General features: G+C 39.9%; 43 protein-coding genes and 4 tRNA genes (1 of these 47 only partly in view). 26 read left to right on the top strand and 21 right to left on the bottom strand.

Annotated features, from left to right (window positions below):
- Nucleotides 1-559 precede the first annotated feature (559 nt).
- From ACK8HY_RS11535 to ACK8HY_RS11560, 6 genes are all read right to left on the bottom strand, one after another.
- Nucleotides 560-1,879, bottom strand: a complete 1,320-nt coding sequence (locus ACK8HY_RS11535) for a DUF4302 domain-containing protein (RefSeq protein WP_416133711.1) — start codon at nucleotides 1,877-1,879, stop codon at nucleotides 560-562.
- A 3-nt stretch (nucleotides 1,880-1,882) separates the two neighbouring features.
- Nucleotides 1,883-3,253: a substrate import-associated zinc metallohydrolase lipoprotein gene (locus ACK8HY_RS11540; RefSeq protein ID WP_416133712.1), complete on the bottom strand. Its 1,371-nt coding sequence runs from the start codon at nucleotides 3,251-3,253 to the stop codon at nucleotides 1,883-1,885.
- Nucleotides 3,254-3,256: 3 nt separating this feature from the next.
- Nucleotides 3,257-4,729 carry a RagB/SusD family nutrient uptake outer membrane protein gene (locus tag ACK8HY_RS11545; RefSeq protein ID WP_077438806.1) on the bottom strand — a complete coding sequence of 491 codons (1,473 nt, stop codon included), beginning with the start codon at nucleotides 4,727-4,729 and terminating at the stop codon, nucleotides 3,257-3,259.
- A gap of 11 nt (nucleotides 4,730-4,740) precedes the next feature.
- Nucleotides 4,741-8,367, bottom strand: coding sequence for a SusC/RagA family TonB-linked outer membrane protein (locus ACK8HY_RS11550; protein WP_416133713.1), 3,627 nt, complete (start codon nucleotides 8,365-8,367; stop codon nucleotides 4,741-4,743).
- 254 nt (nucleotides 8,368-8,621) lie between these two features.
- Nucleotides 8,622-9,779, bottom strand: a complete 1,158-nt coding sequence (locus tag ACK8HY_RS11555) for a FecR family protein (RefSeq protein WP_416133714.1) — start codon at nucleotides 9,777-9,779, stop codon at nucleotides 8,622-8,624.
- 46 nt (nucleotides 9,780-9,825) lie between these two features.
- Complete coding sequence (locus ACK8HY_RS11560; protein WP_077438803.1) at nucleotides 9,826-10,353, bottom strand: RNA polymerase sigma-70 factor; 528 nt, start codon at nucleotides 10,351-10,353, stop codon at nucleotides 9,826-9,828.
- A 642-nt stretch (nucleotides 10,354-10,995) separates the two neighbouring features.
- On the opposite strand from ACK8HY_RS11560, the gene ACK8HY_RS11565 reads away from it, so the two are divergent.
- From ACK8HY_RS11565 to mnhG, 7 genes are all read left to right on the top strand, one after another.
- The gene (locus ACK8HY_RS11565) at nucleotides 10,996-13,305 is read left to right on the top strand and encodes a putative monovalent cation/H+ antiporter subunit A (protein WP_416133715.1); all 2,310 of its coding nucleotides are present in this window, start codon (nucleotides 10,996-10,998) and stop codon (nucleotides 13,303-13,305) included.
- A 121-nt stretch (nucleotides 13,306-13,426) separates the two neighbouring features.
- The gene (locus ACK8HY_RS11570; RefSeq protein WP_077438801.1) at nucleotides 13,427-13,846 is read left to right on the top strand and encodes a Na+/H+ antiporter subunit B; all 420 of its coding nucleotides are present in this window, start codon (nucleotides 13,427-13,429) and stop codon (nucleotides 13,844-13,846) included.
- Nucleotides 13,846-14,202, top strand: coding sequence for a Na+/H+ antiporter subunit C (locus tag ACK8HY_RS11575; protein ID WP_416133716.1), 357 nt, complete (start codon nucleotides 13,846-13,848; stop codon nucleotides 14,200-14,202). Before ACK8HY_RS11570 ends, ACK8HY_RS11575 begins: the two co-directional genes overlap by 1 nt.
- The gene (locus ACK8HY_RS11580) at nucleotides 14,199-15,707 is read left to right on the top strand and encodes a proton-conducting transporter membrane subunit (RefSeq protein ID WP_416133717.1); all 1,509 of its coding nucleotides are present in this window, start codon (nucleotides 14,199-14,201) and stop codon (nucleotides 15,705-15,707) included. The genes ACK8HY_RS11575 and ACK8HY_RS11580 overlap by 4 nt, the downstream gene beginning before the upstream one ends.
- A 19-nt stretch (nucleotides 15,708-15,726) precedes the next feature.
- On the top strand, nucleotides 15,727-16,185 hold the full coding sequence (locus ACK8HY_RS11585) for a Na+/H+ antiporter subunit E (RefSeq protein WP_416133718.1): 459 nt from the start codon (nucleotides 15,727-15,729) through the stop codon (nucleotides 16,183-16,185).
- Nucleotides 16,182-16,457 (top strand): monovalent cation/H+ antiporter complex subunit F, encoded by a 276-nt coding sequence (locus tag ACK8HY_RS11590; RefSeq protein WP_077438797.1) that lies wholly within the window; start codon nucleotides 16,182-16,184, stop codon nucleotides 16,455-16,457. Before ACK8HY_RS11585 ends, ACK8HY_RS11590 begins: the two co-directional genes overlap by 4 nt.
- Nucleotides 16,447-16,800 (top strand): monovalent cation/H(+) antiporter subunit G, encoded by a 354-nt coding sequence (gene mnhG / locus ACK8HY_RS11595; protein WP_416133719.1) that lies wholly within the window; start codon nucleotides 16,447-16,449, stop codon nucleotides 16,798-16,800. The genes ACK8HY_RS11590 and mnhG overlap by 11 nt, the downstream gene beginning before the upstream one ends.
- A 141-nt stretch (nucleotides 16,801-16,941) precedes the next feature.
- On the opposite strand, the gene ACK8HY_RS11600 is transcribed toward mnhG, so the two are convergent.
- Nucleotides 16,942-18,033, bottom strand: a complete 1,092-nt coding sequence (locus ACK8HY_RS11600; protein ID WP_416133720.1) for a lactonase family protein — start codon at nucleotides 18,031-18,033, stop codon at nucleotides 16,942-16,944.
- A gap of 409 nt (nucleotides 18,034-18,442) precedes the next feature.
- Here ACK8HY_RS11600 and ACK8HY_RS11605 point away from each other — a divergent pair, with 409 nt between their 5' ends.
- Nucleotides 18,443-19,792 (top strand): peptidylprolyl isomerase, encoded by a 1,350-nt coding sequence (locus ACK8HY_RS11605; RefSeq protein WP_416133721.1) that lies wholly within the window; start codon nucleotides 18,443-18,445, stop codon nucleotides 19,790-19,792.
- Between the two features lie 80 nt (nucleotides 19,793-19,872).
- On the opposite strand, the gene ACK8HY_RS11610 is transcribed toward ACK8HY_RS11605, so the two are convergent.
- The 10 genes from ACK8HY_RS11610 to ACK8HY_RS11655 all read right to left on the bottom strand — a co-directional run bounded on the left by ACK8HY_RS11610 (nucleotide 19,873) and on the right by ACK8HY_RS11655 (nucleotide 31,025).
- Nucleotides 19,873-20,763, bottom strand: coding sequence for a DUF4440 domain-containing protein (locus ACK8HY_RS11610; RefSeq protein ID WP_416133722.1), 891 nt, complete (start codon nucleotides 20,761-20,763; stop codon nucleotides 19,873-19,875).
- A 107-nt stretch (nucleotides 20,764-20,870) separates the two neighbouring features.
- On the bottom strand, nucleotides 20,871-22,337 hold the full coding sequence (gene cysS, locus ACK8HY_RS11615; RefSeq protein ID WP_077438792.1) for a cysteine--tRNA ligase: 1,467 nt from the start codon (nucleotides 22,335-22,337) through the stop codon (nucleotides 20,871-20,873).
- A gap of 21 nt (nucleotides 22,338-22,358) precedes the next feature.
- Nucleotides 22,359-23,660 (bottom strand): ribosome biogenesis GTPase Der, encoded by a 1,302-nt coding sequence (gene der, locus ACK8HY_RS11620; RefSeq protein WP_077438899.1) that lies wholly within the window; start codon nucleotides 23,658-23,660, stop codon nucleotides 22,359-22,361.
- 176 nt (nucleotides 23,661-23,836) lie between these two features.
- Nucleotides 23,837-24,964 carry a peroxiredoxin family protein gene (locus ACK8HY_RS11625; RefSeq protein WP_077438791.1) on the bottom strand — a complete coding sequence of 376 codons (1,128 nt, stop codon included), beginning with the start codon at nucleotides 24,962-24,964 and terminating at the stop codon, nucleotides 23,837-23,839.
- A 403-nt stretch (nucleotides 24,965-25,367) separates the two neighbouring features.
- Complete coding sequence (locus tag ACK8HY_RS11630; protein WP_077438898.1) at nucleotides 25,368-27,086, bottom strand: RagB/SusD family nutrient uptake outer membrane protein; 1,719 nt, start codon at nucleotides 27,084-27,086, stop codon at nucleotides 25,368-25,370.
- A gap of 19 nt (nucleotides 27,087-27,105) precedes the next feature.
- Nucleotides 27,106-30,177, bottom strand: a complete 3,072-nt coding sequence (locus ACK8HY_RS11635) for a SusC/RagA family TonB-linked outer membrane protein (RefSeq protein WP_416133723.1) — start codon at nucleotides 30,175-30,177, stop codon at nucleotides 27,106-27,108.
- A 382-nt stretch (nucleotides 30,178-30,559) separates the two neighbouring features.
- Nucleotides 30,560-30,632: transfer RNA gene (locus tag ACK8HY_RS11640), tRNA-Met, on the bottom strand.
- Between the two features lie 58 nt (nucleotides 30,633-30,690).
- Nucleotides 30,691-30,763 (bottom strand) — tRNA-Met (locus tag ACK8HY_RS11645).
- A gap of 58 nt (nucleotides 30,764-30,821) precedes the next feature.
- Nucleotides 30,822-30,894 (bottom strand) — tRNA-Met (locus ACK8HY_RS11650).
- Between the two features lie 58 nt (nucleotides 30,895-30,952).
- Nucleotides 30,953-31,025 (bottom strand) — tRNA-Met (locus ACK8HY_RS11655).
- A 115-nt stretch (nucleotides 31,026-31,140) separates the two neighbouring features.
- Here ACK8HY_RS11655 and era point away from each other — a divergent pair.
- Nucleotides 31,141-32,019: a GTPase Era gene (gene era / locus ACK8HY_RS11660; protein ID WP_077437022.1), complete on the top strand. Its 879-nt coding sequence runs from the start codon at nucleotides 31,141-31,143 to the stop codon at nucleotides 32,017-32,019.
- Between the two features lie 161 nt (nucleotides 32,020-32,180).
- Here era and uvrC read toward each other — a convergent pair whose 3' ends face one another.
- From uvrC to ACK8HY_RS11680, 4 genes are all read right to left on the bottom strand, one after another.
- Entirely contained in the window at nucleotides 32,181-33,992 is a 1,812-nt protein-coding gene (uvrC, locus tag ACK8HY_RS11665) for an excinuclease ABC subunit UvrC (protein WP_416133724.1), read from the bottom strand.
- Between the two features lie 170 nt (nucleotides 33,993-34,162).
- Nucleotides 34,163-36,433, bottom strand: a complete 2,271-nt coding sequence (locus ACK8HY_RS11670) for a transglycosylase domain-containing protein (RefSeq protein WP_077437024.1) — start codon at nucleotides 36,431-36,433, stop codon at nucleotides 34,163-34,165.
- A gap of 291 nt (nucleotides 36,434-36,724) precedes the next feature.
- Nucleotides 36,725-37,204: a 2-C-methyl-D-erythritol 2,4-cyclodiphosphate synthase gene (ispF, locus tag ACK8HY_RS11675; RefSeq protein WP_077437025.1), complete on the bottom strand. Its 480-nt coding sequence runs from the start codon at nucleotides 37,202-37,204 to the stop codon at nucleotides 36,725-36,727.
- 324 nt (nucleotides 37,205-37,528) lie between these two features.
- Entirely contained in the window at nucleotides 37,529-38,347 is an 819-nt protein-coding gene (locus ACK8HY_RS11680) for a glycogen/starch synthase (protein WP_104383852.1), read from the bottom strand.
- A gap of 148 nt (nucleotides 38,348-38,495) precedes the next feature.
- On the opposite strand from ACK8HY_RS11680, the gene panC reads away from it, so the two are divergent.
- The 17 genes from panC to ilvB all read left to right on the top strand — a co-directional run.
- Nucleotides 38,496-39,344, top strand: coding sequence for a pantoate--beta-alanine ligase (gene panC / locus ACK8HY_RS11685; RefSeq protein ID WP_077437027.1), 849 nt, complete (start codon nucleotides 38,496-38,498; stop codon nucleotides 39,342-39,344).
- Between the two features lie 155 nt (nucleotides 39,345-39,499).
- Entirely contained in the window at nucleotides 39,500-39,850 is a 351-nt protein-coding gene (panD, locus tag ACK8HY_RS11690) for an aspartate 1-decarboxylase (RefSeq protein ID WP_077437028.1), read from the top strand.
- A 110-nt stretch (nucleotides 39,851-39,960) separates the two neighbouring features.
- Nucleotides 39,961-40,323 carry a hypothetical protein gene (locus ACK8HY_RS11695; RefSeq protein ID WP_077437029.1) on the top strand — a complete coding sequence of 121 codons (363 nt, stop codon included), beginning with the start codon at nucleotides 39,961-39,963 and terminating at the stop codon, nucleotides 40,321-40,323.
- 355 nt (nucleotides 40,324-40,678) lie between these two features.
- The gene (locus tag ACK8HY_RS11700) at nucleotides 40,679-43,015 is read left to right on the top strand and encodes a TonB-dependent receptor (protein WP_416133725.1); all 2,337 of its coding nucleotides are present in this window, start codon (nucleotides 40,679-40,681) and stop codon (nucleotides 43,013-43,015) included.
- Nucleotides 43,016-43,059: 44 nt separating this feature from the next.
- A complete protein-coding gene (locus ACK8HY_RS11705) occupies nucleotides 43,060-43,527 on the top strand; it encodes a DUF255 domain-containing protein (RefSeq protein ID WP_416133726.1) in 468 nt (155 codons plus the stop codon).
- A 75-nt stretch (nucleotides 43,528-43,602) separates the two neighbouring features.
- Nucleotides 43,603-44,295 carry an FKBP-type peptidyl-prolyl cis-trans isomerase gene (locus tag ACK8HY_RS11710; protein WP_416133727.1) on the top strand — a complete coding sequence of 231 codons (693 nt, stop codon included), beginning with the start codon at nucleotides 43,603-43,605 and terminating at the stop codon, nucleotides 44,293-44,295.
- A gap of 278 nt (nucleotides 44,296-44,573) precedes the next feature.
- The gene (locus tag ACK8HY_RS11715) at nucleotides 44,574-45,173 is read left to right on the top strand and encodes an FKBP-type peptidyl-prolyl cis-trans isomerase (RefSeq protein WP_077437033.1); all 600 of its coding nucleotides are present in this window, start codon (nucleotides 44,574-44,576) and stop codon (nucleotides 45,171-45,173) included.
- Between the two features lie 674 nt (nucleotides 45,174-45,847).
- Nucleotides 45,848-47,491: an NAD+ synthase gene (locus ACK8HY_RS11720; protein ID WP_416133728.1), complete on the top strand. Its 1,644-nt coding sequence runs from the start codon at nucleotides 45,848-45,850 to the stop codon at nucleotides 47,489-47,491.
- A 259-nt stretch (nucleotides 47,492-47,750) separates the two neighbouring features.
- On the top strand, nucleotides 47,751-48,323 hold the full coding sequence (locus ACK8HY_RS11725; protein WP_077437035.1) for a DUF4136 domain-containing protein: 573 nt from the start codon (nucleotides 47,751-47,753) through the stop codon (nucleotides 48,321-48,323).
- Nucleotides 48,324-48,700: 377 nt separating this feature from the next.
- Nucleotides 48,701-49,324: a 3'-5' exonuclease gene (locus ACK8HY_RS11730; protein WP_416133729.1), complete on the top strand. Its 624-nt coding sequence runs from the start codon at nucleotides 48,701-48,703 to the stop codon at nucleotides 49,322-49,324.
- A gap of 8 nt (nucleotides 49,325-49,332) precedes the next feature.
- Nucleotides 49,333-51,246 (top strand): DUF294 nucleotidyltransferase-like domain-containing protein, encoded by a 1,914-nt coding sequence (locus ACK8HY_RS11735; RefSeq protein WP_416133730.1) that lies wholly within the window; start codon nucleotides 49,333-49,335, stop codon nucleotides 51,244-51,246.
- 184 nt (nucleotides 51,247-51,430) lie between these two features.
- Nucleotides 51,431-52,081 carry a hypothetical protein gene (locus ACK8HY_RS11740; RefSeq protein WP_077437037.1) on the top strand — a complete coding sequence of 217 codons (651 nt, stop codon included), beginning with the start codon at nucleotides 51,431-51,433 and terminating at the stop codon, nucleotides 52,079-52,081.
- A 367-nt stretch (nucleotides 52,082-52,448) separates the two neighbouring features.
- Complete coding sequence (gene atpD / locus ACK8HY_RS11745) at nucleotides 52,449-53,951, top strand: F0F1 ATP synthase subunit beta (RefSeq protein ID WP_077437038.1); 1,503 nt, start codon at nucleotides 52,449-52,451, stop codon at nucleotides 53,949-53,951.
- Nucleotides 53,952-54,060: 109 nt separating this feature from the next.
- On the top strand, nucleotides 54,061-54,309 hold the full coding sequence (atpC, locus tag ACK8HY_RS11750; protein ID WP_028071934.1) for an ATP synthase F1 subunit epsilon: 249 nt from the start codon (nucleotides 54,061-54,063) through the stop codon (nucleotides 54,307-54,309).
- A gap of 396 nt (nucleotides 54,310-54,705) precedes the next feature.
- Entirely contained in the window at nucleotides 54,706-55,596 is an 891-nt protein-coding gene (locus ACK8HY_RS11755; protein ID WP_416133731.1) for a branched-chain amino acid transaminase, read from the top strand.
- Nucleotides 55,580-57,280 (top strand): dihydroxy-acid dehydratase, encoded by a 1,701-nt coding sequence (ilvD, locus tag ACK8HY_RS11760; protein ID WP_077437040.1) that lies wholly within the window; start codon nucleotides 55,580-55,582, stop codon nucleotides 57,278-57,280. Before ACK8HY_RS11755 ends, ilvD begins: the two co-directional genes overlap by 17 nt.
- Nucleotides 57,281-57,401: 121 nt before the next feature.
- Nucleotides 57,402-57,671, top strand: the 5' end (the start) of a protein-coding gene (gene ilvB, locus ACK8HY_RS11765; RefSeq protein ID WP_077437041.1) for a biosynthetic-type acetolactate synthase large subunit. The gene runs 1,473 nt beyond the window's last position; only the first 270 of its 1,743 coding nucleotides appear in the window; it begins with the start codon at nucleotides 57,402-57,404; its stop codon lies beyond the right edge, outside the window.

Here is a 57,671-nt window from a genome sequence, read left to right on the forward strand (position 1 = left end):
ACTGAATGATTTAGTCTTATGCTTCATTCATCTCGACACGGGAGTATTTAACATTTCCATCAGTCAGCATGAGTTAGTAGCCTATCAGATTAAAAAAGTCTCCCGTTTCTATGGCACAGACTGGTGATTTTATCGCTTAGATAGGCGTCGAAATGAAACAGATAGCGGAGAAAACGATTCGGACAGACGGGTAAATGAAAATTCCCTTTGACAAAATACCGACAACACAGGTCTAAACAATCTAGAAGCAGGAGAGTATCAACAATTTGCTCTGCAAAATGGCACAGACATGGTACAATTTGAAGCATCTTCGCACAGCAGTCTTCCAAAATAGCCAAAAAACGGGTTATCCACATCGTTATTAACATTCTGTGGAAAACTCAGTATTACCATGCATTCAGCTACGCTAAAAACTACGTTGCACAATCGTTGATTTTAGCGTTATTGATAAGGACAAGAAGCTTGATCAAAGATAAAGGATAATCAAGCGCTGGATTAAATACAAACGCCCTGTGATAACATTATCCATCATTATCACAGGACGAAAGTAGAAGAAGTATTATTGCAAAGTAAATGTCATTGCAACATCAGGTCGATCTATACCTACAATTTTTGCATACAGATTTTTTCCATCAATTACATACTCCAGTTTAAAGCTGCTATTGAGCAGAAAATCGTCAAGCTGATCCATAATCTTGGCACTATATCCACCGGAGGCACCTGACCTTTTGGTTAATTTCAATACACCAGTTGCGTCATCAATGGTATAGTCGTATACAATAGTAGTTGACCAACCTCCGCCACAGTTATTTTGACTGGCGAAACCAACGAAAGAAATTCTCTTATTTGCAAGATTCCATACCAAACTTACATCTCCACAATTAAACACATACCCTGTCGCACCGTTTCCCAATCCTTTGAAATAGCGATTTAAGATCTCCGTCCCCTTTGGCGAGTTTTCAGGCAATAATGTATTAAATGGTAAATATAGTTTCGAATATTTTGTTCCCATCAACAGGTGCAGCGGAATTAACGGTTGAGCGGAATTTTTCACTTCAAATTTTCTACCAATTGAATCAATAGCTGTTAGCTTATCACTCTCCCAAGAGATCTTTACAAGATTAATTTTTCCCGCCTTGAGCGGTGACTCAACATTGCAAATAATTCCGTCCAACGTATAACAAAACTTAGCAGTCGAACTCTCTACTTTATTTCCTGGAAGGATGGTAGTCGCTCCCGTTTCTTTGGAATCGTTATTAATTGTAATTTGATATTTCTGTCCACTTTCCTCAATATATGGATTAGCATTTTCAGCAAAGAATTTGTTAGTTTTTTCAATTGCTTGTGTATACCCTTTACTAGCATAGACTTTCGCTTCAGATTCTTTTGCTTTTATCAATACAAGAGGCTTTTTAAACTTTCTACCTTCAAAAAATAAAGTATCTCCACGTGTCTTTATATAATCGAATTCAACATCGCTCCCCATTCCTTTACCAGGTTGACCACCATATACATCAGGGTTTGGATCTTGCAACATTGTTAGATAATTATACGTATCAAATGATAATGTTGCGTACATGATCTGCCTGATTCTGTATGTGGATTCTTTGAGTTCTGATGAAGTCTCTTCATCTAAATCAGCAAGCATTTTTAACCGGTCATTTTCCTGAAATTGAATATAAAAGCCATAGCCACCTGAATATTCCGTGCTTAAATAGGCCTTCCAACCAAAAGGAGCTTTAACAAGCGTGGATTTTACATAGGCAAGGGTATCGGCCACTCTTTTATCTGGATCGCCAAATAATTGATCCACTTCCCGTGGTTTACTGCAACTGAAAGCCAGTAATACCAAAAACATTAAATAAAATATCTTTTTCATAATTTAATACTTCCTCAAATTTACTTTACCCATCAATGTTGCATTTGGATCCTTTGTATCTTTCAAAATAAAATACTGTAGATAATCGCTAGGATTAACCGCTAAATCAACTTTCTTCCACGCTGCGGCAAAGCTCGTACTACCTAGATAATCAATTAAGGGCTGCGTATCTTTCAATATCCAGCTAATATTTCCATTATCATAAATGGCACCTGTCCCTTGCGTGGCGGATTTGGAGATTTTAAATGTATTGTCCGCATTCTTTGCAATATCAAAATCATATGCTGCAGTCCAGGTATTATCTTTATCACCAAATGTAATGTTCAGTGTGGCTTTTGTCGAAGAAACAAATTTGAATGCCATTGTTTTTGTGGTCCAGCCCCCAAGTTCATCCAAAATCGCCGTAAACAGATTCTTTTGTTTATTGGATAGCGTATTTTCCAGCCCCCAGGTACTTCGAATATCCCAATCCAAAGAGCCCAAATAATCATTGCTAAGAGCTGTTGCTGCTTCATATCGGGTAGAATGGTATTTTTCAGCCATGATACGCTGGAATTCAATCTGAAGCTGCGTCACATCAATATTAAAATTCTGAACCATATAATCCCTTACAATAGATTCTTTCAGTTTAAATTTAGGATACGCATCCTTGCCACTGTCGTAAGCAAAATCATCATAATACAATTGGCCCGCAACAATCAGGTGAGACAAGACTTCAGCGAAATCCTCACCGATTGCCTTTCTCGAATAGGGCGTGATAAAACCCAATGACCTTGCTTTAGCCTGGGTATTCTCCTGTGCCGTCCAGTTTGAATAATAATCCCCCGCACATACTTTTCCAAACTCACCAGGAATAAATCTCATCTGGTTAAGTATGTGCGTAAATTCATGATGAATAACCTGCAGATTTCCACTGACAGAGTTGGGATTTGTTTCATCAAAATTGTTTATTCCGTACAAGGTGATGCGCCTTCCTCCATCTGCTGTCCCCCCCTTCACCGACCCATCTACATCATAATCGCCTGATCCAAACAATGCAAACTGTTTTGGTGTATAGGTCTTTATAAACGGTACGCCACCAACTTTTTTATAGATATCCAAAAAACCTTTAATGACAACGTCCATTTGCGGGATTACCTTATCCTCATTGGCTGGTGCTATATTCTTATTGATATCATGCATATTACGCTGATACCGATAGACCACCTCAATATTGTACGGATCGGTTAAGTTCGTTTTGATCCATTCGTCAATTTTCCCGGGTACAAATGTATCGTAGTTTTCAATTTTTACATTAAGTTTCTCCTCTTTCGTACAGGAGTATATGCCAACCAAAAGACCGGCCAGTAGGGTTGCTTTTATAATCGTTTTCATAAATTACCTTGGGTTTTGTTCAACACCTGACAATTCTGCTTCTTGCGGGATCTGAAAAACACGTCGCGGATCCTCTGGTTTTAATTCGATATAACTCTCCGTTTCATCATTTGCAATAAGGAGATGTCTAACCGTTATTCCCTTACGAATAATATCAAACCAACGCAAGCCCATCGACATAAAGCCAATGTGCTTAAACTGTAAGACGGTCTGGATCAGCGCTTCCTTATCATCTTGTACCTTAAAAAATTGTTTGGATTTTGCCGCGGTTACAGCGTGGTTAGCAGGGTTGTAATTGTCAATTCGGTTGCTTGCCATTAAATTCAAATCAGCAATACCAGCAGCAGTATTCCCCAATTCTAAATACGCCTCAGCCCGATTCATCAAGGCCTCGTCTGTAATTAAGACGGGAACCATAAGCATTGGGTAACCTGTATTGGCCGTTGGATTTGTCACATACCAGAATTCCTTCCAGATATAGGTTGTATAATGCGGAGCGCCGTAGGATACACCGAAATTATAAAACTTGGCTCCCGCTGCGGTTTCCCCATTATAAATATTTTGAAAAACATTGATTCCCATAGCGTAACGATTATTCCACCAACGCTGATAGCCACTGTAGGTTTCATTGATCAATAAGCTATAAGGCTGATCTGCTTTAGAAAAAACATTATGCACTTCTTCAAAGGTCATCTTTTTAAAAGTGGAGTTATATGGAATCAATTTTCCAGCGAAATTTCCACCCGCAAAAATTTTGTTGGCATTGTCTACCACCTTTTGCCATTCACCGGTAAACAAATAAAACCGTGTTGCAAAAGCATGGGCAGCAGCAGGTGTAAAATGGTATTTAGGCACATTCCACTCCGCTGGATTTGCATCTAGCAGCGCTAGACCTTCCTCCAGATCCCTACGGATATTGTCATAAACAGATTTCACTGTCCCGCGGTCATACTTTTTGATAACTACGGTTTCCGGTTCCGTGACATAAGGAATACCGGGCGATGTATTGCTTTCCGGCTTCTTATAGTCGTAAACTTTTGCAAAGAAATTGACAAGCATAAAATGTGCATAGGCCCGTGCGACCAAGGCTTCGCCCTTAAAGGCTAAAATATCATTGCCAAAATCATTGGCTTCTATTGCAGCCAAGGCATGGTTGGCAGCGGCAATCGCCTCATAGCAATTGTTCCAATAACTATTGGGACTATCCGTATCACTGTCTTTGACATCTTGCCAACGATACAGGGCAGGCACAGGTTGATACAAATCACCGACTCCTTTATCTTCCACATTGTCTGAATAAGTTTCAGACATAGCTAGATAATTGGCAAAAGGGTAGGCAGATGTAATCAATCGCTTGACTTTATCAACCGTATTGATTTCGGCACGCATATCTGGCTGTTGATCCAGGTATTTCTTACAACTGCTAAATAGCAATGTGGAAGAAATAAATAAATATGTAAGGTGTGTAAGTTTCATAATTTAATCGTTTAGAATCCTAATTTCACAGATAAGGTCACTTGTTTTGGAACTGGTAGTGCCACACCACCATTGCTATAAAATTCTGGATCGACTCCATTGAGCTTTTTATCCGCGTAGATTAACCACAGGTTATTCCCGACCAGGTTTACTTGTGCTGTTCTAAATTTAATTTTGTTGACCACAGATTTTGGGATATTATAACCCACAGAGATTTGCGACAGACGGAGGTAATCGCCTTTTGCAACCCGTTCAGATGAATAGTTATATGCATTGTAGGAGTAAACGGATGCTGTACGATTACCAGCTGCATTCTCAACATCAAATTCAGCTGTTAAGCCATCGAGTGTGGAAGGGATTACGGTCAGATACTCATCGCCGTGATAAATAAAGCGATTTATCAACTCTCTTGAGACATTGTACATATCCAGGTAGACCGGTGAATAGTTAGGCTGCAAGCGCACCATATTGCCTAAACCAAATTTAAGCAGAAAGGATAAGCTAAAATTTTTGTAGTCTAGCCGGTTGTAATATCCCCCAGCGAGTGTAGGATCTACCGGTCCCTCATATTTTAGGAAATCCGTCTGCGTATCCTGAAACCAAAAATAGGTTTCGCCCGGAGTACCATCTGTACCAATATAGGTTGGGTACCCTCCATTGGCGGCCAGTTTATCAAAATCCAGCGAGTACAAGCCCCTATGTGGCCTACCGATCATTGCTCCGCCCTCACTTGCAATCAGATTCCAGATATTGCGTGTTACATTTAGTTTGGTAATCTTTGTTTTGTTAAAACCAAGGGTAAGCTGTGTGCGCCAGGTAAAACCATTAGGGTCTTTAAACGGAAACCCACCAAGCTGAATATCAACCCCTTGCCCCTCCATATCCGCATAATTGGCTAATTTTTCAAATTGTCCACCAATTCCAGAGGTACGAATCGGCCCGATTAAATCAAATATATTACGTTTGTAATAATCAAAGTTCAGGTCAATACGGTCATTTAAGAAACCTAAATCGGTACCAATATTAAGCTCATACATCTTCTCCCAGGTCAACTCCGAGTTTTCCAAACCACTTATGTTAATCTTTCCTTCTTTCTCACCATCATAGGGTCTATAGGTAATAACATTATAAAACACGGCGGTTGAATTAGATGCATTGCCCATATTGGCCACTAAGCCGTAGGTTCCCCGTAGTCTGGCGCGCGAAAGAATCTTGTTATCTCTATTAAAGAAATTCTCTTGGTCAATATCCCAGGCTGCCGACAGGTTCCAGGTCGGCAACCATCTTGCCACATTGGTTCGCCCCATTTTATTCGATCCGTCGTAACGGGTAGTGAAGTTAAAGGAGTATTTATCTTTATAGTTATAAGCTCCACGCAATGCATAAGCTAATTTACGATCATAGGTATAATTCATGGCAAATGGAGTACCGCCAGCTTCAAGTTGCTTCTTATAATATCGGTATGTCGGTAAAACCAGATTACCATTGTCATACTCTATTCCCGGCCCATTAAAATCATGACTCTGTTTATCCGCATACTGGAGTTCATAAGTTCCAAATAAATTCACCGTATGGTCGTTCCATTTTTGATTATATTCCAAGTTGTGACGCATATAATAACTGATCATATTATTATTGGCCAAATTGAAAAAACCGCCGCTTGGAAGAATAACATAACTATCCGTATTTGGAAAATCGGGGTCAGCATATAAAAAACGATTTCCACTATTCACCGTCTGATCTTGATTTGCCCGGTATGCTTTTGAAAGGTTCGCATTTTCGGTAATCATATGTTGTCTTTCGGAATTATAATAGCGATACATTCCATTGGCAGAATAGGTAAGTGAGGGGAGTATTTTATAGGTAATACCCGCCTGCACTTTGATATCCATCAATTTGAGTTTGATGTAATTATTATCAAGTTCATTTAAGATATTAAATGGAGCATAATCCCTTGTAAAATATTCCCGGTCACCATTTTCATCAAACGGAGTAATTATACGGCTGGTATTTAAAGAATAAGAGTAAGGATTGATATCGAAATCCCGAGAATAGCTACCATATACCGCATCAGAATTACGATTTAGTGTACCCGGTGTCCGTTGATCCCGAATATTTCCCTGAAAAATAAACTCGGTACTCAGTTTATCATTGATTTTGTAGTTATTTCGAATATTGGCGGTAAAACGCTTGGCCTGGTTACCCAGAGTATATCCTGGATCATTCATATAACTGGTCGAAGCGTAAGTTTGCGCTTTCTGTGTTCCCGTGCTCATACTTAATGAATGGTCATGCACCAAACCATTCTGGAACAATAAGTCAAACCAGTTTGTATTTACATTTGCATAGCGTTGCAAAAAATTGTACCGTGAGGGGGCGTCATTTCTGAGTTTAAAAGAATCCGTCTTTGGATCATATTCGTACATCAGATTATACATTTTGGTAAAAACTCCACCTGTTCCGGCTCGTGAGACCTGTGAGTGATTGAGGTAGCCCTTATTTTCCATGTCGATCACCAACTGCATCTGCTCCGCAGAATTCATGATATCGAATTGGTTATAATTAGGCTTGATATAGGTTGTATAGTTGCCAGAATAGCTAAAATGCGTTTGACCTTCTGTATTTTTACCTCGCTTTGTATTCACAACGACGACACCGTTCATGGCTGCGGCGCCATATAATGCTGTTGCCGCAGCATCTTTCAGGACTGTAATAGATTCAATATCATCCGGATTTAAACCAGCAACGGAAGAGCCCAATAGCGTATTGGCATCCCCTGTTGACAAGGCTTCATTGGAGATATTAACAGCTTCATCCAAAATAACACCATCGATTACCCATAGCGGTTTATTATCCCCTGTTAATGAAGTTGCACCACGAACGCGGATTTTAGGAGCGGCTCCAAAGGTACCTGATACGTTTTGAACCGACACCCCAGCCGCCTGTCCTTCCAACATGCGTGAAACATCAGGAACCCCAGCACGTTCTGCTTCTTTCGCATCTATTCTCGAAGCAGCACCGGTGAATAATTTTCGATCCAAATTTTGGTATCCAGTGGCAACAACATTCACCTCCTCCAATGTACGATCTGCTGGTTCCAAAGTGATATTGACATCTTTTCTTCCGCCAACGGCTACTTCTGTACTCACAAAACCAACATAACGAATCACCAAGATGGCATTCGATGAAGCATTAATTTTAAAATGACCAGCTTCGTCCGCTTGCGTAGAAATTGATGTACCTTTTACGGTCACTGTCGCTCCACTTAGTCCTTTCCCACTTTTATCTTTAATAGTACCTGTGACAGGTTGTTGTGGAACCTCTGTCAAGCTACTCCTACTCGTTTTTGAGTTACTATTGACAGAAATCGTATTAGCAATGATCTTATACTCAATATTATTATTTTTTAATACTGCATTTAAGGCTTCTTCTACAGAAGCGTTCTTGACATTGACAGAAATCCGTGCTTTAGCATTCAGGTTTTCACTGTACAGTACACGTAAATGAGACTGTTTGGAAATAGCAGACAGTGCTTCTTCGATACGTGCATTTTTCATATTCAAAGTGACTTTTTGAGCTGTACCTTTCGCATGTACGCCCGTCACAAATGCAAATAAAAGACATGTACTAATTTTCATAATACGTAGGGGTTTGCAAAATCGCGGGTCTTGAGGGATCAAGAACCACTTTTTGCTAAATGGTAAGTTATTCATACATTTACATTTTGTGGTTAATTGGGGTTTCTAATTGTTACTTCTAATTTTGGACCTGGTTATCACATTTTTTCTGAACAGGGATGCGCCAACATTCCTGTTCTCTTTTCTTAGGTCATTTTGGTTTAGTTATTATTTTATCATAAGCATCTGGTATTGGTGAAAACTCGGTATAATTTTTAGTTCTTCGTTTCTATCGTTAATTTTTTACCATCCACTTCAAACCTGAGATCACTAACATAGGACAACATCTCCAAGACTTGGGATAGTTTCACATCCCGTTCAATACTTCCCGTATATTCTTTGTCCATTTGCACATTTCCTCTAAATTTCACGTCCAAATCATACCATCGTGATAATTGATGAGCAATATTCACAATTGTTTCTTTCCTAAAATAAAACTCATTATTATGCCAGGATAGATCTTGTTGTAGATTTGCTTTTCCTTTTATCAGGTGCCCCTTAGCGGCCGCTGCATATTCTCCCGGAGATAGCGCGACATGCTGATTATCTTGCCATACTTCTACCCTTCCTTCGGCTAGTGTTGTACGTACTAGATCTGTATAGGAATTCACGTTAAAATGTGTCCCCAACACCTTAATTTCATTTCCCTTAGATTCGACGACAAATGGATGATCTGGATTGTGTGCGACCTCAAAGTAGGCCTCTCCATCTAAAAGTACCCTTCGTTCGGCGGCAGAAAACTGCGATGGAAACTTTAATTTTGACAGCGCATTTACCCATACTTTCGTTCCGTCAACTAAGGTCATTTTATAAAAGCTGGCCTTTGGCACGATTAATAAATTGTACTGGGAGGGAATGGGCTTATCAATATCTTTCACAATGAGTTCACTGCCATTCCCAATCAAGTTATTATTTTTGCTCAAAGTCTTCGTAGAATCTCCATTTAATGGTACATTCGTTCCATCAGCCAATACCAAGACCGCTCCGCTTGTCGCCGGTGCAACATCTTGTTTCTTCTTAATAGCGACATGTATTCTTCCAGAATGATCCGGCAAAAACTTGGTTTTCCATAATAAGAAGGTACCCATTAGAAAAATAATAGATGCAGCTACCCCTAAAGTCCATTTTCCAAAAGGCTTTACAGAGTTGTGATTTTTACCATTCAACTTATCCCATGCCTTATTCGCATCTAATTTTCGAACGATAGACAAATCTTCCTCTATGTTTTTTGCTTCACGAAATGATTCCAACAATTGTTTATGCTGCGCATTCGCGTTCAGCCATTCGTCAAGTTCAATTTGCTCTTCTATAGTCAATTGGTCACTAAGGAACTTCCGGATGATATTCGCAATATGTCCTGTGTTTTCTTTCATATATTACACTAAAGAAACGCAAGACAAAAAAAGGGGTGACAAGAATTTAAATATTTTTTAACAAAAAAATAACGAGCGGGATAAATTCAGGGTTTAGGCGTTTTAGTAGCATTTTCATGCCACGTTGTTTTTGTGTTTTTACAGTGTTGATACTAATCTGCAATTCTTTGGTAATTTCCAGATTGGATAAACCTTCGAGGTATCCCAACCGAAAGATCTGCTGGCAGGAGGCAGGCATTTGTTCAATGATTTTGTATATCTCCTGGATAACTTCACTATGAATCATATTTAACTCTAGTGCAGTATTATCCTCCTCGGTAAAGCCAACCACCTTCCAATATTTTTGTCTTACCTTTTCGTGTCGGATATGATTATAACAGGCAAAACGGACAGCACTATAGAGGTAATTCTTTATTGCAATATCATTGGTGCTGACCTGATCTGTATTCCTAAAATAAGCAATAAAGGCATCCTGTACGAGATCTTCCGCTACAGTAAGATCTCCCAATATCTTCCAAGCAAAATGACAAAGCCCGTTATAATGTGTCTTGAATAATAATTCTTCCTTCTGCATAGCTTAGATTACATCGATATTCCTTGTTCTATCCCATTTATGACACGATAGTTTAGGGTATTAGGTATTAGCGGTCAATATTCATAATAATTGTGTCATAAAAATGACTAATATTTTTTATTATTCACAAAAAAATATGCCGAAAAAATGATTTTTATATATTTTAAATTCCAATAATACATTTAAATCAGAAATAAAAGTAGAGGAAACTGCTTTGAGATTATTAAAAACAAAATATCTACAGAAAATTGAGGTATAAGTAGTCGTAAAAAATCTCAATCAGCTGGGATTAGATTGTCACAAAATATTAACGAGACATATTTTACTTATAGTCCCGTTAATCTTCAGATTTTATCTTGGGTTCAAAAAAATAGCGGCTTAAAATAAATCCACTAAAAACGTCTTCATCAAGTGTCAATTAAAGAAATGCAAAAAAATACTAATCTAATTACAAAATAGGGTTACAAGCAATACGGGGTTAAATTGTTTTTTTATAAAAAATTCGTAAAACCAAATCCTCGCTCCGACACAACAAAACCTCAATTTTTAGTATTTATATGAAGCAAAACATGCAGAAAGCGCTCGTTTTTCGAGTTTTTTTACTATATTGTAAACTTTCATAAAATTTAAAACAAAGACTAAATGCTATTTACTGTTCTATCAGGATTAATAACATCGAGCCTTATTGTTCCATTTGGTAGATTCCTCAAATCCAAATGGGGTTTTATTCTCGCATTTTTACCGGTACTTCTATTTCTGTATTATATAAAATTTGTAGTGCCTATTGGTCAGGGATCTTATTTTATACAATCGACAGCATGGGTACCTTCGTTAGGCATTAATCTGGATTTCAGATTAGATGGCCTGTCTCTACTCTTCACATTATTGATTACCGGAATTGGTGCTTGCATCTTTTTTTATGCACATGCCTATCTCAAGGGACATAAGTACATCGACCGATTTTTTGGCTACCTCTGTCTCTTTATGTCTGCCATGTTGGGCTTGGTGCTTTCGGACAACATGCTATTGCTTTTTATCTTTTGGGAATTAACATCCATTAGTTCATTTTTTCTCATCGGATTCAACAACGATCACGCGGATTCCCGAAAAAGTGCCTTAACGGCCTTATCCATTACAGGTTTAGGTGGCTTCTTTCTGCTCGCGGGATTTGTACTATTGGGCAATATCGCCGGCACGTATAATATCACCGAACTTGTGGGAAAGGTTGCTTTAATTCAACAACATCCCCTCTTTCCGCTTATTTTTGGACTGGTAGCGCTTGGTGCCATCACTAAGTCAGCACAATTTCCCTTCCATTTTTGGTTGCCTGGTGCTATGAAAGCCCCTACACCGGTATCTGCCTATTTACACTCAGCCACCATGGTAAAAGCAGGGATATATCTGCTGGCTCGCTTTTCACCGATCTTGGGCGGGAACCCGATCTGGACGTATTCATTAGTCATTATAGGCGGAGTTACCATGCTCTATGCAGCGTTTCATTCACTTTTCAGAACAGACCTTAAAGGAGTACTCGCCTATTCCACCATCTCCGCATTGGGAATCTTAGTCTTCTTACTGGGTCTTGGGACTAAGGAAGCTGTGATCGCCGCAAGTGTCTTTATCCTTGTGCATGCATTGTACAAAGCAGCGCTGTTCTTGATTACGGGTATTATCGACCATGAAACCGGAACACGTGACTTAACGCTATTACGCGGATTACGTAAAGTCTTATCTCCAGTTGCTATCGCAGGCTTTTTGGCTGCATTATCAAGTGCTGGCGTACCTTTGACCTTTGGATTTATCGGGAAGGATCTGATCTACGACGCCACATTAAAAAGTAATCCGCAGTTGTTCCTATATTTAACGTCAGCTGCTGTGCTGACCAACATACTGCTTGTCTCCGCTGGATTTATGGCGGGAATCAAACCCTTTACAGGGAAATTACCGGAACAGTTTGCGCATGTACACCTACCCTACAAATCCATGTGGATCCCACCACTTTTATTGGCATTATTGGGTGTCATATTCGGCTGTGCTCCGGGGCCTATTGGCGACTGGATCGCTGGACCGACCACAAATAGTATCCTGGCTCAGCAAGAGGTTTTTCATCTAAAGATATGGCATGGCTTTAACCTCATACTTTTATTGAGTGCCATTACCATCATTGTCGGGACGCTTATATTTGTCTCCAACACACCCAGTCACAAGAAACTGGCCTGGATCACTACTTTTGAAAAAATTTCACCTGCCAATATCTTCAACGCAGTTGCCCGGGAAATCGAATTATTTTCTGCTTTTTTTACCGCAAAGATGCACAATGGCTACCTACGTTCCTATTTATTGAAGATTATTTTATTTGCAGAATTATTGATCGGCTATCAATTGTACTTGGGCGGTCCACTGCACATTAAATGGGATTCCTTGTCACCAGTGAGCTTTTATGAAGTAACAACAGTATGTATTCTCATCGGGGCTATTGTGTTAACAATCCGAACGTCCTCCAGGTTAACTGCAGTCGTGGCCACGAGTGTTGTGGGCTATGCGATATGTCTCATCTTTGTTTTTTACAGCGCCCCGGATTTAGCAATGACGCAATTTACGATCGACACCTTAACCGTTGTTCTTTTTGTACTGGTTCTGTTTAAATTGCCATCTTTTTTAAACCTGGCAAACCGTCGCACCATTATTCGGGATGCGGTAGTAGCGATTATATTTGGGATTATGTTATCTATGGTTGCTTTACGTGTGTTACATGAACCTACAACCACCGATATCAGTGACTTTTATGGTGACTATGCCTATGTAATGGCCAAAGGAAAGAATGTTGTCAATGTACTGCTCGTTGACTTTAGAGGCTTTGATACCATGTTTGAAATTGTGGTACTAAGCATCGCGGCACTTGGCGTGTACAGTTTATTGAAATTACGTTTAAAATCTTCTGATAAAGAATAAATATTTTACGACACGTTAGTGGAGTAATGATGATTAGGAGCGATGGACGATCTATGAAAACCTATTGGTTTGTATCACCGGAATCTCAATACTCAATACTAATATCTAAATACTAGAATAAATGAATAGCACGATATTACAAACCGCAACACGGTATCTCTTACCGATACTTTTATTGTTTTCCGTGTTTCTCCTACTTCGGGGGCATTATTATCCCGGAGGAGGATTTGTGGGGGGCTTGGTGGCCTCTATTGCTTTCGTACTGCATAGTTTCGCTTTTGGTCCTCACAACACCATGAAGCTTATCCAATACAAACCGTTATCCCTTATTCCGATCGGATTGGGCATTGCCGCAGTGAGCATGTTTCTACCAACTTTCTTTGGCTATCCCGTTATGACCGGACTTTGGCTGGAGGAAAAAATTCCCGTCATCGGTATGATCGGTACAGCCTTATTTTTTGACCTTGGCGTATACTTTGTCGTCATTGGAGTTGTATTGACTATTTTATTCACAATTGCTTTAAATACGGAGGAGGAATAATGGAGCTGATTCTCGTTTTATTGATCGGCATTCTATATGCCGCCGGAATATACCTCATCTTGCGACGTAGCATGGTGAAACTTTTATTGGGAATTATGTTATTGGGAAATGGCACCAATATATTGATCTTTCTGTTGGGGAATATTGTCAAAGGTAAACCACCAATCATCAGCCCTGACCTAAAGGTCTTCACGGATATTTATGCCGATCCCATACCGCAAGCCCTAATTTTAACTGCGATCGTTATCAGTTTTGGGCTGACTTCGTTTGCTATTGTATTGCTTAAACGTGTTTACGCCTTATTGGGCACGGACGATTTAGATAATTTGAATACGCCTGAGGAAGAAGATATATGATAGACAACCAGATTATTGCCACGGTTATCGTGCACCTTTTTATTGCTATTGTCCAGCTGATGCTCTGGCGAAAATCTACTGCGCAACGTTTTTTAAGTGTTGGAGGGAGCCTTTTAGTGCTTATTCTCGCATTTAAGCTCTTTTTCAAGGTCTATGATGGCGGAATCCTGACGATGAATGCCGCCAATTGGAAAGCCCCTTTTGGGATTGTCTTTGTCGCGGACCTTTTTAGTAGTACCTTGGTCGTCCTGACCTCCATTGCCGGACTTGCCGTATCGATTTTTTCATGTGTCGGTGTCGGGAGACAACGCATTTTATACGGCTATTTCCCTATTTTTCATTTTCTGATGATGGGGCTAAATGGCGCATTTCTGACCGGAGATATTTTTAATCTCTATGTGTGGTTTGAGGTGATCATTATTTCTTCCTTTGTGTTGATGACACTTGGTGGTCGTAAATCACAATTGGAAGGAGCTGTAAAATATATGGCCATGAATATATTGGCTTCTACCTTTTTCCTGACAGGTATCGGAATTCTGTATGGCATCTCAGGATCGCTCAATATGGCAGACCTGGCTTTGCGTATACCCAAAATACAAAATCAGGCACTGGTCGAAATCACGGCCACTTTTTTCCTGATCGGCTTTGGTATCAAATCGGCCGTATTCCCACTTTATTTTTGGCTCCCCTCTTCCTATCATACACCGCCTTCGGCCGTAGCCGCAACCTTTGGCGGGCTCCTGACTAAAGTTGGGATCTATGCACTGTTCAGGGTATTTTCTTTATTGTTTATCCCAAACCATTTTGCCAAAGAACTGTTGATTGTTTTGGCCATACTAACGATTTTGACAGGTGCTTTTGGCGCATTAATAAAAACCAATATCCGCAGATTATTTTCTTACCTGATTGTCTGCCATATCGGTTTTATGATCGGTGGTTTAGGATTATATAGCAAATGGGCGCTGTTAGGTGCAATATTTTATCTTATTCATGATATTATGGTGAAAACAAACTTGTTCTTAATGGCCGGTGTTATCCGCCAGCTTCGGGGAACCATGGACATGAACAAGCTCGGAGGCCTATATGCACAGTATCCTAAGATTTCCTTGCTTTTTGCGGTGGTACTTTTCTCTTTAGTCGGTATCCCGCCATTATCTGGGTTCTGGCCCAAGATCTATCTTTTTAGAGATGCTTTTCAACTGGAAAAATACGCTTTTGCAGGCGCTTTGATCATCGGTAGTTTTATTACACTGTTTGTGATTGCCAAAATGTGGGCGCAGGTATTTTGGAAAGATACCCCCGAGCCCGACATCATTGAAGATAAATTCGCAGGAATGATCGGCTATAAAAGATCAATGCTGCTCTTACCGGTCATTATATTGGCCTCTGCTTCGTTGTATATCGGATTTAATGCAGAAGCTATCATACATGTTGCAGACAAGATCGCTACACAATTACTGGATACTTCACCTTATATAAATGCTGTATTAGGAGGACAGAATTGATATGATAAAACAGTTTTTAATGAACCTGATGCTATCTTTTATCTGGGTAGCACTGACGGGATCGATGTATTACACGAATTTCCTGTTTGGCTTTTTACTCGGTTTCGCGATTCTTTGGGTTATGAACAAAAATGAGGCCGACCAACGTTATTTCTATCGTGTTCCCAAAACGGTGAGTTTCATCCTCTTTTTCTTATGGGAAATGATCGTCGCCAATGTTCAGGTTGCCTACGATGTAATCACGCCAAAGTTTTTTATTAAACCGGCTATTGTCAAGTATCCGATGGATGCCAAGACAGACCTGGAGATCAATTTGCTTTCTACTTTTATTTCACTGACGCCAGGTACGCTTATTTTGGATGTGAGCGAGGACAAAAAAACACTTTTTATCCATGTGATGTACATGAAAAGCAAAGAACAATTTGTCTCCACCTTAAAAAACAATGTTGAACGAAGACTTTTAGAACTCTTACGATGACTTTAGCTACTTACTTCGATTATGTTATCCTCCCCATATTAGCCTTATCGGTTATTCTGGCATTTATCCGTTTATACAAAGGTCCACAGATCTTTGACCGGGTCATTGCACTGGATCTCATTATCACAATTGGAATCGGAATTATTACAGTTTATAGTATACGCACTTCGCAGGAAGTATTTTTAGATATTGCCATGATCCTGGCACTTATCGCATTTTTGGGAACTATAGCCTTTTCATTTTATTTAGAAAAACAACGCAATGATGACTGATATTACCTTAGCAATTTTAAGCACCATCGGTGCACTAGCCATATTATTTGCATCGATTGGCATCTTACGGATGCCTGATTTCTATTTGCGCCTCTCAGTGACCGTAAAAGCTGCAACCTTAGGAGTCGGCCTCTTGTTGGTATGTGCCGCGATGACATTCCCAGATGTATCCGTGACAACCAAGGCAATAGCAATTGGTTTCTTTCTAATCCTGACCGCTCCGGTTGCGGCCCATATGATCGGACGGGCAGCTTATATACAGCGTGTCAAAACCTGGAAAGGAACCGTCTTAAACGATCTGGAAAAAGAGGGAAAATTAGATTGTAGGAAAGAAGATTTTTAAGCTATTCCGTAAATATTCTTAAAAATATTACTGTCGACAGCGTTTTATCACAAAGAAATAAGGCATCACAACAGTGTTTTGATACCTTAATTGTACAAGATCTTTTCATCGATAAGTCTTTCGTACCCTTGAATCGAAAGATTAAAATATAATACAGACCGGTGCCGGTACTTTGATTTCTTTTCCTGTATCCGTTAATAATCCGGTCTTTGTATCCCGATTAAACAGCACAATATTGTTGGTATATTGATTCGCCACAAGCAGGTATTTCCCATCTGGAGAAAGATTAAAATTCCGTGGTCCCCGCCCCTTGACAGAGGTATTGGATAATTTGTTTAATGCGCCGTCTTTTTCTATGGAGAACGCCGCTATCGTATTTGCGTCACCACGATTGGTCGCATATAAAAACTTGCCATCGGGAGATATTTTGATATCTGCACCGCCATTCTGTCCCTTGAACCCCTCTGGATTAATTTCGTAAGTGTTTTGATACATCCAATCATCGCCTTCTTTCTTATAGCTCGCCACCTGACCTGTCATTTCCAATACAACATAGAGAAATTTTTCCTTCTTATCAAAGGCAATATGACGAGGTCCACCACCTGCCGGGGTAAAGAAATCCTCAGGTTCCTCTGCCAAAATAAAAGCGCTTCCGGATTTATTGACAGGAAATACAGAAATTTGATCCAAACCGAGATCCTGTATATATAAACGATCACCCTTACTAGAAAAGAAAGTAGAATGTATATGGGGTTTCTCTTGACGGACAGGATCAACGCCTTTACCTTCATGTTGGATCAGTCGGCTTCTTTCGTTCAGGACACCATTTGTTTCAAGCTCAAATAATGCTGCTGATCCTCCCGTGTAATTAGCTACAGCCAATAAATTTCCTTTAGGGTGCACTTCAACAAAACAAGGTGACTCCCCTCCAGTAGGCAGCGAGTTCAAGAAGGTCAGCTTTCCATCCTTAAAGGAATAAGCGGAAACAGTACCCTCCTGATTTGGAAGTTCATTGACAGCATAGATAAAGTTGTTATTTCGAGCCAGAAATGAAGGATCCTTACTTTCTTGCGTGCCGATCAAGGCTACTTCACCTGTTTTTGTGTCAAAATTATAAATATAAATACCTTTACTTTCTGTTTTGTTCGTATAAGTTCCAACAAACATTGGAATCTGTTGTGCAAAACTTGCCAAAGGCAGAAATGTCATCAGATAAATAAAAGCTTTTTTCATGTGTGTACAATTTATTAAAAATAATCATCGAATTTTCCTCTTGCTAACGGTGTAGCACAAAAAAATAAAGATACCTTCTTATGTTATTACTGTTGCTGAGAAACTTGTTAAATTAGGTTAAAACCGCCCTTTCTAAGAGGCAAATCCGTATTTTTAGCGAATCAATTTTAACAAGTCTAAAATTCCCATTTGAAATATTGGGATTATAAAAATATTGTTAAATAAAAATACGAATAATTCATATAATCTGATAATTTTGTGCTGTTGTTCAAAATAGTATATATTGAACGATAGAATCGGGAGATTATTAGTGATTTAGATGAATCTACTGTGACATCAATCTGTACGACTTGTATATGATTAAACGGGTCATGGTTGCTTCATCAGCGTTTAGAAACATATTATTTAGATGAAAAAAAACATATATATATTGTTTTTGTTGCTGTTTTTATCCATTCAAGCCAGCTTTGCACAACGTCAGGTTATTGACCGGGTAGTGGCTACGGTGGGTTCAGGGATTATCCTACAATCCGATCTGGACATGCAATATTCACAATGGCTTGCGCAGGGAAATAAACCTGATGAAAAGTTCAAATGTGGAGTTCTTGAACAATTGATCATTCAGAAATTACTTTCCCAACAGGCGGTAATTGACTCAATCGACGTCACTGAAACCGAGGTGGATGATAATTTAAATTCCCGTTTGCGCCATATGTCCCAACAAGCTGGTGGTCAGGAACGCTTGGAGAAGTTCCTGAACCGTTCTTTGTTACAATACAAGGAAGAAATGCGAGCAAGTGTTTTTGAGCAGCTGAAAGCGAATAAGATGCAACAAAATATCGTACAGAAAGTGGATGTAACGCCATTGGAAGTAAAACGTTATTTTGAAGGATTGAATAAAGATAGTCTTCCTTATTTCAATACAGAAGTTGAAATCGGCGAAATTGTCATGATGCCAAAATTGACCGACGAAGAGAAAAAAGAACAGCGGGAGAAAATAGAAGGTATCCGCAAGCAGATTGTCGACGGTTCGGATTTTGGAACGATGGCGCGTCTCTACTCCCAAGATCCAGGTTCTGCACCTTATGGCGGTGACCTTGGCTTCGGTACCCGTGACAACTATGTAAAAGAGTTCTCTGCAATGGCGTTTAAACTAAAGCCGGGGGAAATATCACCAATTGTAGAATCAAAGTATGGTTTCCACATCATCCAGGTACTTGAAAGACGTGGCGAAGAGGTACACACCCGTCATATCCTGATGAAAATGAATCCCGGAGCTGCGGCAATGGAGCGAACCAAAAATAAACTGGACAGTATCTACAAACTGGTTGTTGACAAGAAATTAGATTTTTATCACGCTGCAACGAACAATTCTGATGCTGAAGAAAGCAAATTTAATGGTGGTATGGTTTTAAATCCACAAGGATCCAGCCGTACAACTTTAATTCCGATGGATGGATTGGATAAGGCCGTATTTACAGCCATTGACCCATTAAAACCAGGGGAATATTCTAAACCGGAACAATTCACAGACAAAACTGGCGATGTAGGTTATCGTTTTAACTACCTAAAAACCCGTATCGCGCCACATAAAGCAAATTTAGATCAGGACTTTACAAAGATCAAAGAAGCTGCGAAAGAAGATAAAGTACGTCGGAACCTAAGCAAATGGTTTGACGACAAGGCGAAGAACACATTCATTGATATCAGCGATGATTTTGGAGCCTGTGAGGAACTAGAAAAATGGAGAAAGAAATAGGAGTTAATGTCTCCCTGATATAAAAAAGGCTTGAATATTGATTCAAGCCTTTTTTTATGCGTATATTATGTTTCGGTTATCTATTTCTCAAACATCATTTCGATCAGAATATTCCAATTCGCTTTCTTCACATCATCCTTTGCTAATTCGCTTAACTGCCATACGCGGATATAATTATACTTGACGACCTTATCTTTTTGCCGTACGGTCGCCGTTCCTTTTGTATAGGCAAAATCCCCACTATACGAACGTTTTACTTCCTCAGGAACCGTCTCGATCGTCATGCGTTGTTTCTTCAGATAAGCCATCATCTTACTCTTCCCTTCCATTGGACTGGTCCAGGGAAATAAAAACCGGACATCTTCGCTTAAAAATTCTTTGTATGCTGTGGGATTATCCGCTTTAAGGACAGTAGACATCAGCTTATCTGTTTCCAGTACAATATCCTCCCGTTGGTTCAGACGTACTTTAGAGCGATGCTTAAGGTACCAGGAATCCGTTGGTTCTATATATTCCAGATCAAATTCACCATCCTTATCTTTACCGTTGTTTTCCACTTCGGCACGGATATCAACCAACCATTTACCTTTCTTATTACGTTTCCAGACGGTCAAGTACTCCCCGTGACGCAACCGCGCGCCTACTTTTTGAAAGTCCATGGACCCTGATGTTACACCAAACTCCAAGCTCTTTGCGACAAGGGCAAAAGTAGGCTGCCAATTTAATACATCTGGAATATTAGGTCTATTATTGAGGTAATTGTATGCATTGACCGCCGAAGGAACGTAAAATGTAGATTCCTTATCGATAATAGATAAAAAAGCCTGATGTGGAGTAGAAGCTTTAGATAATGCTGCCGCGTCTTTATCGGCCTGCAGCAAACTTCCTACTTTTTCGGGTATCTGTGCGTACAATGTTGTTCCCATTGTACTCATCAATGCAATAACGGATAACCTATTCCAAAAATTCATATGCAAATGATTATTTATCAGCGTTCATCTTATTGTTTCAGATGAACGCATTACACTCGGTTTTCAGGGCAATTGAATACCCTTTTTTAAATTCGATTTTTTATCTATCAAATCTTATTCCAAAGTGTACCTTCTTTACTATCTTTCAGCTGGATACCAATTGCATTAAGTTCATCACGAATACGATCCGAAGTGACAAAATCCTTATTCGCTTTTGCTTCGTTACGTAATTTGATCACCAAATTCATGACATCATCAATATCATCCGTTCCGGATGCTTGATCATTCCGCAGTCCAAGGATGTCTTCGACAAATTCTTTCATGAAAACTCTTAGCTTCTCCAGTCCCTCTTCCGAGACCTTGGCTTTGCCATCATAGATCGAATTAATGATCCGCACCAATTCAAACAGTTCTGCAATCAAAACCGGGCTATTGAAATCGTCGTCCATTGCCGCATAACATTTATTACGGATCTCAGCCAGGTTGAATGAATCAGCTCCTTTTGAAACTTTTAGTTTATCCAAGAGTCCTATTGCACTCATCAATCGTTTATATCCTTTGTCTGCGGCATCAAGTGCTTCATTGGAAAAATCCAATGTACTTCTATAATGCGCCTGCAACATAAAGAAACGAACGGCCATTGGCGAATATCCTCTATTTAACAAAGGATGATTACCCGTGAACAGTTCTCCCGGCAAAAATCCATTACCCGCAGATTTGGACATCCGCGCCCCATTTACCGTTAACATATTGGTATGCATCCAATACTTGGCAGGTGTGGTATGGTTACATGCTTCGGACTGCGCAATTTCGTTTGTATGATGCGTTGCCGCCAAATCCATTCCCCCCCCGTGGATATCAAACTGATCGCCCAGGTACTTTCTGCTCATTGCCGAACATTCGATATGCCATCCGGGAAACCCGACGCTCCAAGGGGCTGGCCAGCGCATGATTGTTTCGGGCTTAGCCTTGATCCACAAAGCGAAATCCAAGCGACCCTTTTTCTCATCCTGCCCACTAAGTTCACGGGTATTGTTCAACATATCTTCCAATTTGCGATTGGTCAATACGGTATAATCATACTGCTGCACGTATTTTTCCACATCGAAATAGACAGTACCATTCGTCTCATAAGCATAACCATTGCTGATGATCTGTTCGATCATTTCGATCTGCTCTGAAATATGTCCTGTCGCGGTGGGTTCAATACTTGGAGGCAAGGTATTGAAAAGACGTAACACATCATGAAAACCGATGGTATATTTCTGTACGATTTCCATTGGTTCCAGCTGTTCCAATTTAGCTTTTTTTGCAAATTTGTCATCTCCTTCATCACGATCGCCCTCCAAATGCCCGGCATCTGTAATATTCCGCACATAACGTACTTTATAGCCCAAATGACGTAGATATCTAAAAATCAAATCAAAGGAAACAAAAGTTCGGCAGTTACCTAAATGTACATCACTGTAAACGGTAGGTCCACAGACATACATCCCAACCAGGTTGGCGTGGATAGGTTCGAATTTTTCCTTTGTTCGCGAAAGCGTATTGTATAAAAAGAGATTATGGTCCATGTTTGTTATCTGCTTGGAAATCTATTTTTGTCTGAAATATATTTGAATAGGCACACCTGTAAAGTCAAAGTGCTCACGCAGTTTATTCTCAATAAAGCGTTTATATGGATCTTTGATATATTGTGGCAAATTACAGAAGAAGGCAAACATAGGCGTTCTACCAGGTAATTGTGTCACATATTTAATTTTGATATATTTTCCTTTTAAGGATGGTGGTGGGTAGCTCTCGATAATATCCAACATCACTTCGTTCAACTTCGATGTAGGGATTTTTTTCGTTTTATTGGCGTATACCTTATCCGCCACTTCCAATACTTTTAGGACACGTTGTTTTTCCGTTACGGAAGTAAAGATAATCGGCACGTCTGTGAATGGTGCAATTTTCTCACGGATACGATCTTCAAAAGCTTTCATGGTCTTGTTGTCTTTCTCGATCAAATCCCATTTGTTGACCACGATGACAATCCCTTTACGGTTCTTTTCAGCGAGGTTGAAAATATTGACATCCTGTGCTTCCAGACCATCTTGTGCATCTAACATCAAAATCGTCACATCGGAATCCTCGAGGGCTTTGATGGTACGCATGACCGAATAGAATTCGATATCCTCGTTAACTTTTGATTTACGGCGGAGACCCGCTGTATCGATCAAAAGGAAATTATGTCCATACTGGTTGTAGTGGATCCGGATAGAATCGCGTGTGGTACCCGCCATAGGCGTCACAATATTACGGTCTTTACCAATCAAGGCATTTGTAAGCGAGGATTTACCCACATTTGGACGACCTACAATTGTATATTTCGGTAAAGCTTCCTCTTCCTCTTGCTCCTCTTCAAAATGTGATACAACAGCATCCAATAATTCTCCGGTACCCGAACCTGTAGCAGAAGAAATATTGAATACTTCACCTAAACCGAATGCATAGAATTCGGCTGATTCATGATGCAACTTCGCGTGGTCAACTTTGTTGGCAACCACATATACCGGTTTAGAACTTCTGCGGAGGATATCGGCGATCTCATCATCCAAGTCAGTGATACCCGTAGTAACGTCTACCATGAATATAACAACAGAAGCTTCTTCAATAGCGATATATACCTGATCACGAATGGCCTCTTCAAAGACATCATCCGAACCATGGACAAAACCACCTGTATCGATTACTGTAAATTTCTTTCCGATCCACTCCGCCGTCTCATAATGACGGTCGCGCGTCACCCCGCTAAAGTCATCGACAATCGCTTTTCTACTTTCCGTAAGACGATTGAATAAGGTAGATTTACCAACATTTGGACGACCAACAATTGCAACAATATTTGCCATATTTATTTTATTTGATCCACCCACTATCACAGCAGATGGCACTTTTATGCTAAATTACACGTTAAGGGTACAAAGATACGGATTCAAAAGGGATTATGGAGACACAAAAACAAAAATGGCTTTACCGTGAAGTAAAGCCATTTATCTGAAAAATCCAATCCAAGAAATTGCACAAATCAATCAAATATTTTTTTCAACATTTCAGACAGTTGGGTCCCTATTAATCCCCTCCCTATTATTATTCCATTGGGATCTATTAAAAAATTGTCAGGTACTGCATGGATATAAAACTTTTTAGCCACGACATTATCAAATGATTTTAAATCGGACAACTGAGTCCAATCCAAACCATCCTTATTAATCGCATCTAACCATAATTTTTTATCATTATCCAATGAAATACCAATTATCTCTAAACCTTTTGCATGATATTTTTTATAAGCCTCAACTAAATTGGGATTCTCTTTACGACAAGGGAGGCACCAAGATGCCCAAAAATCTATCAAAACATATTTACCCCTATAATCAGATAATTTGACCAAATTCAAACTGGTATCGGCTTGTTCAAAATCCGGTAATTTAGCCCCAATTTCGGTTTGAAGTTTAATATAAGCTCTATCTTTTGTTTCCAATCCCAGATATGTATTCTTTAATTCATCAGGATATTGGTCAAATATTTTTCTCAGAGATACAGCTTCAGAATTCCTTTTTTTTGATTCTTGATGAAGCAAGTACAATCCATAATAGTTTAATGGTTGCCGAGAAACAAAATTATTAACAATACTATCAATTAGCTCAATTCTTTCTTTGCTATCCAAATCAGCTTTTTTCTTTTTCTCTGCAACTTCCATGGCTACCGTAATTTCTCTCTTAAAGGATTGTTCAATATCTTCAAAATCTGAGCCTTTGATTGTAAATTGCTTATCCTTTATCGCTAGCCCTTTTGCACCTCTAACCAGCCAACCCCGATTTCCCTTAAAATTCATCGTTTTCCCGGGTTGCACCCAAAAGCTATAAACAGTAGCATCGCCGACAAAATAGCTATTAAAATCATTTTTGATATTTAACCTGAAAATAGTTGGTTCACTTATTCTTCCTATATAGGTAAATCTACCTTTTTCGTCTAATGAAATAGTATCACGAAATACCTTACCCTTGCTTTGAAAGGACACAAAATATTGCGCATTTGGAATTGTGTCAATCACTCCGTTTAAAATAAATTGGTCATTAGATTGTCCAGCGAGATTGCCAGCAAATAAGAAAAGCGCCATTAGCGTCATAAAAGTCCACGCATTTTTTACCATACATTATTTAGAATTAATAAAAAAGATATCACTATTCATCTGCCCCACTGAAATTCTATTAAGCTGATTATGAACTGGATCTAGATCTTATCTAGTCGTTAGTGTCTTCGGTTATTATTGTAAGTTTGGAATCGAATCGATCTTCTTCCTGAATCATATTCACAAATGGCCATAATTGTAATATATCCGTTTCATCAGATTGGTGAATAGATTTAAAAACGTTCATAAATGAGTTTCTCTAAAATAGAAAAAACGACACAATTACACAAAAATTAAATAAAACACCTTTAATAATTACAAAAGAAAATAAAAAAGAAAACAAAGGAATTAATCGAATTAAAAAACAAAAATGGCTTTACCTCAAGGTAAAGCCACTTATAGGGGTCTAATTATAAATATTCGTCTAGTTAGACGTTGGATTTTGAGTTAAAGTTCCCGAATAGGAATTGATCGCCGATTGAGGAATAAAGAACACAACTCTAAAGTCAGTTGGTTGAATATCTTCAAATTGCTTATGTGGCCCTGGATAATGTCGGGTTAACGAAGTCCCATTACGGAACACATCATAGCTACGTTCAGCTTGATAAGCTAACTCCAATTGACGTTCCTTGTCAATTCGTTCACTTGCATTAGTAGCATCTAGAGAAGTATATCCCCCATTTACAATAGATCGGTTTCTTATTGTATTCAAATCTCCCAATGCGGCACCATAGTTCCTCAATTTAGCATACGCTTCCGCACGATTTAAATAAATTTCACCTAATCTACTGATTACAGGTGAATGCAAATGAGAATCCTCACCTTCTCTGGAACACTTGGTAATATAAAACTGTGGGTATACTCTATTTAAAGAAATAAAATAATCTAACACGCCTTTGTAAGTCTTACCATCCTTGTAATTGATATTATAAATTCCTTGTGAAGCGTCAACCGGTACCAGTGTATAGCTATCAGCACCTTCTGTTGCGGTTACCGTAGCACCTGACTTCGTTACTTTAGCTTGCACATAATTTAATACATTCGCCCCGTCCTGTTTAACAAAACGGAAAACCTCAGTATAAGAACCTGTGGCAGCATCTTTTGCATAAGTAGGTTCGATAAATGCTGCCCGGGCATCTACTATTTTATAGCTATTCGGTCTCCAGTCATTTCGTCCGGTTTCGTTCAACAAATCAATGTATTTTGCACTGGCAAACATTTCGCCCCAGCCCATACCGCCAATATTCGCATACATACCCCCAACTCCATAATAGTGATCATAACCCGAAAATTCTGACGCTACACGTTTTACAGCAAAAATTGTTTCCTTATTTGCTTCTGGAAGAAATGTATTATATTTCATAAAATCAGCTCTAGACAGCAAATTATATTTTCCAGAATTGATAACCTTATTTGCATAATCAACAGCCAGCTGCGCATAAGCAGCATTTGGAGAAGTATAAGTACCACTCATATACAGATACACACGAGAAAGCATTGCCTGAGCAGCCTCCTTTGACCCAAATATAGATCCTCGATTTATTGTAATCATAGCCTCTGCTTTTTTGAGGTCACTGATAATTTGCTCATAAGTTTCCTTCACAGTAGACCTATCTGGTAAATTCAAATTATTCACCACATCATCAGGTGTACCATTCACTATTGGCACACCAAGGTTTTTTTCTGGATTTTGATAGTAGGGTCTTCCATAAGCGCGAACAAGATAAAAATACATCAAACCTCGCAAATAATAACATTCACCTAACTTGCTATCTACTTCTGCACTCTGTCCCTCTTTCACCATCTTAATAATATTCGATGTCTGGGCAATAGCCTTATATCCCGAATCCCAAAATTGAGACAGCCGCCCATTATTTGGGGTCCGTGCAAAGGAAATAAATTCGTAAAATGCATCCGTAGAAGATCCACGGATCATCATGTTATCACCCGCATATTCACCAGCTCTATGCATTGGATCAGACCAAGCTTTTAATTGCGCATAAGCCCCATTCAGCAATCCGTCCAATAATGCTTCAGGATTCTGTGTTATCTGATCAGAATCCATAGATCCATAGGGAAAACGATCCACATCACAAGCGGTTATAGATACCGCAGCTAAAAGAATAAATAATATCTTTTTCATAAAACTCTCTTTCTCTATTTTAAAATGAAACATTAACACCAAACATATATTTACGCACCGCTGGATATACTCCAGGTCCAGTTGAGCTTACAATAGCACCATTATCTTCGCGTACTGGAATTTCCGGATCCACACCGGAATATTTTGTCAAAGTAAACAAGTTCTCTCCCGTAAAAAACACGCGTATATTTTTTATATTATATCTAGTTAGATTAAAATTGTATCCAAGTGTCAACGAACGCATTCTAAAGAAATCACCATCTTCCAAATAACGGGACGAAAAAGAGTTTCCCTTATCTTGGTTGTTATATTTTGCGATAGGGTGTGTAGCATTATCACCAGGTTTTTCCCAACGAGTCCAACCATCTTGCAGTTTCATTTGATTTCTATCTGTATATGTACCATCTGAATCATATTCCTGACGTGCATAATTATAAATCTGTCCTCCTATAGAATAACCAAACACTGCGGCTAGATCAAATTGTTTATAACTCAAAAATGTATTAATACCCCCAAAAACATCAGGAGATGCCTTACCTATTCTCTCTTGGGTTGCTTGAGCATAATTGGACGTAGTTTCTCGTCCAGTTTCGTTACCGCTAGCATCCCTAGTAACCTTATACCACATAGGTGCTCCCGTTTCCGAATTAACTCCAGCCCATTCCGGTAGGTAGTAAGTATCTACTGGTAACCCTATTTCTAGAATTCTATTCGCGGACCCCGCTATACCCAATGGGTCTCCTGTGATAACTGGACGTGCAATATAAGTTCCATCAGGCTGTCTGGTTTTATATATATCAGTCAATTTGTTTTTATTCCGACCCAAATTCACGTCCACACTCCATAACCAATCGTTGTTACGTACGATATCACCTCCAAACGTCAACTCAATCCCTCGATTGTTCATTTCACCAATATTCTTCCATATACCAGATGCCCCAGTCATTAAAGATATAGGAACTCTAAAAAGAATATTTTTTGTATTTTTATCATACCAATCGAAATTTACTCTTACACGTTTATTCAGAAATGCTGCATCAACACCAAGACCTGTGGTTGCTGTTTCTTCCCACGTTAACCCTTGGTTTCCTATCTGATCAATAAGAGCCCCCGGCAATCCGTTATATCCTGCAGCTGTAGACACAGAATATAAATTATATTGTGGATATAACATATTCGGACGATTTCCGACGGTACCATAAGCAGCTCTTAGCTTCAGATTATCTACCCATGGAGCATTGAACCAACTTTCTTTATGTACATTCCATCCCCCGCTGACCGAATAGAAATTACCAAATTGCTTACCAAAGTTAGAAGCTTCATCTCGCCGAAAGGAGACTTGTGCCAAATACCTGTCATCGTAAGCATAATTCGCGTTAGATAAATATGATTGTGTAGCCCATTCGCTAATTCCGCCTTTTGTTCGTTCCGGTTTCTGAACAACATCCAATACTTCAAAACCTGGAATAAATCCAGTACCATAAACATCTAATGTTTTTGACCAGTAATCGTTAAATTCATAAGCCAAAATTCCATTGACTGAATGTTTACCCCAAGTCTTGTTAAAACGCAATATTTGATTTGTGTAACGACGCGCATATTCAGATCTGTAGTCTGTCAACCTTCCATTTACACTTAATCCACCATTTGAGCGAGGATCTGTATATCCACTAGATGCATACGTATTATATCTGTAATTATTTACAGATGAAAAAGTCAACCAATCGGTCAATTTAATATCAAAATCCAAATTACCCATCAACTCATAATTGGTATTTTCACCAAAATTCCATTGTAGATCATAAAGGTAGTTTGTATTTTGTGTATTTACCCAGCCACTGTATCTATGTGGTACCAGATTCCCTTTTTCATCATAAGGACTATCCCAAGGAAGATTAGAATACATTGCTGTTGTAGAGTACTGTTTATCGTCTACTCCTCTACGCGCTCCTGATAAGGAAGGTTTAATGGATAGCCAGCTGAACGGCTTATAGACAGTATTCATACGCACATTATAGCGATTGTAATCATAACCTTTAACAGCCCCTATCTCATCATAATATCCCAACGATAAAAATGACTGTAAAGTTTCATTTCCTCCCTGTAAGGAAATATTGTGATTTTGGACAAACCCCGTTTTCGTCGCTACTTTCCACCAATCAAAATTGTCATTACGCAATTCAGGTTTCCAACGTGTAAATTTAATTTCATTTGCATTGGCGAAAGATGCATAATAGTCATAGAGCTCTGCTCCGTTCATCACTTCCAAATTCCCATTATTAAGCTGATTAAAACCTAATTTGCTAGAGAAATTTAGAGCCATTTTCTGTACTTTTGGCTTTTTAGTCGTTACGACTACTACACCATTAGCTCCTTGAGAACCATAAATAGATGTTGAAGCCGCATCCTTTAAAATTGTCAAATTCTCGATATCATCGGGGTTAATATCTCCTGGATTGGATCCTACAATCACCCCATCAATTACCCATAACGGACTAGTCGTTCCGTTGATACTAGCCTGCCCACGAATTACTACCGCTCCACGTGACCCCGGTTTACCTGCCCCTGGTGACACAAATACACCTGCCGCTTTACCATTCAACATGTTTTCTACAGCTGGAGTTGTTACATCCCGCAGTTTACCCCCAGTCACAGTTTGTAACGCGCCTGTTAGACTTTCTTTTTTCTGTTGAATACCATAACCGACCACAACAACCTCCTCCAATGTTTCATTATTGGATTCAAGCTTAATATTGACAACTGGCCCAGTTACAGTAATCTCTTGAGCTTTATAGCCGACGTAATTAACGATCAATACATCGCCATTCTTTGCATCAATACTAAACTCCCCATTTGCTCCTGTTGAAGTAGATCGTGAAGTACCACGGACTTTAATAGTTACACCTGCTAACGCCCCTTCCGTTGACTGCACTTTCCCCGTTACTTTTTGCTGAAAAACAGCATTATTCAACAGAACATTGTGGTCTGCAAATTTAAAACCATTAGCACTAGCTGAAATGTGTGTACTTGAAATCAGTAAAGCTAACGATAACAGACTCAACTTGTGATTGTCGAGAATCTTTGAAATCATAATATTTAAAAGTTAGTTTAAAAATTGATTAGCGTGCTAATCAAAATTTAGGTACATGAATGCTAAAACTAGAATAAGATACGGGCATATCAAAATGCAAAAACAACGAAATCGATTGCGCTATTTCAAACAAACGATTGCATAACTATCCAATTGTAGCATCATTTTTTTCGACTATACCTTATTCATCGCAGTTGATTTATGAACCTAATAAACTCAGCATATTTTTAATACCATGAAACACAATAAATAATCTCACATTTTAAGACAAACAAAAAAGAATAAGATGAAAGACATTCATTGGAGAGTCTAACCCTGAAGAAAAGTGCAGGAATGTGTAAAACAGAAAAAGCCAAGGCTCTCACCTCGGCTTTTCTTTTAGTAGCGGGGACCAGACTCGAACTAGTGACCTTCGGGTTATGAGCCCGACGAGCTACCAACTGCTCCACCCCGCAATGTATTTTTGATTTCTTTAAAAAGAACCGGTCATTGCAAACCGGCTCTCTTCTTTAGTAGCGGGGACCAGACTCGAACTAGTGACCTTCGGGTTATGAGCCCGACGAGCTACCAACTGCTCCACCCCGCAATGTATTTTTGATTTCTTTAAAAAGAACCGGTCATTGCAAACCGGCTCTCTTCTTTAGTAGCGGGGACCAGACTCGAACTAGTGACCTTCGGGTTATGAGCCCGACGAGCTACCAACTGCTCCACCCCGCAATGTATTTTTGATTTCTTTAAAAAGAACCGGTCATTGCAAACCGGCTCTCTTCTTTAGTAGCGGGGACCAGACTCGAACTAGTGACCTTCGGGTTATGAGCCCGACGAGCTACCAACTGCTCCACCCCGCAATATATTTTTGAACAAAATTGCTTTTTTCTTTTTAAAAAACAAGATTATGATCCTTCCGAATTGGAGTACAAAGATATATTTTGTTTCTTTGTAATCCTAATAAAATTTAGAAAAATGTCACATAAAGCAGGATTCGTAAGTATCATCGGAAAGCCAAATGCTGGTAAGTCCACCCTAATGAACGCTTTAGTGGGTGAAAAGATGTCTATCATCACACCCAAAGCGCAAACGACAAGACACCGCATTATCGGTATTGTAAACGATGAAGACCATCAAATTGTGTTTTCCGACACGCCCGGCGTCATCAAACCGAACTATTCGCTACAGGAATCAATGATGAACTTTGTACAGGGGTCTCTTATCGATGCGGACATTATTTTATTTGTGACTGATATCCACGAAAAATACGATGAGAATGACGTCTTGGAAAAATTACGTAAGACAAATTCTCCAGTAGCTGTCCTGATCAACAAAATAGATAAATCTTCGGAAGAAGAGGTAAAGGCCAAAATCGAGTTTTGGCAGGAAAAACTAAATCCGGACACGATCTTCGCTATTTCGGCTAAGCTAGATCACAATGTATCGGCCGTCATGCAGTACATCAAAGATAAGTTGCCGATCCATGAGGCTTACTACGAAAAAGATGAACTGACAGACAAGTCCATGCGTTTCTTTGTCTCGGAAATGATCCGCGAGAAAGTATTCAAATTATATGACAAGGAAATCCCTTACAGCACTGAAGTCATTGTTACCTCCTACAAAGAGGAAGCAAATATTACACGCATTGCTGCAGAGATTATCGTTGAACGGGATTCCCAAAAGAACATTATTATAGGCAAAGCTGGTGCGATGATCAAAAAAGTAGGCACTTACGCCCGTCAGGATATAGAAGAATTTATCGATGGTAAGGTTTTCCTGGAACTATTCGTGAAGGTGATCCCAGATTGGAGAAGTAAAAAGAACTACCTTAAACGCTTTGGTTACGACGATTAATCAAGCATTGAGTAGATCGTATTGAGTATTGAGATTTGGTTGTACAAGCCTATGGCTTAGTTACTTTAGTTTTTGTACCAGGCAGTCTATTTTTCTTTATTCATTTTTAATATCGCAAAAATGAATAAAGAAAACAAAATAGCAATATCAGAAAAATCAGTCTAGCTTGATAAGCTCGCGCCACTAAAATATACACGAAGTGCTTTAATCTGTTTCAGATTAAGCACTTTTTTTAGATCCTCATCCGAAGCCTCTTTTACCCTTTTAACCGATTTAAACTCAGTCAGCACCTTCTCCACCGTGGTCTTTCCGATACCGGGTATATTTTCCAGTTCAGACACAAAGGTCTTCCGGCTACGTTGATTCCTGTGAAAAGTAATACCAAAGCGGTGGGCCTCATCACGCAGATGCTGAATGACCTTTAACGTTTCCGATTTCTTGTCTAAATATAGCGGATACTGATCTCCAGGATAGAAAAGTTCTTCCAGTCGCTTGGCAATACCGATGACAGTTACCTTACGTTCTATCCCCAGCAAGCGCAGACTCTTCAATGCAGCACCTAACTGCCCCTTACCACCATCGATAATAATCAATTGCGGCAAAGGTTGATCTTCATCCAATAATCTCCGGTAGCGTCTAAAAACAGCCTCCTCCATGGTTGCAAAATCATTCGGTCCCTCCACTGTTTTCACATTAAAATGCCTATAATCTTTTTTGGAAGGCTTTGCATCTTTAAACACCACAATGGCCGATACAGGATAATTTCCCTGGATATTGGAGTTATCAAAACACTCAATATGCTGTGGCAACACATTCATGCGAAGATCTTTCTGCATCTGTTTTAAAATACGTTCGGTGCGGATATCCGGATTCAGCTTTTCATATTGCAACAGGCGTTCCTTTCTGAAAAAAGCCACATTTTTTTGGGATAGCTCCAACAGCTTTTTCTTCTCCCCAAGCTTAGGAACTGTAAAACGTATGCGTTCATTTTCCTCAATATCCAGTTCAAACGGAACAATAATCTCACGCGACAGGCTTTTGAAGCGCTCACGTATTTCAGGGATGGCCAACGAAAGTAATTCTTGCTCACTCTCATCCAAACGGCGTTTCATTTCCAGCGTCTGCGTCTGAATGATGACACCATTCATTACTTTGAGGTAATTTACAAATGCATAGCCCTCATCCGAGGCAATACTAAATACATCGACATTCGTAATGGAAGAATTAACAACGGTAGATTTACTTTGATAATTATCCAGCTTATCTAGTTTGGCTTTTATCAATTGGGCACGTTCAAAATCCAGGGCCGCCGCCGCTGCCGCGATCCCTTCCTTTAACCGGTTGGTGACTACGGAAATTTTACCATTCAGAATATCCTTGATATCACTCAGGTTTTGGTCATAGTCTTCCTCGGACTGATAGCCTTCACAAGGCCCTTTACAATTCCCGATCTGGTATTCAAGACAGATCTTAAACTTACCTTTTCGGATATTCTCCTGGGTAAGCGCAAGGTTGCAGGTCCGAAGCGGGAATAATTCACGGATCAGATCCAGCACGATATGCATCATCCCCACAGAAGGATATGGCCCATAATAACGGGAGCCATCCTTAATATATTGTCGTGTCCAAAAAACACGCGGAAAGGGTTCATTTTTGATGACAATCCATGGGTAGGTCTTGTCATCCTTGAGCATGACATTATATTTTGGTTTATGCTTCTTGATGAGCGAATTTTCAAGCAACCATGCATCAATTTCGGTATCAACTATAGTAAAAGAAATACGGTTGATCTTACGGACCAAAACACGGGTCTTACCGTTCAATTGAGTTTCATTGACAAAATAAGACCCCACCCGGTTACGAAGGTCTTTCGCCTTACCGATATAGATCAATTCATCATGTTTATCAAAGTATTGATAGACGCCCGGTCGATGCGGTATCTTCTTTAATTCTTCTCTATAGTCAAATGTCAAAACTTTAAAAATTAAAAAGTAAAAATTAAAAATGGAGATCGTTTACAGAGACCAGGCTCTGTAAAACTAATCTCCTTATCCTTAATCTTTGAAAAACAAGCTCGTATAACTAACGTCCATTTTCAAATCTAAAAAGTCAAGACAAGAAAATGAAGACAGCTTGTAGGCTGTTAAAATCCCAAACGATCATCCTTTAATTTCGGTTCATCCTTACTGCTTGAATCTGTAGATCCATCTTCTACATCAGAGCCACCACCGCCCCAGTACTGATTACAGTCAATAACACGGGTCAATCCACCCTGCGGTTGTTCGAAATCACCTTTTGTATATTTTAACTTTGAATCTTTGTAGACTTTTTGCATAAAGAACGCGAATACCGGCATTGCAGCCGCAGCCCCCTGTCCATATTCCATCCGGTCAAAACTAATCCCGCGATCTTCGGCTCCAGTCCAGACACCAGTAACCAGTTCTGGCGTGATACCGATAAACCAGGCATCGGAGTTGTCATTGGTAGTACCTGTTTTACCACCGATCGGATTCGTCAGTTTATATTTCCATTGAATACGTCTTGCAGTACCTTGTGACACCACTTTTTTCAGCATATCAACAATAATATAAGCGGATTCACTATTCAGGGCTTTCACGACTTTCGGCGCCTTATCATAGATTGGAGTTCCATTTTTATCTTCGATACGTAAGATAGCCGTTGGTTCAATCCAGGTCCCCTGGTTAACAAAGGCAGAATAAGCGCCTACCATATCAAACACAGATGCTTCATAAGCCCCCAATGAGATAGAAGGGTAATTAGGAACATCACTCGTTATCCCCATCCGTTTGGTCAGCGCGGCAACCTCGGCAGCCCCTACTTCATGCACCAGATAGGCCGTTGCAAAGTTTTGGGAATAAGCCAATGCCTTTGCCAAAGTAATTGGATTTCCGCCCTGTGCATTTCCCCTTGGCGTCCATCCGTTATAAGTTTGCTGATAATTTGGAATACTATAACAAGGTGAATAGCCATTATCGATCGCCACGGCATAAGTAAATGGCTTGGCCGTAGATCCCACCTGTCGGGTTCCCATTTTAACCTGATCATATTTGAAGTGGTCAAAATCGATCCCGCCGACCCAGGCCTTGATATGCCCGGTCTTTGGTTCCATGGACATCATGGCATTGCGTAACATTAATTTGTTGTATCTGATAGAATCCATTGGTGTCATCATGGTATCTTTACTACCTTTCCAGGTAAAGATATTCATCGGCACTTTCACGTTAAACGCCTTCTTGATTTCATCTTCACTTAAGCCCTCTTCACGTAAGATACGATAACGGTCAGAACGTTTCATTCCACTGATCAGCAACTTTGCTTTATCACCTTTAAACGGATCCCTATTTTTCCATTGTGCAGAAAATTTGGACTGCAACTGCTTCATCCACTCTTTCTGTGCATCTTCGGCATACTGTTGCATGGACATATTGATGGTGGTATAGATCTTCAATCCATCACGATCTAAGTCATAAGGTGTGCCGTCAGCTTTAACGATTTTAAGGTTAGCAAACTCTTTCTTAATCTGGTCCTTTAATACAGCTCTAAAATAAGGACCCAATCCCTCCCCATAGTTTGCAATCTTAAGTTCCAGCCCAAGTGGTTTCGCCTTTGCATCCGACGCTTCTTCTGCTGAAATAAAATTAGCGGCCACCATATTATTTAACACCGTATTACGGCGTATTTTTGATTTTTCAGGAAATCTCACCGGAGAATAGGCCCCAGGCCCTTTCAGCATCCCGACCAGAAGCGCAGCCTGATCGGCAGTAAGTTTATCCGGCGTGGTATTGAAATAGGTACGCGCAGCAGACTTTATTCCGTACGTATTGTACGCCCCAAAATCTACGGTATTGAAATACATGGTCACAATTTCATCCTTGGTATAATTTCTCTCCAGGCGAACAGCTGTCACCCATTCCTGAAACTTCTGGATTACACGCTTTAAAAAATTTTTTTGACGACCATCAGAGAAAAGATTAAGCGCCAATTGCTGTGTAATGGTACTCCCGCCCTGTTTGTTACCCATCAGGGTATGGAAAATAACCGTAAACGTACGGGAGTAGTCTATGCCTGAATGGTCATAAAATCGCTTATCTTCGGTGGATACCAAAGCTTTAACCAAATACGGTGATAATTCGCTGTATTTGACATTCGAGCGGTTCTGAACATAGTATGTACCCAATACTTTGTGGTCATCGGTAATGACTTCGGACGCTAAATTACTTTTGGGATTTTCCAGATCGCTAAACGAAGGTAATTTCCCGAATAAGCCAAGACGTATACTCAATATAAATAAAAATCCAAGGGCTACAATGCCGATGATGATCTTCCAAAAATTGAATGTATATCGTTTTATATCGCCTTCAGTCAGTTGATTTTTTTTTGATACTCGCTTCATCTATTTACTAAATTTCTTATGCAAATATTATTCATTTATGTTTGCCTGCAATGGTATTCACATACGCATAGCATACTGTCTTCGAAAAGCACATAAGAAATATCTTATTTTTAACTGTTTGTTATTCTCAACATGATATTTCCCCATTACCCTATGAGTAGGCTTCATTATGCCTGTCATATTTAATGTCCACTCTATCAGATAATGTGCCAAAGAATGCTTCCGAACAAAGGTATTATTAATTCATTCAAAAGTAGGCATTAAAACATGAAAATGTTTACCTATCTGGCATTAAACCCGTTCAATTAAACAAACAGCATAGGCTACAACGCCCTCTTGCCGACCAATGAAACCCATTGTCTCGTTGGTCGTCGCTTTAATGGAAATATCATCTATATCCAATCCGGTCGCTTCAGCCAATTTAATCTTCATTTGGGGAATATAAGGTTTGATCTTGGGTGCCTCAAGGCAAAGCATGGCATCAATGTTACCGAGCTGGTACCCTTTGGCCTGAATCAAACCCATGCACTCTTTTAACAACAACAAGCTACTAATTCCCTTCCAACGCATATCCGTATTGGGAAAATGATAACCGATATCTTCGAGGTTTGCTGCGCCAAGGATAGCATCACAGATCGCATGTACCAACACATCGGCATCCGAATGACCAAAAGCTCCAGCATGATGTTCCAACTGCACACCACCAACAATAAATGGGTGTCCCTCTTTTATCTGATGAACATCAAACCCAAATCCTACCTTAATTTTCATTACTACAATTATATTATGAGAATACGTTTTTCAACGTAATAAAAAAGTTCTTTGTACGCTGTTTATCTGCCAAAGTTCACATTTATCATAAGTCGGTGATTTACCGAAGCGGCTATTTACGCTCATGATCTTTTACAGCTACGAAGATACCATTTTAGTGCCGATATTCTAAAATGGAGTTTAGTATCGATATGATGTTTTAGTTAGCATAGGATACACCAAAAACATATTGGGCAGTAACACAAAAGGGCTATTTCGTTGGAAATAGCCCTTTTTAATAATTTATTGTCTGTTTGTTTTATGCAGATCCGTAAGAAAAGCAAATTATGCTTCTACCTCTTCAGGCGCAAACTGATCGTATACCTCTCCAAAAGCGTCGTAGTCCTGATCACCGTTAGGCTCAAAAACCTGAATATCTTTGGATCTGGCGAAATCAACGATCTCCGTATTGACATTTTCATCAGCCACGACAACCATATCCGTAAAATGCAATGCACCTTTATAGATCGCCTCATAGCTACCATCGCCATATACTTGGGCATCTTCAGCTTTAAAAGCACCTTCAGGAGCCATTTCAGCATACTTTGATCCCAATGTTCCTTTAAATTCTTCGTTAAACAAAGAATACATCACTTTTGCATCCTTAAATGTAGGGTCATCCTTATACGTTGTTTTCACGTAAGCAGGTACCAAAGCAGAAAACCAGCCATGGCAGTGAACTACATCCGGCGACCAGCCTAATTTTTTAACAGTTTCCAACGCTCCTTTACAGAAGAACACCGAACGCTCATTATTGTCTGCAAAGAATTCGCCATGCTCATCACTAAAAACTTTTTTACGCTGAAAGTAGTCCTCGTTATCCAAGAAATACACCTGCATCCGGGCTGCAGGCAGTGAAGCTACTTTAATAATTAGCGGATTATCATTATTATCCACAACAATGTTCAAGCCTGAAAGACGAATCACCTCATGCAATCTATTTCTACGCTCATTGATATTCCCAAAACGAGGCATCAAGATACGGATTTCAAAACCCTTCTCTTGCATCGCTTGAGGCAGTTGACGTGTAATTTCAGAAATTTTGGTTAATTCGAGGAAAGGCGACATCTCGTGAGTAATAAACAATATCTTCGTTTTTGCCATCTCCAGTTATTTTTATTTATTATTTTCGAACAGTAAAATCGGTCTACAAAGGTACAAAAAAAATACTTACCATGCAATTTACTATCAATCATCGTTTTATATTCCCAAAATAATACGCAACTTTGCCAACAAAAAACTATTCAGTAAAGTGGAAATTTTCAAAACGAAAGCAGCACTCCAAGCACATCTCCAAAAAGCACGCTCGGCAGGTAAAAAAATAGCCTTGATCCCCACCATGGGAGCACTTCATGAAGGACATCTATCCCTATTAGATTATGCCAGACCGATCAGTGACATCCGCGTTTGCAGCATTTTTGTCAACCCTACACAGTTTAACGATCCCAAAGACCTGGAGAAATATCCACGTCCGATTGAAAATGATATCAGTTTGCTGGAATCTGTCGATTGTGACATTTTATTTATGCCATCGGTTGAAGAAATGTATCCCGACAAGAATGAAAATTGGCATATTGACCTGGGTGAACTGGATCAGATCTGGGAAGGCGAAAAACGTCCGGGCCATTTTCAGGGTGTAACACAGGTCGTCTATAAATTGTTTACCCTAGTACAGCCCGATATTGCCTGCTTCGGTCAAAAGGATTTTCAGCAGGTCATGGTCATCCAGCGTATGATCGAGATCAAAGCGCTCCCGATCCAACTGGCAATCTGCCCCATCATCAGAGATCAACACGGACTGGCCTTGAGCTCAAGGAATATGCGACTTAGCGACGAAGGAAAAACAAAAGCGCTTGCACTCTCCCGTGCCTTACAATATTTGAAAGACCATATTGCGGACAACAGCGGATTACGGGAAATCAAAAAGAAGGCCCTGACAATTTTAACGGATACTCCAGGCGTAACGGTCGAATATTTTGCGATCTGCGAAAGCAGTTCCCTCAAAGAAGTCGAACAGATTGATACAAGCAAGCAACACGTAGCACTTGTCACTGCATGGGTAGAAGGCGTACGTCTTATTGACAACATGATCCTCACCTAGTTAAAGGTGACATTTTACGGATACAGAAGCTTTTACCTTGATAATTTTGTTGTTATCAAGTCAAAAAACAGCACGATATCCATAGAATGTCGTACCAATGTCCCAATACGCGCCACAGCTATATACAATACTAAAAAAAACTCTACCTTTGCGCCATGGTAATAGAAGTAATGAAATCCAAAATTCACCGCGTGAAAGTCACACAGGCGGAATTGAATTACGTGGGTAGTATCACGATAGATGAAGATTTGATGGATGCTGCAAATATCATCGCTAACGAGAAAGTTCAGATCGTAAATAATAATAATGGGGCCCGCCTGGAAACCTATGTCATTCCGGGACAACGTGGATCGGGTACGATCTGCCTAAACGGAGCCGCTGCCCGTCTAGTGCAGGTTGGCGATATCATTATTATTATTTCTTATGCAACAATGGATTTTGAGGAAGCAAAACGGTTTACGCCGGCCTTGGTATTCCCTGATGACAACAATCATCTGATCAGATAGTATTGAGGTACTTACTACAGTACTTAACAATAATTTTATCTAGCAGAACTATATACTGCTAAATAAAAATCGTATTTTTGAAGCGTTACTCTAACAGGTAGCGCTTTTTTATGCAATTAAAAATAACAAAAAATCTGCGTCAGCTTATCGCATCATTCCAATTGGCTCTGATGTCGCTGATTATTATTTCGGGTGTTATTTTTATGCACAAAGAGGTAAAATCAAATGGGGAAATCGTGATGCACACGCACCCTTATGATTTTACAAAGAAACAAAAACCGCAAGAGACCGATGATCAGATTGATTATCTGAATGTCATCTATCAGAACACCTATGTTCAGGCCACTTTCCTGGTTCTAGAACTTCCTATACCAAGGGAGATTCAGTCAACGCACTATTATTCGATATGTCCGGAAATTGCGACCACCTCAATCAGATCCTATTACCTCCGCGGTCCCCCCTGCTTTGCATAACAACGGTTTATCCGTTAAATCCAACATTAAAACTGTACACTATAGCTGGCAATGCCTCCGGCATCTGTTCGTCTATTTATTTTTCGCCATTACAAAATAGCAACCAAGGTTTTGGTTTAATTGCCCATAGGCATAAACCCCTGTCGTCCTATTTAATGATTAAAAAGTAAAAAAAGATGAGCTATGTGCAACATGTTAGCGATTTTAAGGAAACGGATCAACTGTATACTTCTTAAATAACAAGAATGGTTCCCCTAGATCATGTGTCGTCTAATGCGAAAAAGCAAGGCGATAAGCCCTGTGCACAGGCGAACTGCTCTTCCTACGAAATTACAACATACTCAATTCTATAAAAATGCTAAAGCAATACACGTTACTGGCGACCTTGTTGGCCGGAACATCCTCAATATATGCACAGTCAACACTGGAGGGATATTTATTCAATAAAAACCATGAAGCCATTGCTTCGGGCACATTGACGGTAAAGAACAGCAAATCAGCCACGACATCAGATGCTGACGGGCACTTTAAATTCAATAATCTTACGACGGCAAAAGTAACACTAAATATATCCGCTGTGGGCTATCGTTCGCTCACAAAAACCATCGGACTGGACACCTTAAAATCACCGCTACAGATTCAGCTTGAAGAAGACAACCTCAATCTAGATGAGGTCGTAGTCTCAGCCACACGTTATGGTGTAAAACGTAAAGATGCTCCGGTAGTCGTCAATGTTATCGGCCCCAAGCTTTTTAATGCCACACAGTCCGTAGCAATGTCAGAGACACTGAATTACCAACCGGGTGTCCGCGTGGAAAACAATTGTCAAAACTGCGGTTTCTCACAGGTTAGGCTCAACGGCCTGGAAGGCCCATATTCACAGATACTCATCAACAGCAGGGCTGTATTTTCCGCACTGAACAGTGTCTATGGACTGGATCAGATCCCGACGAGTATGATCGACCGGATTGAGGTCGTCCGCAGCGGCGGTTCGGCACTATTTGGCGCCAACGCCATTGCCGGAACCATCAATATCATTACCAAAGATCCCGTCGAAAGTGACTGGCAGGTAAAAACCACCAATTCGCTGATTGGCGGCAAAAGCTGGGACAACACCGTCGACTTCAACACCTCCCTTGTCGCAGAAGATCTAAAAACCGGCGCAACATTTTATGGCATGCACCGCAACAGGGAGTCATACGACGCTAACGGCGATGGATTTTCGGAGATCACCAAACTCCGCAACACTACCTTTGGTACCAAAGTATTTTACAAACCGAGCGACCTGGATAAAATTACGGTAGACTTTAGTACCGTCAATGAATTTCGTCGGGGTGGAGACCAACTGGACAAAGTACCCCACCTAACGCAGATCACCGAGCAATTGCAAACCAGTTCTATCGTCGGGGGTATTACCTACGACCACTATTCCGAAGACTTTAAACATAAGCTTTCTGCCTATGGATCCGTCCAGAAAACCGTTCGTGACAGCTATTATGGTGGACTTGCTGGGGGTACAACAAAAGCAGACAGTACACTTGCTTCCAATTCGTACGGAAAGACAGACGATATTGCACTGGTTGTAGGAAGTCAATATACCTACAATTTCGAAAAAGATGTATTTACCGCAGGTGTTGAGTTTTCTTATAATGACACCCAAGATGAAATCCCAGGATATAAACGGACAATTGATCAGCAGAATAAAGGATTGGGCACCTACGCTCAATATGAATGGAAGCCCTTTGCAACTTTCAAAACCCTGATCGGTGCACGGTACGATTATACCTATGTCGATGGCAAATACAGCCTAGCCGGCATAAACCGCCGTTCGGATCAACGTTTCGGAACATTCAGCCCCCGGTTGACAATCCTCTATGATCTGACAAAAGATCTACAGTTCAGAGGGGGCTACGCACGTGGCTTCCGAGCTCCACAGGCATTTAACGAAGATATGCACGTGACTTCTATCGGCGGCAACCAGGTGTTTGTCCTGATCGGTGAAAACCTGAAGACCGAATATTCCAACGCCTATACAGGATCGTTCAGCTACACTAAGAATTTTGGGGATGTGCAAACAAGCTTTTTGGTCGAAGGTTTCTACACCGACCTCAACAATCAGTTTGTCAATATCATGGCATCACAGCAGGATGGGCTGATCATCCAGGAGATGCAGAATGGCGAAGGGGCTCGCGTATATGGCTCCAATGTCGAAATTAACGTTGCACCTTCATCCTGGTTATCCTTACAGGCCGGGGGAACAATTCAACGGTCACGTTATAAAAAAGATCAGCTGATCTACGAAGGTGAACAAGACACACATGACATCTGGACTAGGAAATATGTGCGTACGCCGAATGTTTACGGTTATATGAATACCAATCTGAAAGCGACGAAGCGGTTCGCTGTCGACCTGACGGGAGTATACACAGGCAAAATGATTGTTCCCCATATACAGCAAGATATCATGACGCTCAAAAACGCGCGCGATTTTGTTGAATTGAATCTTCGCCTGGGCTATACACTACCTGTACACAAGGATTTTAGTATAGAATTTTTTGGCGGTGTACAGAATATGTTCAACGCTTTTCAAAAGGATTTTGACAAAGGGGCATTACGGGATTCGGACTACATCTATGGTCCAACCCGTCCACGAACATATACTTTTGGTCTTCGTATAGGCCATTTTCATTAGAACAGCGGTATTGGGATAAATGTTCCATAAACAAAAGGAGAACAATGAAATATTTTAGGAAAATAAGCCTGCTGCTGGTCAGCTTACTTTATCCGCTCTTCCATTTTGGACAAGAGCGGATAAATTGGGTCAGCTTTGAACAGCTCGACTCCCTGTTGGCAGGAGCACCGCGCGAGACCCTCATTTTTATCCATACCGACTGGTGCAGCTATTGCCGAAAAATGGAACGGGAAATATTTACAAAACAGGATCTTGCTACAACCATCAATAAAAGTTACTATGCAGTCAAACTGGATGCGGAGTCTGTGGAGGAAATCAGCTTTGATCAAAGCCTTTGGAAAGCAAAATCCAGTAGGAAAAGAACAGGACAGTATCATCCGCTGGCCTTACAGCTATTGCAAGGTAAACAAATGGTTTTCCCAAGTATACTGCGGTTTGACAGCGGATTTCGATTAAAAAATATACAACAAAAATACCTGAACTCAAAAGAGTTAAATGATTTTTTAGAATAATTTAACATATTTGTGTAGCGAAACCGAGCGTTACTGCGTTTTGAGTTTTATAATTAATACACACTTTAAGAAATTATGAAAAATATCACGAAATTTTTAATGGCATTTTTGTGCCTGGGAATGATCTTCACGTCTTGTAACAAAGATAATTTTGACTGGGATGCATACTACAGACAACAAGAAGAAGCTATCAAAAGAGAAAAAGCGAGACAAGATTCCTTATATAAAATTCAAGCTCCTTTGCTATTAGAATATGCAAAACAAAACTTCAAGGACGATGCCGGACAACCTAATTACGTTGTAGATGACTCCACCAAGATTATTTATCAAATTTTAAACCCAGGAGATAAAACATCTTACACTTATAAAGCTCAGGCTGGAAACGGAGCCTATGTAATAACCTCCCCATCAGTAACTATCAACTTCAAAGGACAATTATTAAACGGAACTGTATTCGATCAAAGCAAAGAAAGCACTCCTACTAATTACAGTAATTTAGGACCTGCAATTACCAAATATGGAGGTTCATGGTATTATGCTTTTATCCCAAAAGTAATTAGTCAAGATGGTCGTGAATTAAAATTCAACGGTTTAACGACAACAGGACTAGTGAAAGGATCCAAGATCCGCTTTGTAGCACCTTCTTATTTAGGCTTTGATCAGAAAGAATATAAAGATGGAAGTGAAAAAGTGACTGTTTCTAAAGATACACCTGTTGCGTATACAATAGAAGTTACTGCAATTGGAGCTGCAACTTCCAATCAATAAAATAACAAAACTAATTAAAAACCATTTTCATACTGAGAATGTTTTTTTTTAAAAGCTTCGATAATATCGTAGAGATAGTTGTTTTTTAAAAATTTATTTGATAGTACTGCAGAACGATTGTAGTATAATATACAGATTATTTCGATCTGCTTACAAGTGTTAATTCATGTGTTAAAACGTTAATTATTGCTGCAACAGCAGACGACAACAAAAAATAATATACATTTGCTAAAGACTATTGTTTAAAATAAAAATGGTCTTTAACCATTAATAATACTATGAAAAAATTATTATCGCCATTATTCTTAGGAATTGCAACTATTGCTCTTCTGGCTGTTAGCTGTAGCAAAAGCGAAGATGCTCCTGTGTATGACGCAGAGGCGCAATTTAAGACGGATTCCACCCTGCTTAAAAATTATGTCGACAGCAAATATCCTAATGCACAGTATGATTCTGAAAAGGGAATTTGGTATGAAATTTTAGCTGAAGGCGAAGGAAATTATCAATATAGAATCGTGGATACCTTAAACGCTAAGCTCTTTAAAGTTCAGCCTACTGTAAAATATACCGGCAGATTATTAAATGGCAGTATTTTCGACCAAACCGAAGCAGATAAAACAGCGAATTTTGAGATCCTCACCAATACCGGTTATTATTATCCTTTCGACAGCTCGATCATTCCCGCTTGGACATTTGCCTTTGCTCCAAAGAAAATCGGCGATGTAAAGCTGGGCGGACTAACAGAGAAAGGACTTCAAAAAGGCTCTAAGATTCATATCATGGTTCCATCCAAATGGGGCTACGCAAATCGTGCAATGGGAAAAATTCCTGCTAATTCTCCCTTGGATTTTGTTATAGAAGTCGTGGACATCAAATAGCTTTCGTAGCATAAAACTCGATAGTATTTATCAAATATAAAAACGCCCAAAGCAAGCACTTGCTTTGGGCGTTTTTATATTTCCTTACACTAATCAACGATAGATGTTCTCGAATAGCTCGGCATCCCATCTCTTTAGCGATCGGAAAACGGTCGAAAGCAACAGCGTTTTTAACCAACGATAAACGTAACAATACTGCTAAGAGGGAGACAAATGGCTTAAAATAACAAAAGCTCGAAGTGGGGAACTCCGAGCTTTACCTAACCAATTATTAACCTAAATTATGAAAAGTTCTTTATATATTATTTTGTATATATCTTTCTGTTTTGATATATCAAAGGTAAGACACATTCCCTTTTATGTCAAGAAATTTAACAGCATTTAACGTTGTTAAAATTATGTTAAAACATTTTAGCACTTTGCAATAAACATTGAACCTCTTTTTTTAATGCAATATTTTTAATCATCATGCAAGCGAATTGAAAGATCAGCATCGTCCTTGCTAATTAGGTGCAGATGGACAGAACAAAGCCGCTATGATACGTCAACTCATCAAAAAAACAGTGTGTAATAAAAGAAACACTTTCAATAAAAAGGAATAAATTTGTAGGTAGAGACAGCATCGTATTGGAATATATTAATTGCGGATCTAAAAAAAAGAAAAATAAAAACGGATGAAAATAGCTTTAGCACAACTGAATTACCATATCGGTAATTTTGAAGCAAATACAACAGCAATAATTCAGGCAATCAAGCAGGCCAAAGACGCATCTGCAGATCTCATCATCTTTTCGGAACTTGCTATTGGTGGCTATCCTGCGAAAGACTTATTACGGAATAAAGTATTTAAACAACAGTGTGATGAAGCTATCCATGCTATTGCAAGCCACTGCCAAGAAATCGCCTGTATCATTGGTGCCCCCGTTCGGAACAGCGATCCCGAAGGGAAAGAGCTTTACAATACTGCTGTATTTATCGAACAGGGTGCTGTTCGAAACATTGTAAAAAAAGGCTTGCTACCTGATTACGACGTTTTTGATGAATATCGCTACTTTGAACCCAATAAGCGATTCAACTGTATCATGTTGAAGGGGGTAAAAATTGCTCTGACAGTTTGTGAAGATCTATGGGACGATGATGAGGGAGGCAATTCTTATGTGGGTGACCCTATGACCGAACTCAGAAAAGAAAATCCCGATCTATTGATCAATATTGCTGCTTCTCCATTTTCCTATACGCATTTTGATGAACGTGTCAAGGTACTCGCCCGACAGGTCAAAAAATCAAATCGTCCATTGATCTACGTCAACCAAGTGGGGGCACATATGGATATTATCTTTGATGGCCGATCATTAGCACTTAACAACGATGGAACAAAGATTGCCGAATTAAAACGATTTGAAGATGATCTGCAATATGTTACCTATCATCAGCAAAATATCACCTCCACCACAGCGTCAGTCAAAGAGCCCGTCACTGAAATTGCGCTCATCCACGATGCATTAATCCTGGGACTACGGGATTATTTCCAAAAATCAGGATTCAAAAAAGCGGTACTCGGTTTATCTGGCGGATTGGATTCGGCCTTAGTCGCAGCCTTAGCCTGTGAGGCGTTGGGTGCCGACAATGTGCTGTCCATTTTGATGCCTTCCGTTTACTCCTCAGACCATTCCATCAAAGACGCTATGGATCTGGTCAGCAATACAGGTTGCAAACATCATATTGTCCCTATAAAGGATATCGCTTCCGCCTACGAAAATACGCTTGCCCCGATTTTTGAAGGCCTGCAGGCTGATACCACCGAAGAAAACATACAGGCGCGTGCACGCGCCGTTATCCTAATGGCGATATCGAACAAGTTTGGCCATATACTATTAAACACTTCCAATAAGAGTGAAGCCGCAGTCGGCTATGGCACCTTATACGGCGACATGGCCGGATCCATTTCCGTTATTGGCGATGTCTACAAATCTAAAGCGTACGACCTGGCACGTTACATTAATCGCGAGCGTGAAATTATCCCCATCAATACCATTGAAAAAGCTCCTTCCGCGGAATTACGCCCCGATCAGAAAGACTCGGATTCCCTGCCAGCGTACGATCTGCTCGACAAGGTCCTATTCGAATTGATTGAAAACGAAAAGAGCGGTTCCGAAGTTGTAGCAATGGGATTCGAAAAAGCGTTAGTAGAAAGAGTAAATAAATTGGTCAATAATGCTGAATTTAAACGCTTTCAAGCACCACCAATCCTTCGGATTAGCCCCAAAGCTTTTGGCGTTGGAAGACAGATTCCATTGGTGGCAAAATATTCCTATTAATTTTACATTTAAGATTAAACCATATGTACAGTTTTTTGTCTAACATTAAAAATTAAATCCAGTACATACAGCTCAAATAACGAATTGCCCTAGGGCATCAGTTAATCTGAAGACTGTACAAGCGGATAATTAAGAAATTAAAACAAGTAAATTAAATTAAGTTCCATATAGGCTATGAAACCATCATGAGTATACTGCTTAAACGCAGAAAATCCGTACTCATGATAGATTCATCACAGTTAATAAACAAATTACTACGATGAAAAAGATACTATTATTTTTGGTGCTCTGCATCGCGCTTGCATCATGTTCGTCTTATCAATATAATACCACTCGGGTAGAAAAGATGGATTTCACTCCTTTTAAAACATATGCCTGGCTACCTCCGGTAGACTCACTTTCGAAATCTTATTTTGACAATGACATTGCCAAAACTAATATTTTGGATGCTGCAAATACGGCTTTAGAGGCAAAGGGACTCCAATATTCAAAAGATAACCCAGATTTGTTATTCCGTTATATTACCATCGTCAACAACAAAAGCCGTTTGGTCTATGGAGGCGGCGGATATTATGGATGGGGTGGTCCTTGGGGCTGGTACCGACCTTGGTTTTCACCTTATTTTTATGGTGGTGGATATTACCCCGTGGCAAAAGAACGCTACCGCTACGGTCACCTAATCATCGAAGCGATCGATCGCAAAACCAATTCGGTCATCTGGCAGGCACGTGGTTCAGGTGATGTGGATAATCCTGAAAAGGCGATCAACAACATCAGTAAAGTAGCGAAAGGTGTGATAGAGTTGTTCCCCATAAAAACAATAAAAAAATAAAGCTGGTCCGGGCAAAGCCCTCCCGCTATACGACACAGTAGATTGCTTTACCGCTCATGACGGAAAGCAATTGTACACAAAAGCCTGATTTCATCGTAAATCGGGCTTTTGTGTTGTATACGTTGTCGCAATGTCCAAAGTTTTAACTAAAAACGAGAATTTCATACAATCTTCTGGTCTAATTCGAATCACATGCTAACCACTGGTTCCCAGTCTCACCACAACCCTATCGTTACCGTTTTATTCCTATTGAGCTTCCATTTTCAATATAATATTCTCCCCCGGCGACACTTAGTCCAATTGGATAAAGACGATCCTGCCATTGCATATCAAAAGGATTTTAGCTAAGTTTAGCTGGAATTAATACTGAGCAACTGTTGAAAAAATATTTTTTATTCCTGGATACCGAAACCTCTGGCTTACCAAAAAAATGGGATCGAGAATATACGGACAGTGAAAATTGGCCGCATGTACTCCAATTGGCCTGGATTATTTTTGATGAAGAACAGCAAGAAGTCAAACGTAGCAATAAATATATCTATGAACCGCTGATTCCGATCAGCCCAGCTGCCGAACAGATTCATGGCCTTACTCCCCATTTTCTGATGCAACACGGAGAAAAGAAAAAAGATGTGCTCCGCAAGTTCAGCCATGACATCAAAAAATATCAACCTCAACTGATCGGACATTTTCTATCTTTTGACCTACAGGTGCTCTGTGCCGAATACCACCGCGCCAGCTTACCGATTCCATTCCAAGCACTGAGTTACTTCTGTACCCTAATGCACAGCAAAAAATATGTGCGCAATCCCAACATGGTCCACTTGCCATTGGCATTGCTACACGAGGTCCTATTTTCCGAAATACCCGCGGTTATACATGATGCCGAAATAGATGCGGAAATTACCGCAAGATGCTATTTCGAAATGCTGCAACGAACGGAGCTTGGTGAACAAGATATCAGCAAACAACAAGGGGAATTCAATAACATCTTATCATGACATCGACAATGAAAAATACAGCAGATATCCTTTCCTTGCTCAAGTCTACCCAACCCTTTCAGGTACTGCCCGAAACTGTTCAGATCAGTCTGGTCGAACTGATGTACCCCTACCGCTTCACAAAAGATAGCTTAGTTTATCGACAGAATATTACGGATATGGAAGGTGTAGACCTGATTTGGGAAGGTGAATATGAAACATTTTTCCTCGACAGTTCAGATAACAAGAGGCTGGTTGAAATCCATCATAATCCCTATTGTTTTGGAGGCATCTCCGTGCTATTAAATCGAACGAAAGCACTAAAGTCTGTTCTTGCCAAAAAAGGAACGCTCATCTATCGCTTACCACGGAAGAATTTTATCGAACTCTGCAATGCCAATGAAGAATTCTTTCAATTTTTCACCAGCTCCTTTGGCAAGAGGATGCTAGATGAGGAGTTTTCGCATTTTGTCAAGTCTCCAGCGTCTTTCGAAGAAAGCTATTTTGCTGCCGACCAGCTCTACTCCCGCAAGATCGAACACATTGTATATAAAGACATTGTAGCCTGCAACGCTGATACCGCCATTTACGAAGTTGCACGGGTGATGGCCCAGCATAAAGTAAGCTGCGCATTCATCAGAGACGAGCAACGTATCATTGGTTATGTCACCGACATGACCCTTAGAGATCATGTGATCGCGCAGCAGGTAGCTGTCACAGCTCCTATCGCTTCGGTTATGGACAACCCCATCGTCAGTATTTCCGATCAATCCTATCTGTATGAAGCCGTACTCAAAATGTTCCATACCAAATCGCGATATCTCCTTGTTGAAAAAGAAGGAGATTACGTTGGCTTTCTGAGCCGCAATCGGCTCCTGAGTGAACAAGGGCAATCCCCACTGGTTTTTATCCAGTCGGTAAAGCTTGCCGAAACGCTCGAAGAATTAAGGGATAAATGGAACAATGTACCCGAAATCATCCATCAGTTATTGGGCAGAGGGGTAAATGCCGAAATTGCCAATCAAGTCATCACTACCGTGGCAGACAGTATTGCCATAAAAGTGATCGAAAAAGTGATCAAAACAATGGGTGAACCACCAGCCAAATTTGTTTTTATGGTTACAGGAAGTGAAGGCCGCAAAGAGCAGACGCTGATGACCGACCAGGACAATGCCATTATATATGAGGACAAGGCCAATGAACAGCGGGAATATGTTCGGGATTATTTTTTAAAATTCGCGCGTGAGGTTTCGGATCACCTGAATACCATTGGCTTCAGCTATTGTACCGGCGGTTATATGGCCAGCAATCCCGAGTGGACGCATTCACTTTCCCATTGGAAAAACAATTATAAAATGTGGATCGAGGAGAGCGTCCCCGAAAATGCCATAAAGTTCTCCACCTTCTTTGACTGCCGGAGATTATATGGCGATCAGGGCATTATAGACCAATTGAAAGCCTTTCTGACCGCCGAATTACAAAAACCTAACGAACGTTTTTTTGCTTTCATTGCGAAAAATGCCTTGCAATACGAACCGCCCCTGACTTTTTTCAAAACCATAAAAACACAAACCATCGGGTCGACAGAAGTATTTAATATAAAGAAAGCAATGACACCTATTGTTGACCTGGTACGGGTATATGCGCTGAAAAATCAGATCTACGAGGAGAATACCGGTGGTAGGCTCAAGGCTCTGTTAAAGCTGGGAATATTTACCCAGGAACAGTACAACGAACTCCATCAATCGTATTACTATCTGATGTCCATCCGGTTAAAAAATCAAACGAATCAGATCCGGATCGCAAAGCTGAACCCGGATAATTACATTACCATGGAGAACCTGACAAAAATTGAGAAAGCTACATTAAAGGAAATATTTAAATCAATAAGCAATTTCCAACTGGGGATCAAGTTGAAGTTTACAAATAATATGTTCGGATAATAATAAATGAATGGCCTTTGCGTGGTATTGATTCCATTTTGGTTTTATTATCCTTTAATGCTTTACTAAAATATATTTCACTTTCAATTTTCGTTTTTTCAATAATTCCTTATATTTATCACAGGCATATACTAGCTTTGTGGCTGGAATATCCGGATTAAACTTATTAATAACAATAAACAACATGAGCAAATTGAGATTAGCATTTGTATTCTTTACGATTTTATTTATTTCATCGTACACTTTATTACAGGCTCAAACTCCTGCAGCAGCGCCTGTTACCGCTACTCAGCAGGCTAATGAGGCTTATAAATATAGCCCCGATGGACTAAGAAAAGGGACTTTGGCCAATCAATTTGATCACCTAAATTATATATCAAAAAATAACTACGACTTCAAGATGGTTCGCAAAACCAACCTGGAAATCGTAAAAAGGAATGTTGTCGACACAGTTGCGAAGTTGCGCAAGGAAATCACTACTTTAAAATCGTCTTCCAGTAACTATACTGCCAATACGAAAAACTTACAGGATTCCATTCAGCTATTAAAAGATCAGCTCGCCCAGGAACAGCAAAAAACGGACAGTTTTTCATTCATGGGCATCAATACCTCCAAAGGTTTATATAGCACCGTTGTCTGGACGATCATTGCGGTATTGGCTGTTGCTACCTTTATTTTCCTATTTTCTTATCGAAAAGCTAAGGTTGACACGGTAGAATTTCAGAAAACAGCGGAACAGTCGCAGGAAGAATTTGCGACATTCCGTAAAAAGGCAATGGAAAAAGAACAATTGCTGAAACGTCAATTGCAGGATGAACTCAATAAAAAGATATAGGATAGCCTAGTTCAAAGACTATACATTCTCTGTTTTTATCGACCTGAATCGACGCTCAATCTTGACCTCGCTTCAGGTCGATAACATTTAAATACCATACGCATCCAATCACATGGGCATCTGAAAAAGAAGTGCCGTTGCAAAAAAATAGGATGATCAACAGCTCGGAAAAGGTATATTTACAACAGAGGAATCGAAACTAACAGAATTACAAGAGATAACATTTTGACATACATGAATAAAAATGTAATTTAATTGCAAATTCTATTTGTTTTTAAAAACGAATAACCTTATTTTTGCTGACCAAAAAAGAGGCCTTTTATGTCTCTTATACAAAATTGATTAATAAATATTTAGTCCCTATAATATGCCCAAGATTGGTAAAATAGCGCAGATTATCGGCCCAGTTGTTGACGTCAACTTCGCCGACAGTGAAAATCTACCTAAAATTTACGATGCATTGTACATTCAAAAAGAAAATGGACAACGTGTTGTATTGGAAGTTCAACAACACTTAGGTCAGGATCGTGTACGTACAATTGCCATGGACGCAACTGAAGGTTTGGTTCGCGGAATGGAAGTTGTCGATACTGGTGCTCCTATCAAAATGCCTGTTGGTGAAGAAATCAAAGGTCGTGTATTCAATGTAGTTGGTGATGCCATTGATGGTATCCAAGATTTGAATAAAGAGAATGGTCGTCCTATCCACAACGTCCCTCCTAAATTCGAAGATCTATCTACTGAATCCGAAGTACTTTTTACTGGTATCAAAGTTATTGACCTTTTAGAACCATATGCAAAAGGTGGTAAAATTGGTTTGTTCGGTGGTGCCGGTGTAGGTAAAACCGTATTAATCCAAGAGCTGATCAACAACATTGCTAAAGGTCACGGTGGTCTTTCAGTATTTGCCGGTGTAGGTGAACGTACACGTGAAGGTAATGACTTGTTGCGTGAGATGTTGGAATCGGGTATCATCAAATATGGTGAGCATTTTATGGAAGGCATGGAAAAAGGTGAATGGCCTTTGGACACTGTTGACCACGAATTAATGAAAGACTCTAAATGTACTTTCGTATTCGGTCAGATGAATGAGCCTCCTGGTGCACGTGCACGTGTTGCCTTGTCAGGTTTGACAGTTGCGGAATATTTCCGTGATGGTGATGGCGAAGGTCAAGGTCGTGACGTCCTATTCTTTATCGATAACATCTTCCGTTTTACACAAGCTGGTTCTGAAGTATCTGCACTATTAGGCCGTATGCCTTCAGCTGTAGGTTACCAACCGACCCTAGCAACAGAGATGGGTTTGATGCAAGAGCGTATCACGTCAACTAAAAACGGATCTATTACTTCAGTACAAGCGGTTTATGTACCTGCCGATGACTTAACTGACCCTGCTCCAGCGACAACTTTCGCTCACTTGGACGCAACGACAGTATTGTCCCGTAAAATTGCTGAGTTAGGTATCTATCCTGCTGTGGATCCTTTGGATTCTACATCACGTATCCTTTCTCCTGCTGTTTTAGGTGCTGAACATTACGATACTGCACAACGTGTAAAAGAAATTCTTCAACGTTACAAAGAATTACAAGATATCATCGCCATCTTAGGTATGGACGAGCTGTCTGAAGAAGATAAATTAACTGTACACCGCGCACGCCGTGTACAACGTTTCTTGTCCCAACCTTTCCACGTAGCAGAACAATTTACAGGTTTAAAAGGTGTATTGGTAGACATCAAAGATACCATCAAAGGTTTCAATATGATCATTGATGGTGAGGTTGATGAATATCCAGAAGCTGCCTTCAACTTGGTAGGTAACATCGATGATGCTATCGAAAAAGGTAAGAAATTATTAGCAGAAGCAGTTTAATTTAGATATTGGACCATAGATATGAGATAATAGACTTTCGATTATCTCATATCTATTTGAAAACCTAAAGTTCTCAAATCTCATATCTCAAATCTTATATCTAAGAATAATGAAATTAACAATTATCACTCCCGACAAATTAGTATACGAAGGCGAAGTAACATCGGTTACTGTTCCTGGCTCTGCTGGCTCCTTTCAAATTCTGAAAGACCACGCGGCTATTGTTTCTACTTTGGAAGATGGAAAAGTAATTATTCAACAAGGTAAAGGTGGACAAGAAGTGTTCATTAAAGGTGGTGTTGTGGAAGCTAAAGACAATGTCATTACCGTGCTTGCTGAAGGAATTATCGGAGATTAAATCAATTGATTTTAAAATATTGAAAAGCTTCCGATAGAAATATCGGAAGCTTTTTTTTTAAAGTTTTTTTGACAATTTCTTCATTTTAGGAAGAAATTTGCCCTTTGTAACAAAAAATAATTTTTTGACCATGTAGACCAATTTTAAATATGGTATACGACTAACAAAATTTAAAACCGTCAAAACCGAAAAAATGCAGTTTAAAATTCTATAAAACAACATAACATAGAATTTTATTCTAAATAGAAAATTAGCACTTTAGCTATTGCCAATTATTGTAATTCCTGCTACCTTGAGGAAATGAAAATCGAAGGTTTTTACAGCAGCCTGAGATAGCGCGATTTACCAGCAAAAAACCAAACAGGGGAACTATTTATATAAGGTAAATTTTGGGTTATGAAATACTACGACAAGAACACATTGATTTATTTGGATGGAGCTTTTGTAAAAGCCTCCGAGGCTGCATTGAATCCCTTTGCACAATCGCTTCATTATGGCTACGCTGTATTCGATGGTTTACGTGCGTACAACACCCATAATGGACCACGCATCTTTAAAGCGGACAAGCATTTTGACCGACTAAAGAAATCCTGCGAAGCAGTTAATATTCCCTATGCATGGAGTAACCGGGAGCTAATAGACAAGTGTTATGAACTTCTGGCCATTAACAACTTACGTGAAGCCTACATTCGTCCATTGGTACTCACAGGTTCGAATATGCACCTGACATTCTCTACAGAGGCTAATCTGATGATTGCCGCTTGGGAATGGGGGCCTTATCTCGGGCAGAACCTTTTACGTGTATGTATCTCTGACATCAAAAGACCCAATCCAAAATCTTTCAAAACAGACTCAAAGATATCAGGCCAATATGTAAACTCTATTCTGGCAACTACAGAAGCTATCAAAAGAGGTTTTGACGAGGCACTTATGCTTGACCATGAAGGTTTCGTGGCACAGGCTTCAAGCGAGAATATTTTTATCGAGAAAGATTTCAAAATCTATACGCCGCCAGCGAAAAACATTTTTCCCGGCATTACGCGGCAGACGGTTAAAAACATCTGTAAAAAACTGAATTTCGAAGTCATTGAAAAACCTTTGACAGTAGAAGATATCTATACTGCCGACAGCGCATTCTTATGCGGTACAGCAGCTGAAATTATCGGAATCAAACAAGTTGATGATGTGATCTATCAAGAAGAGTGGGAACACAGCATAGGGGCATCTATCCAAAGAAGATATAAAAATTTAGTATTAGAGAACGAAAATTATGAAGTCATCATCTAACGGCGAAAATGCAATGAACAAATACAGCCGTACATTTACACAAGACGAAACGCAACCTGCTGCTAAAGCCATGCTTTACGGTATCGGCCTGACAGACGCTGATATGGACAAGGCACAGGTCGGTATTGCCAGCATGGGATATGATGGTAATACGTGTAATATGCACCTTAATGATTTGGCGCAAATAGTCAAAAAAGGGGTTTGGAACAATGACTTAGTCGGTTTGACCTTTGGCACCATTGGTGTCAGCGATGGGATGAGCAACGGTACGGATGGTATGCGTTACTCACTGGTCAGCCGTGATGTAATCGCCGATAGTATTGAAACCATCTGTGGTGGTCAATATTATGATGGCTTGATCTCTATTCCTGGATGTGATAAAAACATGCCCGGTGCCATTATGGCAATGGCGCGTTTGGACCGCCCTTCACTAATGGTCTATGGGGGTACAATAGCACCCGGTCATTATAAAGGCGAGGAACTAAATATCGTTTCTGCATTTGAAGCCTTAGGACAACGTATCTGTGGCAACCTTTCCGATGAAGATTACGAAGGTATCATCAAACATACCTGTCCGGGTGCTGGAGCCTGTGGCGGTATGTATACCGCAAACACAATGGCCTCAGCAATTGAAGCATTGGGAATGAGCTTGCCATATTCTTCTTCTAATCCGGCAATCTCTGAAGAAAAGAAAAATGAATGCCTAGATGCAGGTAAATACATCCGTATCTTACTGGAAAAAGATATTAAACCTTCGGATATCATGACCCGTAAAGCATTCGAAAACGCCTTACGTACCATCGTTATCTTGGGTGGAAGTACCAATGCCGTACTTCACTTTATCGCAATCGGTAAAGCTGTAGGCGTTGATATTTCTCAGGATGACTTCCAGCGTATGAGCGACGAGACCCCGGTGTTGGCAGATTTTAAACCTTCTGGTAAATACCTCATGCAGGATCTCCAACAGTTTGGTGGAACGCCTGCCGTGATGAAATATCTTTTGGATGAAGGTTTATTACATGGTGATTGTATCACCGTAACCGGAAAGACAGTTGCAGAGAACTTAGCGGATGTTAAATCCATTATGGAATATGAGCAACCTATTATCAAACCATTAAGCAACCCGATCAAAGCTACAGGGCACTTACAGATCCTGTACGGTAACTTAGCTGAAAAAGGGTCCGTTGCGAAGATCTCTGGAAAAGAAGGCGAAAAATTTACCGGTCCTGCTCGTGTATTTGACGGTGAGCATGATTTAGTTGCTGGAATAGCTTCCGGCAGAATCAAACCAGGAGATGTTGTCGTTATCAAAAATGAAGGTCCTGTGGGCGCTCCGGGTATGCCTGAGATGCTTAAACCTACTTCATTGATTATCGGTGCTGGCTTAGGTAAATCCGTGGCTTTGATTACAGATGGCCGCTTCTCCGGAGGAACACACGGTTTTGTCGTCGGTCACATCACGCCTGAATCTTACAAAGGGGGACTAATTGGCTTAGTCCATGATGACGATATCATCGAAATTGACGCCGTCAACAACAGTATCAATGTACTTCTTTCGGATGAAGAGATCGCACAACGTCGTGCGGCCTGGGTGCAACCAGCGTTGAAAGTCAGCAAAGGTGTATTATACAAATATGCTAAAACTGTAGCTGACGCCTCAGAAGGCTGTGTAACAGATTTGTAGAAGTTAAAAGTCAAAATTAAAAAGTTAAAAGTGGGAGACACTTAATAAGCCACAGGCTGAAGAGTTCAATCTCAAATCTAATGTCTCCCATCTAAAATCTAATATCTCAATACTAATCAATATGAGTACACTGGAAATAACAGAAAATAAGGCTGCTACCAAGCAGGAAACGCCGACACAAATTTCGGGATCGAAAGCTGTTTTGGAAGCCTTATTGAGCGAAGGAGTTGATACCGTATTTGGTTATCCGGGTGGCGCGATTATGCCTATCTATGATGCCCTTTATGATTATACGGATCGTCTGAAGCATATTTTAGTGCGCCATGAACAAGGTGGAATCCACGCGGCGCAAGGTTATGCAAGAACTTCAGGTCGTACTGGTGTCGTCTTC

It is taken from the genome of Sphingobacterium sp. NGMCC 1.201703, assembly GCF_047784615.1.
Lineage (GTDB): Bacteria > Bacteroidota > Bacteroidia > Sphingobacteriales > Sphingobacteriaceae > Sphingobacterium.

What these genes read in the sequence shown, in the direction of transcription:
- ACK8HY_RS11635 (WP_416133723.1), bottom strand. Translation starts at nt 30,177, where the DNA reads ATGATTTCAAAGATTCTCGACAATCACAAGTTGAGTCTGTTATCGTTA.
- ACK8HY_RS11715 (WP_077437033.1), top strand. Translation starts at nt 44,574, where the DNA reads ATGAAAAAATTATTATCGCCATTATTCTTAGGAATTGCAACTATTGCT.
- ACK8HY_RS11565 (WP_416133715.1), top strand. Translation starts at nt 10,996, where the DNA reads ATGCTATTTACTGTTCTATCAGGATTAATAACATCGAGCCTTATTGTT.
- panD (WP_077437028.1), top strand. Translation starts at nt 39,500, where the DNA reads ATGGTAATAGAAGTAATGAAATCCAAAATTCACCGCGTGAAAGTCACA.
- ACK8HY_RS11535 (WP_416133711.1), bottom strand. Translation starts at nt 1,879, where the DNA reads ATGAAAAAGATATTTTATTTAATGTTTTTGGTATTACTGGCTTTCAGT.
- ACK8HY_RS11755 (WP_416133731.1), top strand. Translation starts at nt 54,706, where the DNA reads ATGAAATACTACGACAAGAACACATTGATTTATTTGGATGGAGCTTTT.
- ACK8HY_RS11680 (WP_104383852.1), bottom strand. Translation starts at nt 38,347, where the DNA reads ATGGCAAAAACGAAGATATTGTTTATTACTCACGAGATGTCGCCTTTC.
- ACK8HY_RS11700 (WP_416133725.1), top strand. Translation starts at nt 40,679, where the DNA reads ATGCTAAAGCAATACACGTTACTGGCGACCTTGTTGGCCGGAACATCC.
- ACK8HY_RS11560 (WP_077438803.1), bottom strand. Translation starts at nt 10,353, where the DNA reads ATGCAGAAGGAAGAATTATTATTCAAGACACATTATAACGGGCTTTGT.
- era (WP_077437022.1), top strand. Translation starts at nt 31,141, where the DNA reads ATGTCACATAAAGCAGGATTCGTAAGTATCATCGGAAAGCCAAATGCT.
- mnhG (WP_416133719.1), top strand. Translation starts at nt 16,447, where the DNA reads ATGATGACTGATATTACCTTAGCAATTTTAAGCACCATCGGTGCACTA.
- ACK8HY_RS11725 (WP_077437035.1), top strand. Translation starts at nt 47,751, where the DNA reads ATGAAAAAGATACTATTATTTTTGGTGCTCTGCATCGCGCTTGCATCA.
- ACK8HY_RS11555 (WP_416133714.1), bottom strand. Translation starts at nt 9,779, where the DNA reads ATGAAAGAAAACACAGGACATATTGCGAATATCATCCGGAAGTTCCTT.
- ACK8HY_RS11625 (WP_077438791.1), bottom strand. Translation starts at nt 24,964, where the DNA reads ATGGTAAAAAATGCGTGGACTTTTATGACGCTAATGGCGCTTTTCTTA.
- ACK8HY_RS11585 (WP_416133718.1), top strand. Translation starts at nt 15,727, where the DNA reads ATGAACCTGATGCTATCTTTTATCTGGGTAGCACTGACGGGATCGATG.
- ACK8HY_RS11630 (WP_077438898.1), bottom strand. Translation starts at nt 27,086, where the DNA reads ATGAAAAAGATATTATTTATTCTTTTAGCTGCGGTATCTATAACCGCT.
- ACK8HY_RS11590 (WP_077438797.1), top strand. Translation starts at nt 16,182, where the DNA reads ATGACTTTAGCTACTTACTTCGATTATGTTATCCTCCCCATATTAGCC.
- atpC (WP_028071934.1), top strand. Translation starts at nt 54,061, where the DNA reads ATGAAATTAACAATTATCACTCCCGACAAATTAGTATACGAAGGCGAA.
- cysS (WP_077438792.1), bottom strand. Translation starts at nt 22,337, where the DNA reads ATGGACCATAATCTCTTTTTATACAATACGCTTTCGCGAACAAAGGAA.
- ACK8HY_RS11740 (WP_077437037.1), top strand. Translation starts at nt 51,431, where the DNA reads ATGAGCAAATTGAGATTAGCATTTGTATTCTTTACGATTTTATTTATT.
- ACK8HY_RS11695 (WP_077437029.1), top strand. Translation starts at nt 39,961, where the DNA reads ATGCAATTAAAAATAACAAAAAATCTGCGTCAGCTTATCGCATCATTC.
- ACK8HY_RS11705 (WP_416133726.1), top strand. Translation starts at nt 43,060, where the DNA reads ATGAAATATTTTAGGAAAATAAGCCTGCTGCTGGTCAGCTTACTTTAT.
- ilvD (WP_077437040.1), top strand. Translation starts at nt 55,580, where the DNA reads ATGAAGTCATCATCTAACGGCGAAAATGCAATGAACAAATACAGCCGT.
- ACK8HY_RS11545 (WP_077438806.1), bottom strand. Translation starts at nt 4,729, where the DNA reads ATGAAACTTACACACCTTACATATTTATTTATTTCTTCCACATTGCTA.
- ACK8HY_RS11540 (WP_416133712.1), bottom strand. Translation starts at nt 3,253, where the DNA reads ATGAAAACGATTATAAAAGCAACCCTACTGGCCGGTCTTTTGGTTGGC.
- der (WP_077438899.1), bottom strand. Translation starts at nt 23,660, where the DNA reads ATGGCAAATATTGTTGCAATTGTTGGTCGTCCAAATGTTGGTAAATCT.
- ACK8HY_RS11720 (WP_416133728.1), top strand. Translation starts at nt 45,848, where the DNA reads ATGAAAATAGCTTTAGCACAACTGAATTACCATATCGGTAATTTTGAA.
- ACK8HY_RS11575 (WP_416133716.1), top strand. Translation starts at nt 13,846, where the DNA reads ATGGAGCTGATTCTCGTTTTATTGATCGGCATTCTATATGCCGCCGGA.
- ACK8HY_RS11570 (WP_077438801.1), top strand. Translation starts at nt 13,427, where the DNA reads ATGAATAGCACGATATTACAAACCGCAACACGGTATCTCTTACCGATA.
- ACK8HY_RS11735 (WP_416133730.1), top strand. Translation starts at nt 49,333, where the DNA reads ATGAAAAATACAGCAGATATCCTTTCCTTGCTCAAGTCTACCCAACCC.
- ACK8HY_RS11600 (WP_416133720.1), bottom strand. Translation starts at nt 18,033, where the DNA reads ATGAAAAAAGCTTTTATTTATCTGATGACATTTCTGCCTTTGGCAAGT.
- ACK8HY_RS11550 (WP_416133713.1), bottom strand. Translation starts at nt 8,367, where the DNA reads ATGAAAATTAGTACATGTCTTTTATTTGCATTTGTGACGGGCGTACAT.
- ispF (WP_077437025.1), bottom strand. Translation starts at nt 37,204, where the DNA reads ATGAAAATTAAGGTAGGATTTGGGTTTGATGTTCATCAGATAAAAGAG.
- atpD (WP_077437038.1), top strand. Translation starts at nt 52,449, where the DNA reads ATGCCCAAGATTGGTAAAATAGCGCAGATTATCGGCCCAGTTGTTGAC.
- ACK8HY_RS11670 (WP_077437024.1), bottom strand. Translation starts at nt 36,433, where the DNA reads ATGAAGCGAGTATCAAAAAAAAATCAACTGACTGAAGGCGATATAAAA.
- ACK8HY_RS11605 (WP_416133721.1), top strand. Translation starts at nt 18,443, where the DNA reads ATGAAAAAAAACATATATATATTGTTTTTGTTGCTGTTTTTATCCATT.
- ACK8HY_RS11710 (WP_416133727.1), top strand. Translation starts at nt 43,603, where the DNA reads ATGAAAAATATCACGAAATTTTTAATGGCATTTTTGTGCCTGGGAATG.
- ACK8HY_RS11580 (WP_416133717.1), top strand. Translation starts at nt 14,199, where the DNA reads ATGATAGACAACCAGATTATTGCCACGGTTATCGTGCACCTTTTTATT.
- ACK8HY_RS11610 (WP_416133722.1), bottom strand. Translation starts at nt 20,763, where the DNA reads ATGAATTTTTGGAATAGGTTATCCGTTATTGCATTGATGAGTACAATG.